Source organism: Plastoroseomonas hellenica (assembly GCF_018129085.1).
GTDB classification, from domain to species: Bacteria; Pseudomonadota; Alphaproteobacteria; order Acetobacterales; family Acetobacteraceae; genus Plastoroseomonas; species Plastoroseomonas hellenica.
In genome coordinates, this window is sequence record NZ_JAAGBB010000014.1 from 1 (window position 1) to 54891 (window position 54891).

The window sequence follows — 54891 nt, forward strand, 5'->3', positions numbered from 1 at the left end:
CCTGGGCCGCGGTCGCCGGTGCGGCGGGGCGCTGCGTCTGGACCACGCCCGCCGGAGCCGCCGGGGTGGCGCTGCCGCTGGCCGCGGGCGCGGTGCCGCTGGCCATGGCGCCGAAGGAGATGCCCGTCAGCAGGGCGGCGGCGAGGGAAGACTTCAGGCTCTGGCGCATTGGAACCCTCCTTGATTGGGTATGGCGCGAGTGGCGCAAGGAGGAGTTGAGCGGTCGGGCTTGTTCCCCGGAGGGCGCGGGCAGGGTGCTTTCGGGGCGAATGCGGCGCCGCTGCGCGGCCTGCGGCGAAACCGGGGCGGGTGTGTCGAAGGGCTACAATCCCGCGTCGGCAGGCACGAAGATGCCGCCCTCGGCGTCGATCCGCGCCTCCACCTTCTCCAGCAGATCGCCGAAGCAGGGGCCGTGGATGCATTCCCCGTCCTCCACTCGGAACCGCGCCCCATGCGCCGCGCAGATGATGTTCTGCCCCCTGGCGTCGAGGAAGCGGTCCGGTACGGGGTCCAGCGGCAGGCCGATATGCGGGCAGGAATTCACGTAGACGAAGACGGTTTCGCCGCGCCGGACGGCGAAGAGCCCGGTGAAGGCGCCAGGCGCCGCCGGAAACCCCCTCGAGCTGCCATCAGGGATATCCGTCAGGCGGCAAAGCAAGCGCTCGCTCACCCTTTCCAGCCACCCAACTTCGCGATCACCGCCCAATGCGCGTCCGAGATCGGCATCACCGACAGCCGGCTCTGCCGCACCAGCGCGATGCCCTCGAGCTTCGGCTCCGTCTTGATCGTCGCCAGGGTGACCGGCTTCGGCACCGGGGAGACCGCCTGCACATCCACGCAGACCCAGCGCCCGGTGTCGTCGGTCGGGTCCTGATAGGCTTCCCGCACCACGCGCACCACGCCCACGATCTCCTTCCCCTCATTGGAATGGTAGAAGAAAGCGAGGTCGCCCTTCTTCATCGCCTTCAGGAAGGCGGCGGCCTGGTGATTGCGGACCCCGGTCCAGGCCTCGGTGCCGTGCTTGACCTGCTGGTCCCAGGAGAAGGCGTCGGGCTCGCTCTTCACGAGCCAATGCGCGGGCTTGCTCATTCCGCCAGCTTCCCGTCCTTGAAGACGATCCGATAGGGGTCGATCCGGATCTCCCCGAAGCAGCCCGCCTTGGCGAAGGGATCCTCCGCCACCATCCGCTCGGCCGCTGCCCGGTCCGGCACATCGACGATCCGGACCGAGCCGATCGAACCGCCCTCGGCATCCATCACCGGCCCGGCCAGCACCAGGGACGCGGCATGCTGCTGCAGGAAGGCGATATGCGCGGCCCGGACCGCCCGGCGGGCCTCGGCCATGCCCGGCCGGTCAAGAATGCGGATGGCGAAAAGCATGGCGGAAGAGGTCCCCTCGTTGCGCCGCCGGGCCATGACGAAGGCGCGCCTTCAAACCGCAGCGGTTAGCCACTAGTTTGCGCCCGTGACCGCCAGTCCCCAAGCCCCTGCCGCGCCGATCGCACCCGGCCGAAGCCTGCACCGCTTCGCCAATCCCGGCCGCTTCCTGCGGGCGACGGACAGGGTCATGCCCTGGCTCTGGGCCGCGGCGCTGCTGGTGCTCGGCATCGGGCTGGCCTGGGCCCTGCTCTTCTCGCCGCCCGACTGGCAGCAGGGCGAGACGGTCCGCATCATGTATGTCCATGTGCCGATGGCCTGGCTGGCGATGGGCGGCTATGCCGGACTCGCCATCGCCTCCGTGCTGTCGCTGGTCTGGCGCCACCCGCTGGCCGATCTCGCGGCGCGGGAGCTCTCGCCGGTCGGGGCCGCCATCACCGCGCTCTGCCTCGCCACCGGCAGCCTCTGGGGCAAGCCGATGTGGGGCACCTGGTGGGTCTGGGACGCGCGGCTGACCAGCGTGCTGGTGCTGTTCTTCCTCTGGCTCGGCCACGCCGCCCTGGTCCGCGCCTTCGAGGAGCCGGAGCGTGGCGCGCGCGCCGGCGCCATCCTGGCGCTGATCGGCGTGGTGAACCTGCCGATTATCAAGTTCTCGGTCGACTGGTGGAACACCCTGCACCAGCCGGCCTCCGTCGCGCGGCTCGGGTCGCCGGGGCTGCATGTCGACATGCTTTATCCGCTGCTCACCTGCGCGTCGGGCTTCGCCCTGCTCTTCGCGGCACTGGTGCTGGCGCGGGTCAGAAGCGCGGTGATGGAACGGCGCATCCGCGGGCTGGAGCTCGCCAGCGCGCGCCGGCATGAGCAGGGCCGATTTTCGGAAGGCGCCATCACGTCATGACGCTGCATTGGTGGCATGTGACGATCAGCTACGGGCTGACGCTCGCGGTCTTCGGGGGGCTCGCCCTTGGCGCCGTGCTGCGCCACCGCGCCGCGCGCGCCCGGCTGGCCGCGCTGGATCCGCGCGCATGACGAGGAAGCGCCGCCGGCTGATGATGCTCGGGCTCTGCGCGCTTGGCATCGGGACCGCGACCGCGCTGACGCTCACCGCCTTCCAGGACAATCTGGTCTTCTTTCGCTCCCCCTCCGACATCGCGCGCGAGGCGCCGCGGGATGGCCGCGCCTTCCGGCTCGGCGGCCTCGTCGAGGCCGGCAGCCTGACCCGGGAGACCGCGGCCGATGGCCGCCCCGCCGCGCGCTTCCGCGTCACCGACGGGCCCCACACCATCACCGTCACCTATGCCGGCGTGCTGCCCGACCTGTTCCGCGAAGGCCAGGGCGTCGTCGCCCTCGGCCGCCTGACGCCGGACGGCGGCTTCCGCGCCAGCGAGGTGCTGGCCCGCCACGACGAGACCTATATGCCGCCCGAGGTCGCCGATGCGCTGCGCCGCAGCGGCCACTGGAACCCGTCCCAGGGCGCGGCGCCGCCGGCGGCCACCTGGAACACCGCGCCGCGCAGCACCCGGGCCGGCGGATGATCCCCGAGCTCGGCCATTTCGCGCTGGCGCTCGCCTGCGCCATCGCGCTGTTCCAGACGGTCGTGCCGATCTGGGGCGCGCAACGCGGCGCCGCGCGCGCCATGGCGCTGGCGCCGGCACTCGCCACCGCGCAGCTCATCGCGGTCGCCGCCGGTTTCGGCGCGCTGATCTGGTCCTTCGTGGTCAACGACACGACCGTCTCCGCGGTCGTCGCCAACAGCCATTCGGCCAAGCCGCTGCTTTACAAGATCTCCGGCGCCTGGGGGAACCATGAGGGCTCGATGGTCCTCTGGGTGCTGATCCTCGCACTCTGCGGCGGCGCCGTCGCCGGCTTCGGGCGCAACCTGCCGAGCGCGCTGCAGGCGCGGGTGATCGGCGTGCTGGGCGCCATCGCGGTCGGATTCCACGCCTTCATCCTGCTGACCAGCAACCCCTTCGACCGCGTCTGGCCGCCGGCCGCCGAGGGGCAGGGGCTGAACCCGGTGCTGCAGGATCCCGGCCTCGCCTTCCATCCGCCGCTGCTCTACCTCGGCTATGTCGGCTATGCCGTGACCTTCGCCTTCGCGATCGCAGCACTCCTGGAAGGCCGCGTCGATGCGGCCTGGGGGCGCTGGGTGCGGCCCTGGTCCCTCGCTGCCTGGAGCTTCCTGACGCTCGGCATCGCGCTCGGCTCCTGGTGGGCCTATTACGAACTCGGCTGGGGCGGTTTCTGGTTCTGGGACCCGGTCGAGAACGCATCGCTGCTGCCCTGGCTCGCCGGCGCCGCGCTGCTGCATTCGGCGATCGTGGTCGAGAAGCGCGAGGCGCTGAAGACCTGGACCGTGCTGCTGGCGATCCTCGCCTTCGCGATGTCGCTGCTCGGCACCTTCCTGGTGCGCTCCGGCGTGCTGAATTCGGTGCACGCCTTCGCCAATGACCCGGCACGCGGCCTTTTTATCCTGGTGTTGCTGATGATCTATGTCGGCGGCGCCTTCGCGCTGTTCGGCTGGCGCGCGGGGCGCCTCGCGCCGATCGGCATCTTCGCCCCGGTCTCGCGCGAGGGCGCGCTGGTGCTGAACAACCTGCTGCTCTGCTCGATCCTCGCGGTGGTGCTGGTCGGCACGCTCTACCCGATGTTCGCCGACATCCTGATGGGTGCCCGCATCTCCGTGGGGCCGCCCTTCTTCAACAGCGCGACGGCGCCGCTGGCGCTGCCGCTGGTCGCCGCCATGGCGGTCGGCCCGATGCTGCCCTGGAAGCGCGCGGGGCTGTTCGGCGCGCTGCAGCGCCTCTGGTGGGCGATGGCGGCCGCCCTCGCGGTCGCGCTGATCGCGCTGCTGCTGACCGGCAGCCCGGTCTGGCCGGCGATCGGCTTCGGCGCCGCGATCTGGGTCGTCGCCGGCGCCGCGGCCGACATCCTCGACCGCAGCGGCGCCTTCCGCACCACCGCGCGCAACGCCTTCAACCGCGCCCGCAACCTGCCGCGCGGCGCCTGGGGGGCGGCGCTCGCGCATGCCGGGCTCGGCGTCACCATCGCGGGCATGGCCGGCATGGGGCTTGCGACCGATACCCTCGTCGCGCTCCGCCCCGGGGAGCGCGCCCGCCTCGCCGGCTATGAATGGCGGCTGGAGAGCGTGCGTGATGTCGCCGGCCCCAACTGGTCGGCACGCCGCGCCACCGTCACGGTGCGCGATGCCGGCGCGACCGTGACGGTGCTGGAGCCCGAGCGCCGGTCCTTCCCCGTGGCCCGCATGACCACCACCGAAGCCGCGATCCACACCAACATCTTCCGCGACCTCTATGCGGTGCTCGGCGAGGAGCGTGACGGCGCCGCCGTGCTGCGCCTGCACCACAACCCGCTGGCGCCCTGGATCTGGCTCGGTGCGCTGGTGATGGCGGCCGGCGGCGCACTCTCGCTCTCCGACCGTCGCGCCCGCGTCGCCGCGCCGGCGCCCAAGGGAGCGACGCAGACCGTATGAGCGATGCCCCCAAGCCACGCCGCCGCTGGCTGCTTTACGCGCCGCTCGGCATCGCCATGGCCGGCAGCGCGGGCTTCTACGCCATGCTGCGCGGCCTGCAATCCGGCAGCTACGACCCGCGCGGGGTGCCATCCCAGCTCGTCGGCCGGACGGCGCCTGGCTTCGACCTGCCGCCACTCGAGAGCGCCAACCTGCCGGCGCTGGCGGATGCCGACCTGCGCGGTGTCGGCCGACCCTTCCTGGTGAATTTCTGGGCGAGCTGGTGCGTGCCCTGCATCGTCGAGCATCCGCAGCTCATGCACCTGGCGCGCCGGGGCGTGCCGGTCTTCGGCATCAACTACAAGGACCGCGCACCCGACGCGCAGACCTTCCTGACCCGCCACGGCAACCCCTTCCGCCGCCTCGGCCGCGACGAGCCGGGACGCGTCGCCATCGACTGGGGCGTCTATGGCGTGCCGGAGACCTATCTCCTCGACAAGGACGGCATCGTGCGCTGGCGCTGGGCGGGCCCGGTGACGCCCGAGGTGCTGGAGCAGGACATCGGCCCTCTGCTGCGGCGCTATGCATGATGGGTATTTTTTCTGCCCTCAAACGCGTCGTGCCGAAGGCACGCTCTTCGCGTGACGCGCAGGCCTCCGGCCTGCTTGGCTTCGCCGGACTACCGGCGGCGCCCATTCGGGCGCTCGGTCCGAGGCTCTGCTTCGTACCGCTGATGTTGCTGCTGGCCGTGCCTGCTTTCGCCGCAGTGGGCACGCCGGAGGAGCGCCTGCCCGATCCCGCGCAGGAAGCCCGCGCCGAGGCCATCGGGCGGCAGCTCCGCTGCCTCGTCTGCCAGAACCAGTCGATCGAGGACAGCGACGCCGACCTTGCCCGCGACCTGCGCCGCGTCGTGCGGGAGCGCGTGGCGGCCGGTGAGGACAGCACCCGCGTCATTGATTTCGTCCATGCCCGCTACGGCGATTTCGTGCTGCTGCGCCCGCCGGTGAACGCCGTCACCGCGCTGCTCTGGGCGACGCCGGCGATCGCGCTCGGCGGCGGCATTCTCGCGATCCTGCTGATGCGCCGGCGCATCGCCGCGACGCCGGAGCCCGCCCCCCTGACCGAGGCCGAACGCACCCGCCTCGCCGAGCTCGACGAGACGCCGCGCGTATGACTTGGTTGCTGATCGCGATCCTCGCCGTCCTGGCGTTGGCGCCGCTCGCCCTCGCGCTGCTGCGCCCGCCGCACCCGCGCGGCCGCGCCGAGGCCGACCGCGCCCTCTACGCCGCACAGCGCGCCGAGCTCGACCGCGAACACGCGGAGGGCCGCATGGACGAAGCCTCCCATCGCGCCGCCCTGCTGGAACTTCAGCGCCGCCTGCTCGCGGCGCCGCAGGCCGACCCTGCCGCGCCGCAGGCGCGGCGCGCGTCCCGCCCCCTGCTCGCGGTGCTGGCGCTGGTGCCGCTGCTGGCGCTCGGCCTCTATCTGCTGCGCGGCACGCCCGACATGCCCTCCGCCCCTTATACGCTGCGCCATGAGGTGGCGGAGCAGGAGGAAGCGCTAGTCGGAGCACTGCGCGCGCGTCTGGCGCAGGTCGATCCGACGAGCGATGGCGCGCGGCAGGGCTATGTGCTGCTCGGCAATGCTGAACGCTCGCGCGGCCGCTTCGATGCGGCGGCAGAGGCCTGGACCCGCGCCCTGGCAGCCCGCTTCGACCCTGGCCTCGCCGGCGATGTCGCCGAGATCGAGATCGAACGCGGCCGCCCCGAAGCGGCCGCACCGCTGCTCGCGCGCGCGCTGTCGGAGCGCCCGGGCGACCCCCGGCTGCGCTTCCTGTCAGGCCTCGCGGAAGCCCGCGCCGGCCGGCCCGAATCGGCGCGCACCACATGGCAGGCCCTGCTTGCCGACGCACCGCCGGAAGCCCCCTGGCGCAGCCTGGTGCAACGCCAGCTCGACACGCTGCCGTGAGACCGAGCCGGAGAGGGCCAGCCCCCCTCCCGGTCGCCGCCACACAGGTTGACGCCGCGTTGCGCCCGTCCCATGCGCTGTGCGTGCCCCGTCCTGCCGATCTCTCCATCCTGCCCTGGCTCTCGGCCGCGGCATTCGCCGCCGGCTGCGGCATGCGTCTGCTCGATCCGTTGCTGCCGATGGTGGCCGGCGATTTCGGAACGACGGTCGGCGCTGCCTCCACGGTGATCGCCGCCTTTGCCCTCGCCTATGGCGCGGGGCAGGTGGTGGTGGGGCCGGTCGGCGACCGGCAGGGCAAGCTGCGCGTGGTCTGGCTGGCGCTGCTGCTCTACGGCCTCTGCACCGCCGCCTGCGCGCTGGCCTGGAGCCTTGGCGCCATGGTGGCGCTGCGCGTGCTGACCGGTGCCGTCGCTGGAGCCATCATCCCGGTCTCCATCGCCTGGATCGGCGACAACGTGCCCTACCAGGACCGCCAGGCGATGCTCGGGCGCTTCCTGACCGGCATGGTGCTGGCGCAGCTCCTGGCCGGGCCGGTTTCCGGCGTGGTCGGCGAGCATTTCGGCTGGCGCGCTTCCTTCCTGGTGTTGGGCGTCATGGCGCTGGTCGTCGCGCTGGCCCTGGCATTGCGGCTCGGCGGCGCGTTGTGGCGGAAGCCGGAGAGGGCGGAAGGTGGCGGTGGCGTCGCGGGCTATTACGCCATCCTGCGGCGCCGCACCGGCCGACGGCTGCTGGCGGCCGCCTTCATCGACGGCTTCTGCCTGTTCGGCGGCGCCTTCCCCTTCATCGGCGCCTATCTGATCGAGCGCTTCCACCTTTCCGCCGCCGAGGCGGGCTTCGTGGTCGCTGGCTTCGGCATCGGCGCCTTCGCCTATACCCGCCTCGCCCGATGGCTGATCGGACGGTTCGGGGAACGCGGGCTGATCCTGATCGGCGGCGTCGCGCTGTTCGGCCTGCTCGGGGCCATGGCGGTCGCACCGGTGTGGTGGCTGGTGGCGGGCCTGCAGGTGCCGGCTGGGCTCGCTTTCTTCGCCTTCCACGGCGTGCTGCAAACCCGCGCGACGGAAGCGTTGCCGGAGGCGCGCGCGACCGCGGTTTCGGCCTTCGCCATGGCGCTGTTCTTCGGCCAGAGCCTGGGGTCGCTCGGCTTCGGCCTGGTCATCGGCCTGGCCGGCTACGGCGCCGGCCTCGGCCTTGCCGCGCTGGTCGTCCTGGCGCTCGCGATCTGGACGCAGCGGGTGCTGTTCGCGCGGCCGGCAGGGTAGGCCTTTACCCCGCCCATTCGTCGGCACCTTCCCCATGATGCGTGTCACCGGGGCTGGAATTGGTCAGGCCGCGCGTGTCGAGATGCGTGAAGCTGGCACCGTAGGATTTCACATAGCCGCGGAACTGGAACTCGACGCCCCAATAGGCACCGGCCGGGCGCATCTTCCACATCGGCCCCATCTTGATGACCTTGCCGGTCGAGAGCTTGGCGTCCACGCGCTTGAATTCGTAGCCGGACCAGAAGACCTTGCAGCATTCCCATTCGCGGAGCTTTGCCCGGACATTGTCCGGCTTCACGCCGTCGACCTGGAAATCGACCGCGGAGAAGGCCTGATGCGTGCTGGTGGGTGCCCGCCCGGGATGCTTGGTCGGGTCGTTGTAGGCCTCGGTGCGATAGACGCTGATCAGCTTGATCGAGGCCTTGTACTCCTCGCGCAGCGCGTCCAGCACCACGATGGTCGGCACGATATTGTCCCAGAGATGCTCCGGCGGCGGGCCGTTGTCGGCCTTGTAGCGGCCGACCAGCAATTCTTCGTAGCCGAAATGCTGCAGGTTGATGTTGGCGATGAAGGCCGCGAACTTCGTCTCGTTGAAGCTGCCCGACATGCTCCCCTCCCGGCTCCTTGGCCGGGACCGTGATCGGATCGAAGCGCTATCGCAATGTATTTTTTGTCATCATGACGAGTCGTGATCAGGCTGTCCCCCGCGCCCGGAGCCCGCATGTCATGCGGTGAGGTAGCGCTCGGTCAGGTGCGTGGTGAAGTCCGCGGGATCGAGCGGCTTGCCGGTCGCCGCGCGCAGCAGATCCTGGAAACCGAGCCGCGCCCCTTGGCCATGCACATGGGTGCGCAGCCAGGTGAGCAGCGGCCCCGTGTCGCCTTGCGCCAGCGCCGCATCCAGCCCCGGCGTCGCGGCCCGGGCGGCGCGCATGAGCTGCGCCGCCGCCATGGCGCCGAGCGTGTAGCTCGGGAAATAACCGAAGGCGCCGTCATGCCAGTGGATGTCCTGCAGGCAGCCTTGCGCATCGTCGGGCGGCGTGATGCCGAGCAGGCGGTGCAGCGCCTCGTTCCAGGCGCCGGGCAGGTCGGCGACCGAGAGCTCGCCGCCGATCAGCGCGCGCTCCAGCCGGAAGCGCAGGATGACATGGGCGGGATAGGTCAGCTCATCGGCATCGACGCGGATGAAGCCGCGGGAGACCCGCCGCCACAGCCGCGCGAGATTGGCCGGCGCATAGGGCGCGGCGCCGCCGCCGAAGGTGGCGTGCAGCTTGGGGCCGAGGAAGCTGAGGAAGGCATCGGACCGGCAGGCCTGCATCTCCATGATCAGGCTTTGCGATTCATGCGCCGCCATGCCGGCCGCCTCACCCACTGGCTGGCGGGCATAGGCCGTCGGCAGGCCGCGTTCGTAGAGCGCATGTCCGGTCTCATGCAGCACGCCGAGGAGTGACTTCTCGAACCCGGCTTCGCTGTAGAAGGTGGTGATGCGCACATCGGTCGGCGTGCCGCCGCAGAAGGGGTGCAGGCTCTCATCGAGCCGCGCATGCGTGTAGTCGAGGCCGATCGCCGCCGAGAGTTCCTGGCAGAGTGCCCGCTGCTGCGCCGTCGGGAAGGGCCCTTCGGGCAGGATGGGCGCCGGCCGCGCCGCCTGGATCGCCTCGGCGCGCGGCAGGGCATCGGCCAGGAAGGCCTCATAGGCAGCGAAGACCGGTTCCACATCGGCGGCGGTGACGCCACGCTGGTAGCTGTCCATCAGCGCGTCATAAGGGGTGAGGCCGGTCGCCCCGGCGAGCGCCTGCGCAGTCTCCCGCTGCAGCCGCACCACGGTCTCGAGCGCCGGGCGGATGCGGGCGAAATCGGCGGCCGCCTTGGCCTCGCGCCAGATCTTCTCGCAGGCCGAGTTGGCGCGGGCGCTGGCTTCGACCAACGCGGTCGGCAGCGCGGTCGCGCGCAGATGAGCACGCCGCATCAGGTCGAGGTTGGCCTCATCCCAGGCGCCCTCCGCGGCCGCGGCCGCGAGATCCTCCGCAACTTCGGGCGCCGTCAGCAGCTCATGGCCGAGGCCTGCCAAGGTTGCGAGCTGTTCGCCCCGCGCCTCGCCGCCGCCGGGCGGCATCACGGCGGCGGCGTCCCAGTGCAGCATGGCGGAGGCTTCGCCGAGCGTCGCGATGCGCGCGAAACGCACCTTCAGGCGGTCATAGGCGGCGTTGCTCATGCGGCAGCGTCCTTCAGAGCGTGATGACTTGAGGCTGTTCCCGCCGAAAGTCTGAATCACGCGATCAAACACAATGCCTGGACGCGATCGCTTCAGCTTGAAGCGGTCGTGTTCAGGCGGCGGCGCATCCAGACGGCGAAGACAGTCAGCAGCGCCAGCGCCAGCCCGTACCAGGTGATGACATAGCCCAGATGGTTGTTGGGAGGCCGCGGCAATACCCGCGCCGGGTCGGGCAAGGCACCGGCGGGCGCGTTGCCCAGCGCCACCAGCCCGAAGGGCGCGACCGATGGCAGGCCGAGCGTCGCGCCGATCTTCGCGGGATCGAAGCTGTAGAATTGCCGACCCCTGACGTCGTCCTCCGCGGCGAACCAGCCGCCGGGCTCCGCGGGCAGCACCCAGCCGGTGACGGCGACCTCCCCCTCCGGCCGCGCGATCGGCTGGTTGCCGCCCATCGGCACCCAGCCGCGATCGACCAGCAGCGGCGGCGCGCCATCCCGCAGCAGCGGCGTGACGAGTTGGGTACCGAGCACATTGCCCCGCACCTCCAGCCCGAGCCGCACTTCCCGCGCGTGATCGAAGCGGCCGCGCGCTTCCACCTTCGCGAAGGTCAGAGGCGCGGCGCCGAGCGGCGCCGGCGGCCCTGCCTCCGACGCGGCGATGGCGGCCAGCATGTCGGTCTTCCAGCGCAGGCGATGGACCTGCCAGGTGCCGAGCGCCACCAGCATGGCGAAGGCCGGCAGCACGGCCAGGATGGGGAGCAGGATGCGGCGCATGCGGATGCGGGGTGTCAGTGCCGGTGTCGCCAGTTCAGGGCCAGCAGCGCCGCCTTGGCGGCGCGCATCACGAAGACCGCGAGCCCCAGCACCAGCGCCGGCCAGACCACCGCATGCACCCAGAGCGGCGGTTGGTACTTCACGTCGACCACCAGCGCCGCGACCACCGCCGCCGCGCCGACCACGAAGATACCGGCGACCGCCGGTCCGTCGCCGACGTCATGGGCGGCAAGGTCGAGCCCGCAGGCGTCGCAGGCCGGGTGCAGGGTCAGCAGGCCGGTGAACAGCCTGCCCTTGCCGCAGCGCGGGCAGCGCCCGAGCAGCGCCGCCCGGATCACTCTCAGTGGGCCGCGATCTCGCCGGCGCCCCACCAGTAGATGGCGGTGAAGAGGAACAGCCACACCACGTCCACGAAATGCCAGTACCAGGCGGCAGCCTCGAAGCCGAAATGCCGGGCCGGGGTGAAATGCCCCTTGATGGCACGGAACAGGCAGACCGCCAGGAACAGCGTGCCGATGATCACGTGGAAGCCGTGGAAGCCAGTCGCCAGGAAGAAGGTCGAGGGATAGATCCCGCCGCCGTGGAAGCTGAACGGCGCTTCCGCATACTCATAGGCCTGGAGCGTGGTGAACAGCAGACCCAGCACCACGGTGATCGCCAGGCCCTGGATCAGGCCCTTGCGGTCATTCTCCAGCAGCGCGTGGTGCGCCCAGGTCACCGTGCAGCCCGAGAGCAGCAGGATCATGGTGTTCAGGAAGGGCAGGCCGAAGGGGTCGAAGGTGTGGATGCCGGCCGGCGGCCAGACATGGGCCGTGGCGCCGGAGACATGCTCGGGATAGAGGGCGAAGTGGAAGAAAGCCCAGAAGAAGGCGACGAAGAACATCACCTCCGAGGCGATGAACAGCATCATGCCGTAGCGCAGGCCGATGCGGACCACAGGGGTGTGCAGCCCCGGCGTCCGCGCTTCCTTCACCACGTCGCGCCACCAGAGCGCCATGGTCGCCAGCACGCCGATGAGGCCGAGGATGAACATCCAATGCGTGCCGTAATGCGCGAAGAGGACGATGCCGAACAGCATCGCGCCGGCCGAGAAGGCGCCGACCAGCGGCCAGGGCGACGGATCGACCAGATGGTAGGGGTGCTTGTGCGGGGGCGGCACTTCCGCCTCGGCGATCTCGATCGTGCTGGCCATTCAACTCTGCTCCGGGTGGGGCGCGCCCCGCGTTCTGCGCCGCATCAATGCCGAAATGCGGCTGCCGATCAAGGGATGCCCGCCGCCCGCCCGACATGCGGGCCGGCGGAGGCAAGCGCACCGGCGCGCTCGGCGTCGGCCAGGGTGCGGAAGAAGGTGTAGGACAGGGTGATCACGCTCACGTCGCGGGTGTTCGGATCGCGGGCGATCTCCGGATCGACCCAGAAGGCCACCGGCATGTCCACGCGCTGGTGCGGCGCCAAGGTCTGCTCGTCGAAGCAGAAGCAGGCGGTCTTGTGGAAGTAGCGCCCCACCTTCTCCGGCGTCACGTTGTAGGTGGCGACCCCGGTCACCGGCGCGCCGGAGAGGTTCATGGCGGTGTAGAAGGCCATCCCTTCCTCGCCCACGCGCAGCGTCACGGCGTTCTGCTCCGGCTGGAAGCGCCAGGGCAGGTTCGGCTGGGTGGTCGCGTTGAAGCGGATGGTGACGCTGGAATCGCCGGCGACGGCCGGCGCCGTCCCGCCGCGCTGGGTGGTGCCGTTGTAGCCGGTGACCTGGCAGAACACGCGGTAAAGCGGCACCGCGGCGAAGGACAGCCCGGCCATGCCGGCGGCCACGCCGCCGAGCCCGAGCACCATGCGGCGATTGCGCCGCTGCACCGTCTGGTCCGTCATCCGCGCGTCAACCTCGCGACCGAGATGAAATAGAACAAGGCCACCAGCGCCAGCAGCCCGGCGAGGATCGCCCAGTTGCGGGCGCGGCGGCGGCGGTCGAAGGCCGCGCGTTCCTCGGGTGTCATGCCAGGACCAGCCGGTCGACGGCGAGCGCCAGGAACAGCACCGCCAGATAGACCAGGGAGAACTTGAAGGCCCGCCGCGCCGGCCGGTCATTGGTCAGGCTGCGGCCGGCCTCGTCCTGCGCGTCCTTCCAGACCAGCCAGTTGAGCCGGAGGTATTCCGCGCCCAGCAGCGCCGCCGCCGCACCGTAGATCCAGGAGGAGAAGCCGATCGCGCAGGGCAGCAGCGTGACCGGTACCAGCACCAGCGTATAGAGCAGCACCTGGCGCCGCGTCTCCCGCGCGCCATGGGTCACCGGCAGCATCGGCACGCGCGCGCGCGCGTAGTCACCATGCGCCCAGAGGCTCAGCGCCCAGAAATGGGGCGGGGTCCAGAAGAAGGTGATGGCGAAGAGAATCACCGGCACCAAGGTCACGTCGCCGGTCACCGCCGCCCAGCCGATCACCGGCGGAAAGGCCCCGGCGGCACCGCCGATCACGATGTTCTGCGGCGTGCGGCGCTTCAGCCAGATGGTGTAGACGACGACGTAGAAGGCGATCGACAGCGCCAGCACCCCGGCCGCGACCCAGTTGGTCGCGAGGCCCATGATGGCGACCGAGGCCATCGCGAGCACGACGCCATAGCCGAGCGCGCCATTGGGTGCGATGCGCCCGGCCGGGATCGGGCGCTTCGCGGTGCGCCGCATCAGCGCATCGATGTCGCGGTCGTACCACATGTTGATGGCGCCCGCGGCGCCGGCGCCGAGACCGATGCAGACCATCGCCGCCGCCGCCAGCACCGGGTGCAGGGATCCGGGTGCGACGATCAGCCCGATGATCCCGGTCAGCACCACGAGCGAGACGACCCGCGGCTTCAGCAGGGTGATCCAGTCGCGGACCTCGGAAAGCTCCGACCCCGTCGACGTGGCAAGGGGGGCGCTGCCCCCCCTGCCCGGCTCCAGCACGGCGTCGCTCATGCTGCGTTCCCCGTCTTGGCGCGCCTCAGCGGACGCGCGGCAGATCCTCGAAGGTGTGGAAGGGCGGCGGGCTGCTGACCTGCCATTCGAGCGTTGTCGCACCTTCACCCCAGTAGTTCGCCGGCAGCTGCTCTTTGCTGGTGAAGGTCCGCCACACGACATAGAGGAACACCAGGACCGAGGCCGCCGAGATATAGCTGCCGATCGAGGAGACCATGTTCCAGCCGTGCAGCGCATCCGGATAATCACCGTAGCGCCGCGGCATGCCCTGCGCACCCAGGAAGTGCTGCGGGAAGAAGGTCACGTTGGCGCCAATGAAGAACATCCAGAAGTGCACCTTCCCCCAGAATTCAGGGTACTGCCGGCCGCTCATCTTGCCGATCCAATAGTAGAAACCGGCAAAGATCGAATACACCGCGCCGAGGCTCAGCACGTAGTGGAAGTGCGCGACCACGTAATAGGTGTTGTGCAGGATCTGGGTGATGCCGGCATTGGCCAGCACCACGCCCGTCACGCCACCCATCGTGAACAGGAAGATGAAGCCGATCGCGAAGAGCATCGGCGTGTCGAGGCGGATGGAGCCGCCCCACATCGTCGCGATCCAGGAGAAGATCTTGATGCCGGTCGGTACCGCGATGACCATCGTCGCCGCCATGAAGTAGGCGCGCGTATCGACATCGATGCCGGAGGTGAACATGTGGTGCGCCCACACCACGAAGCCCACCGCGCCGATCGCGACCATGGCGTAGGCCATGCCGAGATAGCCGAAGATCGGCTTGCGGCTGAAGGTCGAGAGGATGTGGCTGATGATGCCGAAGCCCGGCAGGATCATGATGTAGACTTCGGGGTGGCCGAAGAACCAGAACAGGTGCTGGAACAGCACCGGGTCGCCGCCGCCATCGGGCTTGAAGAAGGCGGTGCCGAAGTTGCGGTCGGTGATCAGCATGGTGATCGCGCCGCCGAGCACCGGCACCGCGAGCAGCAGCAGGAAGGCCGTCACCAGCATCGCCCAGACGAAGAGCGGCATCTTGTGCAGCGTCATGCCGGGGGCGCGCATGTTCAGGATGGTCGTGATGAAGTTGGCCGCGCCGAGGATCGAGCTGGCGCCCGCTAGGTGCAGCGCGAACAGCGCCATGTCCATCGCCGGGCCGGTCTGGTAGGTGTCGGTCGACAGCGGCGGGTAGATGGTCCAGCCGGCGCCGGCGCCCTGGCCCACGAACATGCTGCCGCCGAGCAGCAGGAAGGCCGGCACCAGCAGCCAGAAGCTGATGTTGTTGAGGCGCGGGAAGGCCATGTCCGGCGCGCCGATCATGATCGGCACGAACCAGTTGCCGAAGCCGCCGATCAGCGCCGGCATCACGACGAAGAACACCATGATGAGGCCATGGGCGCTGACCACGGCATTCCACATCTGCCCGTCGGCGAAATACTGCATGCCGGGGCTCTGCAGCTCCATCCGCATCAGGATCGAGAGGCCGCCGCCGATCAGGCCCGCCAGGATCGAGAAGATGATGTAGAGGGTGCCGATGTCCTTGTGGTTGGTGGAGAACAGCCACCGCGCCACGAAACCTGGCTTGTGATCGTGATGCCCGTCGTGGCCGTGGCCATCGTCATGCGCGTGCGAAGCGGTCGCCATGCTGCTCTGTCCTTGCATCGGCGCCGGGGTTACCGGCGCGCCTCCGCCATCCGGGTGGTGTCGTCGGGCGCCGCCGCGATGGCGGGCGCGGGTTCAGTCGGGGTGCCGTCCTCGCGGGCGAAGCGGGTGCGGGCCTCGGCGGCCCAGGCCTGGAACTCGGCCTGCGGCACGGCGCGGACGACGATCGGCATGAACCAGTGGTTCTGGCCACAGATCTGGTTGCATTGGCCGTAGAAGGTGCCGGGGCGGTCGGCACGGAACCAGGTCTCCAGCGTGCGGCCGGGGATCGTGTATTTCTGCACGCCGAGCGAAGGCACGAAGAAGCTGTGGATCACGTCCTGCCCGGTGGTGATCACCCGCACATTCGCGCCGACCGGCACCACCAGCGGATTGTCGACCGCGAGGCGATACAGGTGCCGCTGGTCGGCGGGCAACTGATCCTCGGGCACCGGATAGCTGTCGAAGGCGAAGTTGCCGTGATCGGGATAGGCGTAGTGCCAGTACCACTGCCGCCCCTGCACGTTGATCGTCAGGTCGGCGCCCGGCACCCGGTCCTGGTAGTAGATCAGGCGGAAGGACGGGATCGCGATCACCAGCAGGATCAGCACCGGCAGCACCGTCCAGGCGACTTCCAGCACCGTGTGGTGGCTGGTGCGCGACGGCGTCGGGTTCTTGGCCTCGCGATACCGGTACATGCACCAGCCGAGCAGCCCGGCCACGAAGACCGTGATCACGATGATGATGTAGAGCACGAGCTGATTGAAGTCGTGGATCGCTTCCTTCACCGGCCCGCCCGCTTCCTGCAGGCCCATCGCCCAGGCATGCGGCTCGCCCACCATCGGGCGCGCCTCCTGCGCCGGGGCCGGCAATGCGATCAGGAAGGCCGCGACGGCGGCCATGACGCCGGCGAGCCGCCGACCGAGTGCTGTTCCCATCACGGCCAAGCCGCGACGCAATCCGTTCGAAACCCGCATCCCATGTCCCACTCGCGCACCCGCCGAGGCGGCGCGCTCCTGTCCCAATCGCCGCGTCCTGAGCCGAAACAGGGGCGGCCGCGCCCGGCCTGCCCCTGCGTGTCGGAAGGTCGATCACCCGATCCGCCGACGCGCGCGGACCATAGTCGCGAGGTGCGGCGGCGCACAAGTGAGCGCGACGCCGCGGAACCCGCTGCGGGCTTTTCCACAGAATTCTGCTGCCACCCCCCTACGCCAGAACTTGTGTCCCCAACCGCGTTTAGACTACCGTATGTTGTGTGTCAGGGGACCTGGGAGACTGGCCACATGGATTGGAATTCGGAATCGATCGACCGTCTCCGCGCACTCTGGGCGGAGGGTTTGTCGACGGCGGAAATCGGCCGTCGCATGGGTATTTCGAAGAATGCCGTGGTCGGCAAGGCGCACCGGCTGAACCTGCCGGCGCGACCGAGCCCGATCCGGCGTGAAGCGGTACCGCGGGTGGCGGTGCCGCGTCCGGCCGCGCCGCGCATCCCGCTCGGCCGCGAGGCTCTGCCGCGGGAGACACCGCGCCCCGCTGCGCCGGTGATCCGCCGGCCGGCGCCGATGGTCGCCGCTGCGCCGGCGCCCGTGGTCACGCCGCAGCCAACCGCGGTGGTGCGCAGCTTCCCGCGCGCCGGCGCGCGCACCTGCTGCTGGCCGATCGGCGAGCCCGGCACGGCGGATTTCCGCTTCTGCACCGCGGAATCCCTCGGCGGCAAACCCTACTGCGCCGAGCATGCAGCCCTGGCCTATGTGAAGGCCCGCGACCGCCGCGAGGACGCTGCCTGAGGCTTTGTCTGATCGCGTGATTCAGACTTTTCGGCCGCAGCGGCCTCAAGTCATCACGCCCAGGAGCCGGACCGGTGGGGGAGCCGGTCCGGCTCAGGGGGCTTGTCGTGCCGTTTGTCCTGCCAGTCTGGCGGGCTCCAGGCTGGCATAGACATCGCCGCTGTTGGCGGCGTGTGGCAGGGCGTTGATCCAGGCGCCCATCGCGTTCGCATCCACCGCATCCGGCAGTGCGAAGGCCATGCTTTCGCCAAGGCAGGCATTGAAGGCGCGATAACCGAGTGCCGATAGCCGCGCCAGGCAGGCGCCTGCGACATCCCGCTGGATGGTCGTGAACTCGAAGGACAGCGCCCGGATCGGGCGCGAGAGGCCGGCCAGCACCGCTGCCTCGTAACCCTCGACATCGATCTTCGCGAAATCCGGCCAGCCATGCTGCGCCGCCAACGCATCGATGGTGGTGACCGGCAGGGTCAGCGCCGTGTCCCAGACCTGCCCTTCCCAGCCGCCCGCGCCATCGGCCGCGGCGATGAAAGCCTCGCTCGCCGTCGCAACCGTCGGATTGGCGGTGTTGAGGCGCAGCACCGCTTCCCCCGCCTCGGCGCCGGCCAGGGCGGCGACCAGCGTCACCCCGGCATCGCCCCGCGCCAGCCGGCGCAGCACGCGGTGCAGGCGCGGCTGCGGCTCCAGCGCCACCACCCGGGCGCCCAGCCTCCGGAAACTGGCCGCGCGGTCGCCGACATGGGCGCCGATATCGAAGGCGAGATCCCCCGGCCCGAGGAAACGCGCGTGGAAAGCGTCGAGCGTCGCCGCCCGGCCCGGCGCGTAGTAGGTGCGCAGGCTCCGCGATATCGCCGAGGTGGTGGTCACTCCGCGAAGACCAGCGCCGCGCCCCCGGCCAGCTCCGGCGGGACCATCAGCCCCTCCGGCGCCGCCCGCAGCGGCAGGTGACCGAGCAGGCGGCGCGCCGCGGCATTGCCATCATCGGTGCGGATGACGAAGCCGGCGATGAAGGGCAGCGCCGGCACCGCGACGCCCGGGAAGACGGTGCCAAGCGCGTCCGGCGGCAGGATGCGGATGCGGGTCGGGCGCTTCGGCCCGCCGACCGGCGCCGCAGGGTCGCCCGGCAGCGGCAGCACGAAGCCATCAGCCGGATCCGGCTCCAGCGCCACGCCCGCGAGGCGGGAGAGGCGTGCCGCGCTCTCCGCCGGCTCGGCAGCGACCAGGGTCACGCTTTCCAGCGCCACGGCGCGATTGGCGTGCTCCAGCCAGCGATCCTGCCAGACCAGCTCCGGCGTCAGGTGGCGGATGAGCTGCAGGCGCCCTTCCGGCGCTTCCGGCACCGGCAGCCGGGCGAAGCGGGCGCGCGGACCGTCCGGGGCATCCACCGGGCGCTCGAGGTGGGAGACGCCGGGGATGTCGATGCCGGCGCGCCGCAGCCGCGCCAGCGCCGCCTGTTCGTCCGCGACCGCGAGCGCGATGATGTGCGCCCCCTCGTAGCGCGCGACGAAGCGCTTCACGCCATTGTCGAACAGCCCCGGGTCGAGGATGCCGAGGATCTCGACATAGCCTTCGCGGAACAGGGCGCAGCGGTTGCCGGTGCCGTAGGGTTCGACCGGGCTGTCGGGCGTCCGGCGGCCGCTCTGCCGCGCCGCCGGGCTCAAGGTGAAGCCGAGCGCCTCATAAACCGCCCAGACCGGACGCGGATCGGCGAGGCAGAGCCCGACATGGTCGAGCCCGGTGGCGGCGCCGCTCATGCCGGGTTCTCGTATTTCTCGAGTAGCCATTCGGCAGGCTCCAGCGCCGCCTCGTCATACCAGCGGGCGACCAGCGGATGGGTGCGCACCGCCTGCACATAGGCGCGGCTGGCCGGCGCGAGCTCCGGCTCCCAGGTCAGGAACCGGGCGACGACCGGCGCGAACATCGCATCCGCGGCCCCGAAATCGGTGCCGAACAGGAAGGGGCCGCCATGCACGCCCAGCAGTTCCGCCCAGATCGCCTCGATGCGGGCGATGTCGGCCAGCGCTTCCGGCGCCCGCCCGCGGCCGGGGAAATGGCCGCCGAGGTTCATCGGCATGTTCATGCGCAGGCCACGGAAGCCGGCATGCATCTCCGCCGCCACGCTGCGCGCCTGGGCGCGCGCCACGCGGTCCGCGGGCCAGAGGCCGGGCGCGATCTCGGCGCAGTATTCGGCGATCGCCAGGCTTTCCCAGGCCGCGGCGCCGCGGTGCTCCAGGTAGGGCACCAGGCCGGCCGGGGTCGCCGCCTTGATCGCGGGCGTCGACCCGCCGGCGAGCGGGATCACCACCTCCTCCACGTCCAGCCCGGCCAGATGCACCAGCAGCCAGCCGCGCAGGCTCCAGGAGGAGTAGCGCTTGTTTCCAATGACGAGACGGCCTTCCGGCATGGCGACGATGCTCCCGGCGTTTGGGGGCCGGGACCATGCCACGCCGCCCCCACCGCGCGAAGCGGGCTTGCCCAGGGCCCGGCCGCGGTGTTCTGTGAGACGCCGCTTGGAGGGCCCACGATGAACGAGATTTCCGCCCCGCGTCCGAACAACCTCGACGCGTTCTGGATGCCCTTCACCGACAACAAGTACTTCAAGGCCAATCCGCGCCTGCTCTACCGCGCCGAGGGCATGTCCTACTTCACGCCCGAGGGGCGGGAGGTGCTGGACGGCACCGCCGGCCTCTGGTGCTGCAATGCCGGCCATGGCCGGCGCGAGATCACCGAGGCGATCCAGAAGCAGGCGGCGCTGATGGATTTCGCGCCGACCTTCAACCTCGGCCATCCGATCGCCTTCGAGGCGGCGGCCCGGGTCGCCGAGATGACGCCGGACGGTATCGACCGCGTCTTCTTTACCAATTCCGGCAGCGAGAGCGCCGATACCGCGCTGAAGATCGCGCTCGCCTACCACAAGGCCCGCCGCGAGAGCAGCCGCGTCAGGCTGGTCGGGCGGGAGCGCGGCTATCATGGCGTCGGCTTCGGCGGCATCACGGTCGGCGGCATCGGCCCGAACCGCAAGCAGTTCGGCGCGCTGCTGCCCTATGCCGACCACCTGCCCCACACCCACCTGCCGGCGAAGAACGCCTTCTCCCGCGGGCAGCCCGAGCACGGCGCGGAGCTCGCGGATGCGTTGGAGGCGATCGTCGCGCTGCATGGCGCCGAGACCATCGCCGCCGTCATGGTGGAGCCGGTCGCCGGCTCGACCGGCGTGCTGGTGCCGCCCCTGGGCTACCTGCAGCGGCTGCGCGAGCTCTGCACCAGGCACGGCATCCTGCTGATCTTCGACGAGGTCATCACCGGCTTCGGCCGCCTCGGCACCAATTTCGGCAGCGAGCGCCTGGGCGTGACGCCTGATATCATCACCATGGCCAAGGGCCTGACCAACGCCGCCGTCCCCATGGGCGCGGTCGCCACATCCCAGACCGTCTATGACACGATCGTCGATGGCGTCGCCGGCGGCATCGAGCTGTTCCACGGCTATACCTATTCCGGGCATCCGCTGGCCTCGGCCGCCGCCGTCGCGACGCTCGAGCTGCACCGGGCCGAGGACCTGCCCGGCCGGGCGCGAGCGATCGAGCCCTATTGGCAGGACGCGATCCACAGCCTGAAGGATCGCCCGAACGTGATCGACACCCGCGATTTCGGCCTGATCGGCGGCATCGAGCTGGCGCCGCGCCCGGGCAAGCCGGGGACCCGCGCCATGGACATCTTCCGCCGCTGCTTCGATGCCGGCGTCCTGGTGCGCGTCACCGGGGACATCGTCGCGCTGTCGCCGCCGCTGATCGTGGAGCGCCCGCATGTCGACCGGCTGATCGGCACGCTGGCCGATGCGATCACCGCCGAGGCAGCGTGAGAGCCTGACCCCTCCATGACCCAGGTGCCGCGAGACGAAGCCGGGCCGCTCAACCTGATCGTCTTCGATCCGGACCGCTCCCGCCGCATGCTGACCCTGCTGCGGCTGCGGCGCCTCGGCCACCGGGCCGAGGCGCCGGCCGACAGCAGCTTCGTGCTGGCGGTCATCGGGCGCGGCGGCGTGGACGCCCTGGTCGTGGAGCTGCGCCCCGGCGACACCGCAGTGCCGGAGCTGGTGGAGAAGCTGCGCGGCCTGCCGCCCTGGGCCGGCGCCGTCGCCACCTTCGGCCTGACCACCGACTTCACCGGCAAGGCGACCGCCATGGCCAAGGCCATGACGCTCGACGGCATGGCGCTGCACGACACCGAGGACCGCGCGCTGGAGGCGGCGCTCCGGGACGCTGTGAAGGCCCGGCGCGGCACGCCGGCACTCGACCCCACCCGCTACGAGAACCGCGCCGCGGCCGATATCGGCCGCGACCGGGACCGGCTCGACGACCTCGCCGGCCGGATCCTGCCGCTGCGCGAGGCGGAGGAGGGCGCCATCTCCATGACCGCGAGCCTGCTCGCCGACGAGTTCGAGAGCCTCGGCCTGCCGGTCGCCGCCCATGCCGCCCGGCTGCTGGCCGAGCGGCCGGTCGCCGGTGGGGTGCGCTTCATGGGCCTCGCCTCGGCCGTCATCGCCGCCCGCAGCCTGCTCCGCTATGAGCATGGCGCGGCCCTGCGGCGCGAGGCGGCGGTGGAGCCTGCCGCGCCCGATACCATATAACGGCCCGAGGCGCGGCCCCCGGCCGCCACGACCAAGGACCCAGCGATGAGCGATACCGCCCGCACACCCGTGCCCGTCACGGTGCTCACCGGCTATCTCGGCGCCGGCAAGACCACCTTGCTCAACCGCATCCTCTCCGAAAACCATGGCAAGAAATACGCCGTAGTCATCAACGAATTCGGGGAGCTCGGGGTGGACAACGACCTCGTCGTCGATGCCGACGAGGAAGTGTTCGAAATGAACAATGGCTGCATCTGCTGCACGGTGCGCGGCGACCTGATCCGCATCATCGGCGGCCTGATGAAGCGCAAGGGCGACCTTGATGGCATCATCGTCGAAACGACCGGCCTCGCCGACCCGGCCCCGGTCGCCCAGACCTTCTTCGCCGACGAGGATGTGAAGCGGGCCACCAAGCTCGATGCCATCGTCACCGTCGTCGACGCGAAGCACCTGCTGGCGCGGCTGGCGGACTCGAAGGAAGCCGAGGAGCAGATCGCCTTCGCCGACATCCTGGTCCTCAACAAGATGGACCTGGTGACGCCGGAGGAGGCCGATGCGGTCGAGCGCCGCATCCGCACCATCAACCCCTATGCCGAGATCCGCCGCGCCGAGAAATCGAACGTGCCGATCGATGCCGTGCTCGGACGCGACGCCTTCAACCTCGCCCGCATCCTGGAACGCGAGCCCGACTTCCTCTCGGGCGATGACGACCACGAGCATGACAGCGAGATCACCAGCGTCTCCTTCGAGGTCGAGCGGCCGATCGACGCCGAGCGTTTCAACGCCTGGATCCAGCAGGTGCTGGCGCATAAGGGGCAGGACCTGCTGCGCACCAAGGGCGTGCTGCACTACCAGGGCGACGACCGCCGCTTCGCCTTCCAGGCGGTGCATATGATCGCCGATGGCGACTATATCGGGCCCTGGAAGGAGGGCGATCCGCGCCGCTCGAAAATCGTCTTCATCGGCCGCGACCTGAACCGCCCGCAGCTCCGCCGCGGCTTCGAGGCCTGCCAGGCGGGCGAGGACGTGAAGAAGATCGAGGCCGAGATCGCCCGTTGGAGCCCCGACGCGGCATGAGTGGTGCGCCCGATCGCGGAGCCCCGCAGGCGCGCAGCGACGAGGAGCGGAGCGTGAATCGGCCGGATGAAACAAATGCCTCCGCCGATTTCCTGCTCGATGCGCGGGGCGTCTCGCGCGAGCTCGATGCCTATGTCGTCGGCATCGCCTTCGGGCGGGAGGGGCGGAGCTGCATCCTCGGCACCGGCGACGGCGCCTTCCATCTCGCCCGCCTCGAAGGTGATTGGACGCGGGTGGAGGGCCATGCGGGCGCCGTGCTCGCGCTCTGCCCGGATGGCAAGGACGGGGCGCTCTCGGGCGGCGACGACGGCAGACTGCTCCGCGTCTCCTCCGAAGGCGAGTTGTCCGAGATCGCGCGCTATGGGTCGAAGTGGATCGACCATGTCGCCGCGCATGAGAGCGGCCTCCGTGCCGCCGCCGTGGGCAAAGCGGTGCATGTGCTGGATGCCAAGGGCGGCGCCCTGAAATCCCTCGCGCATCCCTCGACTGTCGCGGGCCTCGCCTTCGATCCCAAGGGCAAGCGCGTCGCGGCCAGTCACTACAACGGCGCCTCGCTCTGGTTCGTGGGGGCGAAGGAGGACAAGCCTCGGCTCCTTGAATGGAAGGGCAGCCACGGCATCCTCGCGATCAGCCCGGACGGCACGCATGTGGTGACCGCTATGCAGGAGAATGCGCTGCATGGCTGGCGCCTGGCCGATGGCCAGCACATGCGCATGTCGGGCTACCCGGCCAAGACGCGCAGCATCTCCTTCACCGCCAAGGGCCGCTGGCTCGCGACCTCCGGCGCCGAATCCATCGTGCTCTGGCCCTTCTTCGGCGGCGGCCCGATGGGCAAGGCGCCGACCGAGCTCGCCGGCGGCGACGGCGTCATCTGCACCCAGGTCGCGGCGCATCCGCAGCATGAGGTCGTGGCCGCGGGCTTCGAGGACGGGCTGGTGCTGATCGCCGAGATCGCCTCCGGCAAGGTCGTGCCGGTCGCCGCCCCCGGGCATGGCGGCGTGTCCGCCCTCGCCTGGAATCCGGCCGGCACGCATCTTGCGTTTGGCACGGACAAGGGTTTCGCCGGGCTTCTCGATCTCTCCAAGCGGTAGGGCGCGCCCCGGCGGGCGCGGATCCGCCCATCAGACAGTCAGGGGCTGCATCATGATGCCGATGATCGAAACGCCGCATATGCGGATGCCGAAGCTTGGCCTCGGCACCTGGCCGATGAAGGGCGCGGAGTGCCAGGCGGCGGTGGAAAGCGCGATCGGCCTCGGCTACCGCCATCTCGACACCGCCGAGATGTATGGCAACGAGGAGGCGGTGGGGGCCGGCATCGCCGCCTCCGGCGTGGCGCGGGACGCGCTTTTCGTCACCACCAAGGTCTGGCACGACAAGCTGACGCCGGATGGCATCCGGGGCGCGATCGCGGCCTCGCTCGCGCGGCTGAAGCTCGATCACGTGGACCTGTTCCTCATCCACTGGCCGAACCCGGCCATGGACCTCGATGCCTGCCTGCGGTCGCTGGAGGCGGCGCGCGGCGCCGGGCTGGCGCGCGCCGTCGGCGTCTGCAATTTCCCGCCGAAGCTGTTCCGACGCGCCCTGACCGCCGGCATCACGCCGATCGCCTGCCTGCAGGTGGAGCATCATATCTACCTGGACCAGACGCCGCTGCTGGACCTGGCGCGGGAGCACGGCGCCGCCTTCACCTGCTATTCGCCCACCACCAAGAATGCGGTGGCCGAGGATCCGGCGATCCGGGGCATCGCGCAGAAGCACGGTGCGACGCCGGTGCAGGTGGCGCTCGCCTGGGTGCTGCGCCACCCGCATGTGGCCGCGATCCCGAAATCCGCGGGGGTGCTGAACCAGGGCGCCAATCTCGGCGCCCTGGCGCTCCGCCTGGACGCCGAGGACCTGGCCACCATCGCCGCCCTGCCCAAGAACCGCCGCCTGGTGAATCCCGCCTTCGCACCGGACTGGGAGAATGGTTGAACGGGACTGCGCAACTTTGGCCGCATCCCGAAGCTAGAGCCTTTTTGGCGAGCAGGAGACGCTTATGGCAACGGAAGACGACGACGACGACGTGGATCTCGGCATCAGCCTGGAAGCGGTGGCGACCGTGGTGGACAATGCCCGCGCCCTGCAAGGCAAGGAGGAGGCCGACCCCGAGACGCCGGACGAGGACCAGGATTCCGAAGCCGCGCTGCTCGAGGAGGCCGATGACGAAGGGACCGAGGCGACGCTTCGCGCCTTCATCGGCGAGCTGAACGAGGACGAGCAGGTCTCGCTCATCGCGCTTGCCTGGGTCGGCCGCGGCGACTACGGCCCGGAGGAATGGGACGAGGCGCGGGCCTTGGCCGCGGAGCGGAACGACGGCCGCGATGCTGCCGAGTACCTGCTTTCGATGGACATGCTCGGCGATCTGCTGGCGGAGGGTGTGGCCGCCTTCGGCCTCTCGATCGAGGATGTCGAGCGATAGGCGGTCATCCGCGCGGGGTTGCATGGTGGTCCGCGATGCGGCACTCGGTCGCGATGCCGCGCCCCCTGCCTGCCCTGCTGCTGCTGGTCGCCGCCTGCGCGGCCCGGGACGCCTCGATCGCCAATGACGCGCAGTTGCGGCTGATCGGGCTGCGCGCCGACGATCTGCGCCTCTGTTCGGGGGTGCCGGACCGGCGCGAGACCTCCGATGGCGGCGAGTTCTGGACCTATGTGCGAACCCCGCCATCCTCCGGCCTGTCGCTGCCGGTCCCGGTGGCGGGCGGCGCCGTCAGCCTGTCATCCTCCAGCAACTGCTACGTCACCTTCCAGGTGGTGCAGGGCCACGTGACCCGCATCGGCTACAGCGCCGCGAGCGAGTTCGGCCTGGCCCGGGACAGCGCCTGCGCCCCGGTCGTCCAAGGCTGCCTGCGCATGCTGGACCAGGGCATGATCCAAAGGGACTGAGCCCAGCCTCAACACCCCGCCCCGACCACGCGGCCGCAGGCCGCCATCCATTCCGGCGGGCTGCAAGGCGAAGCCGATGCAGACCGAGGCCGCGAATGCGGCCCGCGCGCAGTCGCGCGGAAGCCAAGCCGGCGGATGCCGGCGCCGGCGCCTGAGGACAGATCTACGCAATCTCCCGGATGAGCTTGCGTTTCACCGCGACCCCGAAGCTCTCGAAGTCGAGCGCCACCTCCAGGAAGGCGCCGTCGCCGCCGATCACGCTCTCCCGGTAGTATTGGTCGAGCGGCACCGGCGGCATGCGGCCGAAGGTCGGCCGATCGTTCATGATCGGCAGCCCGTTGATCACGATGCCCTCGGCGACCGCCCGATCACGCGCCGTTTCCGCCGGCGGGCCGCTGTTGTTCACCCCGTCGCCGGAGACGTCGATCACCCGCCGCGTCGGCTCGAAGGGGCAATCCGCCAGCACCTGGCGCGCCATCTCGATACCGCCCGAGATCGAGGTCCAGGACAGCGAGACGCGCGGCGCCTCGGCCAGCGCCTCCGCCCAGCGCTGGGCATCGGCGGCATCGGCGATGTGCGTCCAGGGCAGCACCAGCCGCTGGTACTCGATGCCCGCCCACTCGACATAAGCGATGGCGATGCCGCCCATCATGCCGCCGCGGATGGTCTCGATGACGCGCGGATCGGTGACCGCCGCGCGATAGCCCTCCCGCTGCAGCCGCGCCTCATCCTCGTCGATGGAGCGGCTGACATCGACGGCGAGCACCAGCGCGACATCGACGGGCTCCGCGGCGCGGGCCCGCCTGAAGGGAATGCCGGCGGCACCCGCCGCGGCGAGCAGGCTGCGACGACGCATGCACCACGCCTCCGCCTTCCATGAAGCTGTCATGGAAGCGCGCTGTGCCGCGTCGGTTCAACACGATTTTCGGAGAGCGGGACGAATCCCCCCTTGCATCCGCCTTTACAGGGCCGCGCGGATGCCCTCGGCGATCCGCCCCACATCATCTTCGCTCAAGTAAGGGTGCATGGGCAGCGCCAGGACCTGATGGCAGAGCGCCTCGCTGACCGGCAGCGGCGGCGCGCCGGTCGCGATCGCGCCGGCGTGATGCGTGGCGTAGGCCGGCTGGTGGTGCAGCGGCCGCGGATAGTAGATCGCGCTCGGGATGCCGCGCCCGGAAAGCGCCTTCTGCACGCGGGCGCGGGCATCGGCATCCGGCAGCGTCACCGTGTAGATGCCCCAGGCCGAGGTCGCACCGGCGACCGCGGTCGGTGCCGTCACCACGCCCGCCAGCGCCTTGGCATAGGCGGCGGCGGTGCGGTTGCGCGCCACCAGCTCGTCTTCCAGCAGCGGCAGCTTGCACAGCAGGATGGCGGCCTGGATCGTGTCCAGCCGGCCGTTCATGCCGGTGCGCAGCACCTCGTAGCGGGTCTTGCCCTCACCATGGGTGCGCAGCGACCGGTAGAGATCGGCGCGATCCGCGTCATCGGTCAGCAGCGCGCCGCCGTCGCCATAGCAGCCGAGCGTCTTGGTCGGGTAGAAGCTGAGCGCCGTCGCATGCGCATAGGTGCCGAGGCGGCGGTTGTTCAGCGTGGCGCCGAAGGCCTGGGCCGCATCGTCCAGCGCGAACATCCCCTCCCGCGCGCAGAGCGCCTCGATCGCCGGCCAATCCGCGGGGTTGCCGTAGAGGTCGACGCCGACCACGGCGCGCGGGCGCAGCCGCCCTTCCGCCTTCACCAGCGCCAGGCGGCGTTCGAGATCGGCCAGGTCGATGTTGAAGCTGACGGGATCGACATCGACGAAGACCGGCGTCGCGCCCAGCACCAGCGGCACCTCGGCCGTCGCGGTATAGGTGAAGGCCGGCAGGAAGACCGCGTCGCCTGGCCCGACCCCTTCCGCCATCATCGCGATCTGCAGGGCATCGGTGCCGGAGGAGATGCCGACCGCGTGCTTGGCGCCGGAGAAGGCGCAGAGCTCGGCTTCCAGCTCATCCACCTCGGGGCCCTGGATGAAGCGCCCGCCTTCCAGCACCACGGCGATCCGGCGATCGAGCTGATCGCGGATCAGCGCCTGCTGCGCCTTCATGTCGAAGAAGGCGATGGGGCGGGGGCTCTCTGCGGTCATCGATGGGCTGCTCCTTGAGCGTGATGACTTGAGGCCCGGCGGGCCGAAAAGTCTGAATCACGCGATCAAACAAACTGGCCCGCCTTCTAGGCCCGGGCGACCCCGGCGCGAAATCAAGGAAAGTGACGCAGTGCAACCAGATGGCACGCCCGGCTGATTTCCCTTTGCAGGACGGCCCGTCGCCGGGCATGCAACGTCCTGAGGCATCCGCCTCCGCTCGGCGCTTGGGACGGCGCCGGTCGTCACGCCCCTGCAAGGAGCACCCCCTTGACCAGCCCCATCCCGGCCAATTTGGCGCCTTACGCGCTGGCCGCACTCCGGATCATGGCCGCGCTGATGTTCCTGGCCCATGGCACGCAGAAGTTCTTCAGCTTCCCCAATGCCTTCCCGATGGGCGGCCCGCCGGCGACCTTCACCCTGCTCTGGTTCGCCGGCGCCATCGAACTGGTCGGCGGCGTGCTGATTGCGATCGGACTCTTCACCCGCCCGGCCGCCTTCCTGGCCTCCGGCATGGCGGCCTTCGCCTATTTCTACGCGCACGCGCCGCGCGCCTTCTATCCGATCATGAATGGCGGCGAGCTGGCGGCGCTCTACGCCTTCGTCTTCCTCTACATCGCCGCGGCCGGGCCGGGCCGCTTCAGCCTGGACGGGCAGCGGGGGTAAGCGCGTCCCCGGGGAGGGCTTTGCCCTCCCCGGGCCCCACCCACCAGGGAGGCTGGAGCCTCCTGGACCAACTTCACTTGGGTGCCCCGATTGGGAAGGGGGTGCCCGGCGCGAATGCGCCGGGCACCCCTTCCCAATCGGGGCGTCAAATCGAGCGGGTGCAGGGCCTCCAGGCTCCTGCCGGGGTGGGTTCGGGAGGGGCAGTGCCCCTCCCGAGGCGCGCCCTACCCCCCGCTGGTCGTCGCCGTGCCGAGCGGGGCGTGTTCGAATTCCGGGACCAGGCGGCCGAGCTGGGCCAGGGCCGCACGGGGTGCGCCGCCGCGGGCATGGGCGGCGATCTCGTCGATCGCGCGGCCGACCAGCGCCGCATCCGCGGTGCGCGGCGTCGCCATCAGCAGGCCGGGGAACTGGGTGGCGCGCGGCGGTTCCTGCCCGTGGAACAGCTCCTCGTAGAGCTTTTCGCCGGGGCGGAGGCCGGTGAAGCGGATCTCCACATCCTCTTCCGGCCGCAGCCCGGCGAGGCGGATCATGCGCCGCGCCAGGTCGACGATCTTCACCGCCTCGCCCATGTCGAGCACGAAGATGCCGCCGTCGCGAAGCTCGGCCGGCTGATCCGGGCGGTCCTCGACGCCGACGACGCTCGCCTGCAGGACGAGGCCGACGGCTTCGCGCACCGTCATGAAGTAGCGGCGCATGTCGGGATGGGTGACGGTCAGCGGCCCGCCGCGTTCCAACTGCCGGCGGAACAGCGGCACCACGGAGCCGGTCGAGCCCAGCACATTGCCGAAGCGCACGGTGATGCAGCGCATGCCCGACTTCTCGCTGCGCGCGGCGCGATCCAGCGCCTGGCAATACATCTCGGCCAGGCGCTTGGAGGCGCCCATGACGCTGGTCGGGTTCACCGCCTTGTCGGTCGAGATGAAGACCATCGCGCGGGTGCCGACCGCGCGCGCCGCATCGGCGACCACGCGCGTGCCGAGGGCATTGGTCAGCAGCCCCTCCAGCGGGTCGTTCTCGACCATCGGCACATGCTTCAGCGCCGCCGCGTGGAAGACGAGCTCCGGCCGGATCTCCTCGAACAGGCGGCGGATGCGCGGCTCGTCGCGCACATCGGCGAGCACGGCACGGCGCGGCACCTCCGGGTGGCGTTCGCGGAGCTCCAGGTCGATCTCGTAGAGCACGTATTCGCCGTGATCGAGCAGGGTCAGCGCCGCCGGCCCCAGCGCCGCGACCTGGCGCGCCAGCTCGCCGCCGATGGTGCCGCCGGCGCCGGTCACCAGCACGCGGCGGCCCTGCACCAGTCGCGCCATGCCTTCGCGGTCGAGCGGCACCTGCGGGCGGTCGAGCAGCTCCTCGATCGAGACCGGCCGCAGATCGTGCTTCGACGCCGCGCCGGCGCGATTGGCGACGGCGCTGTCGAGCGCGGTCGGCGGCGGCGCGCGGCGCACCGGTACGCCATGGTGGTCGGCGGCATCCATCAGCCGCTGCAGCGCCTGGCCCTGCACCCGGCTATCGGCCAGCACGATGGCGGCGGGCAGGCGGCCTTCGGCGCGGAGCGTCTCCAGCACCGTCTCCGCCTCCTCGACGATGCCGAGGATGGGCAGGCCCTGGATGCGGCGGCCAAGCTGCCGCTCCCGCAGCGACAGGATGCCGATTGGCCGCCAGCGCGGCGCCCTCTCCCGCTCCAGCGCCCGGATGAAGAGGTCGGCGCCGTCGCCGGCGCTCGCGATCAGCACCGGCTGGGCGAGGTCCTGCGCTTCCGGATGGCGCCGGCCGCGCATCCGGCCGGCGAGGCGCGGCAGGCCGAGCAGCCCGACCAGGGTCATGGCATGGATCGCCGGGAAGGCGATGTTGGGCGACCGCCAGGCGCCGAGCGCATGCGCCGCCCCCCAGAACAGCGCCGCGGCGATCGCCGAGGCGCCGACCACCGCCAGCAGGTCCGGCAACCCCACGAAGCGCCAGTATTGCTGTGGCAGCCGGAAGGGCAGCCCCGCCAGCAGCAGTGCGGCGGTGGCGCCCGGGATCGCCAGGATCCACCAGAGGAGGCCCGCCGGCCCGCTGCCTGGCGCCGCGAGCCAGAGCGCGGCCGGCAGCGCCAGCGCGGCGATCAGGCCGTCGAGGCCGAGATTGAGCAGGATTCGATGCGGGGCGCCGCGGGCCATGGTGCCGCTATAGAGCGGTAGGGGTGCGAATGCGAGACCGGGGCCACGCCCAGGTCTTACGGCCCCGGCGCCCGGATCCGCTCTGCCAACATGGCGAGCTCCCCCGGGTTGAGGTCGGAAACGGCGACATAGCGGATTCCGTCGGCGACCCAGGGCAGGAGCTGGAAGCCGTTGCGGGTCATCGGCCGGCTGGGCCAGTCCTGGGCCAGGTCTTCGGCAGTGGCGAAGACGGTGATGGCATGGGCGCGGCGGCGATAGAGGATCGCGGCCGCCGGTCGCCGCCCGATCAGATCGAGCCGGGCGCCCAGCAGGGGGAAATCCTCGGTCTCCGGCACCCGCGGCGCCACCGGCAGATGGGCGCTGAGCCAGGGGCGCACCTGATGCGTATTGCCGCTGGCGATCTGCGGCGGCGCCCCGGCGAGCAGCGCCCGGGCATGGGCGGTGAGCAGGTCATGCGCGATGGTTTCGGGCCGGCTGTCATGCAGCAGCCCGAAGCCGCCGGCGCCGATCGCGATGCCGCCGACCCCGGCCGCGGTCAGTGCCAGCAGGCGCCGGCGATCCGGTGTCGCCGTGGTCGGTGCATCATCGCGCAGCATGGCGGCGAGGCGCTGGCGCAGCGCCTCTGGCGCGGCCTCGTCGCGCAAGGTGGCGAGCTCGGCCCTGAGCGCGCCGATCGCGGCCGCTTCCGCCGCGCAGGCCGGGCAGGCGGCGAGGTGGTCGCGCAGCGCCGCTGCCATGCCGGGGGCCAGCTCCTCATCCGCCAGCGCATCCAGCAGGTCGGCGAAGCGCCCGCAGTCAGCCGGCGTCGCGCGCATCGGCAGCCTCCTTCGCCAGCATGTCGCGCAATCGGCGCCGGCCGCGCGCCAGGCGGGACATGACGGTGCCGATCGGCAAATCCAGCACCGCCGCGATCTCCCGATAGGACAGATCCTCGATATCGCGCAGCACCACCGCCTCCCGGAGCGGTGCCGGCAGCGCGGCCAGCGCCTGGCGAAGCACCGCGCTGCGCTCGCGCGCCGCGACCAGCGCCTCCGCGCCCGGGAGGGCGGCCGCGGCGCGGTCGAGCTCCCGCGCCGCCTCCTCGAGCGAGACGACATTGCCGGCGCCGGTGCGGCTGAGCCGCGTCCAGGCCGCATTGCGGGTGATGGCGAGCAGCCAGGCCCGCGGCGACGCAGGCTCCGGCCCCGTCGCGCGCCAGGCGCGCAGGCAGGCTTCCTGCACCACGTCCTCCGCTTCCGCGCGGCTGCCGGTCAGCCAGCGCGCCAGCCGGAAGGCGGCGTCGAGATGCGGCGCGAAGAGCCGCGTCCATCGCCCCTCCGCTGCCCGCCCGCCATCCTGTGCCATGCGGCCGCCCCGATGCCCTGGAGGAAGGACTCTCGCCGTCGCGGAATTATTCCCCGGGGATCAGGGAATATCCCGCGCGCCCATCGAGTCCAGCGGTCAGCGGCATGCCGCCGCGGAGACCCGATGATGCGCGCCCCGATCCTCGCCCTGCTGCTGGCCGCCTCGGCCGGCCCCGTCCTCGCCCAGGCGCCGGCCTACCCGGCGGCTCCAGCCGCCGGCGCCCCCGCTGCTGCCGTCAATCCCCGGCATTTCCACGTCATCACCGTGCATCTCGATGGGGCAACCGGCATCCAGGCGAGCGCCGCCCATCCGGCGGAAGCCTATCCGACCCAGCCGATGCCCGCCGGCGGCGGGTTGCTGCTGCGTCCGCTGAGCCAGGAGGGCAATTGGAGCGTCCGCGCCTTCGTCTTCCAGCCAAGCCAGATCGTGGTGATGCAAGGCGAGCCGGTGACCCTGACCTTCGTCGACGTGCAGGGCCCGAGCTTCCGCATCGCCGTGGACGGCGTCGCGGAGCCGATCGCCATCCGGCGCGGCGAGGTCCGGAGCGTCACCCTGCCCGCCGACCGCCCCGGGCGCATCGGCTTCCGCTCGCTCGACCACGCCCCGTCGATGACCGGCGAGATCCTGGTCCTGCCGCGGCCCTGAGCCCTTACGGCAGCAGCGCCTCGGCATCCGCCCAGAGCCGCCGGGTGAGGTCGGCGGCCGGCTCGACACGGGAGAGCGCCGCGCCCTGGCCGGCCCAGGCCTGCATGCGGCTGATGTCGCCCGCCGCTTCGGCCGCCGACCTCACCGGGGCCATCAGCGCCCGCTGCACGGGATAGGGCGCCGGGGCGCTGTCGGCGAAAGCCTGGGTGATGCTGTTCGCGATGCCGCGGCCGAGTCGGCCGGAGAAAGCGCGGGTCAGCACCGTATCCTCCGGCCGCGCCCGGCCGATGGCCTCGGCCCAGGTCGGGTTGGTGCCGGTCTCCGGGCAGCGCAGATAGGCGGTGCCGAGCTGTACGGCGCTGGCGCCGAGGGTGAGCGCGGCCGCGATGCCGCGCCCGTCCATGATGCCGCCCGCCGCGATCACCGGCACCGCGACCGCGTCCGTCATCTGCGGCAGCAGCGCGAAGAGACCGATCGACTGCGCCTCCGCCGCACCATTGACGAAGCTGCCGCGATGGCCACCGGCCTCGGCGCCCTGGGCGATCACGGCATCGGCGCCTGCCGCCTCCGCCTGCCGCGCTTCGGCGACCGTCGTCGCATTGGCGAACCAGGCGATGCCGCGCGCCTTGAAGGTCGCGACGAAATCCGGCGGGAAGACCCCCATGATGGAGGAGATGACGGCCGGCCCAGCGGCCAGGATGGCGGCGCATTGCGCTTCGAAATCCGGCAGGAACGGGCCGGGGCCGGCCTCGGGCACCGGAAAGCCGGCGGCGGCCGAGAGCGTCTCCCGCACCGTCGCCTCCCGCGCGGGGTCGCGGACCGGATCGGGCTCCGGGATCCAGAGGTTGATCTGGAAGGCGCCATTGGTGGCCGCCCGCACGCCCGCCGCCCAGTTCCGGATGCCGGCGGGGCTGGAGTTCAGGGCGCCGAGCGCCCCCATGCCGCCGGCGGTGCCGACGGCGGCAGCGAGCGCCACCGGGGTCGAGCCCGCCATCGGGGCCTGCAGGATCGGAATGCGCAGGCCGAAACGCTCGCAGAACGCAGCGGCGCGGGATCGGGCGGTCATGGCGTGTCTCCTCCGGCCCTCCGGGATGCCCCTCCACGCAGAGGCTGTCCATACTTGCCCCGCTGCCTTCCGGGCGGCATTGTCCGCCGCCCTCCCCCCCAGGAGGCTCAAATTTTCCCCGAAGGATTGCCGCGATGCGCGTGAAGGACGTCAAGAAGGTGGTGCTGGCCTATTCGGGCGGCCTCGACACCTCCGTCATCCTGAAGTGGCTCCAGACCGTCTACCAATGCGAGGTCGTGACCTTCACCGCCGATCTCGGCCAAGGCGAGGAGCTGGGGCCGGCGCGCGACAAGGCGCTGCTGCTCGGCATCAAGCCGGAGAACATTTTTATCCGTGACCTGCGCGAGGAGTTCGTCCGCGACTTCGTCTTCCCGATGTTCCGGGCGAATGCGCTCTATGAAGGCTGCTATCTGCTCGGCACTTCCATTGCCCGGCCGCTGATCGCCCAGGAGCAGATCCGCATCGCGGAGGAAGTCGGCGCCGATGCCGTGGCGCATGGGGCGACCGGCAAGGGCAACGACCAGGTGCGCTTCGAGATCGGCTATTACGCGCTGAAGCCAGATGTGAAGGTGATCGCGCCCTGGCGCGAATGGGACCTGACCAGCCGGACCAGGCTGCTGGAATTCGCCGAGCAGAACCAGATCCCGATCGCCAAGGACAAGCGCGGCGAGGCGCCGTTCAGCGTCGACGCCAACCTGCTGCACAGCAGCTCCGAGGGGAAGATCCTGGAGGAGCCCTGGGACGCGCCCGACGAGATGGTGTGGCAGCGCACGATCAGCCCGGAGAACGCGCCCGACAAGGCGACCGAGATCACCATCGAGTTCGAGCGCGGCGACGCCATCGGCATCAATGGCGAGCGGCTGTCGCCTGCCACCCTGCTGACGAAGCTGAACGCACTCGGCAAGGAGAACGGCATCGGCCGGCTCGACCTGGTCGAGAACCGCTTCGTCGGCATGAAGTCCCGCGGCTGCTACGAGACGCCGGGCGGCACCATCCTGCACACCGCGCACCGCGCGATCGAGAGCATCACGCTGGACCGCGAGGCCGCGCACCTCAAGGACAGCCTGATGCCGCGCTATGCGGAGATCATCTACAACGGCTTCTGGTTCAGCCCGGAGCGCCGGATGATCCAGTCCCTGGTCGATGAGAGCCAGAACAGCGTGACCGGCACGGTGCGGCTGAAGCTCTACAAGGGCAACACCATCGTCACCGGCCGGCAGAGCCCGAACAGCCTCTACTCGATGAAGCACGTGACCTTCGAGGAGGATCAGGGCGCTTACGACCAGTTCGACGCCCAGGGCTTCATCAAGCTGAACGCGCTGCGTTTGAGACTCGGCGCCATGGCCGGCCGTAAAGGTGGGAGTTTGTAGTTAGTTTGGACCTCCGGCGCCGGCGCGCGCATCCGCGCGCTTGGCTTGCGCGCTGTCAGGGCAGTTCTGGCGGCGGCTGATGGTCGCGCGCGGGGCCGCATTCGCGGCCCCGGAGCATCGCTTCGCTCGCTCCGCAGAACCTGATAGCGGCCTGCGGCCGCGTGGGGATGGTCCCGGAGGGCTCGCCCTCCGAAGCCTCGGCGGAAGAGGGTGCGGCCGCAGGTCCTCGAACCGGGGGCTTCCGCCGCGGCCGGGTGGCGGCGCATGCTTGCGTCATGAGCGAGCTTTCGACGCGGCAGGACGCGATCCTTGAATTGGCGCGGCAGAGCGGCCGCGTCGCGGTGGATGATCTTGCGGCGCGTTTCGAGGTCAGCCCGCAGACCATCCGAAAGGATTTGAACGATCTCTGCGAACGCCGGCTGCTCGCGCGCATGCATGGCGGCGCCATGCTCGCCTCCGGCGTGGAGAACGTCGCCTATGCGGCGCGGCGCGCGCTGGCGCGGGAGGAGAAGCGGCGCATCGCAGAGCGTTGCGCGTCGCTGATCCCGGACGGGACCTCACTCTTCATCAATATCGGCACGACGACGGAGGAGGTGGCGCGCGCCCTGGTGGACCGGCACAACCTGCTCGTGGTGACCAACAACATCCATGTCGTCTCCATCCTGCTGCCCTCGCCCGGGGTGGAGGTGGTGGTGGCGGGCGGTCCGGTGCGGCGCGCGGATGGCGGCATCGTCGGCGAATCCACCGTGGACCTGGTCTCCGAGTTCAAGCTGGATTTCGCCGTCATCGGCGCCTCGGCGCTGGACGAGGACGGGTCGCTGCTCGATTTCGACTACCGCGAGGTGCGGGTGGCGCGCGCCATCCTCGGCAATGCACGGCGGGCGATCCTGGTCGCGGATGCGAGCAAGTTCGAGCGCTCGGCGCCGGTCAGGATCGGCCATGTGCGCCAGCTCCATGCCTTCGTGACGGACCGGCCGCCGCCGGAGCGCTTCGTGGCCGCCTGTGCCGTGGCCGGGACGCGGCTGGAGGTGGCGGGGGACCCAAACGAAAGCAGATTCGACGGAAACGAAAGCCCGTAGGGCTGGGTTTGCGCGCGAATTTTTCATTTGTACTTGCGCTTCGGGCCTGACTAGGCTTCCTGCAGGGTCGGTCCAGGGAGGCAGCATGGCGACAGCCAGCGCCGGACGCGTCGATGTCGCCGTGATCGGTGGCGGGGTGAATGGCTGTGGCATTGCCCGCGACGCGGCAGGGCGCGGGCTTTCCGTGCTGCTGGTCGAGCAGGGCGATCTGGCCGGCGCGACCTCCTCGGCCTCCACCAAGCTGATCCATGGCGGGCTGCGCTACCTGGAGCATTATGCCTTCCGGCTGGTGCGCGAGGCGCTTGTCGAGCGTGAAGTGCTGCTCTCGGCCGCGCCGCATATCGTGCGCCCGCTGCGCTTCGTACTGCCGCATCACCGCGGCCTGCGCCCCTGGCCGGTGCTGCGGCTCGGCCTCTTCCTCTACGACCATCTCGGCGGCCGTCGCATCCTGCCGGGCACGCGCAGCCTGGATTTGCGGCGCGATGCCGCTGGCGCGCCGCTGAAGCCGGGCTTCACCCGCGGCTTCGAGTATTCGGATTGCTGGGTGGAGGATTCGCGCCTGGTCCTGCTCAACGCGCGCGATGCGGCCGCGCGTGGCGCGCAAGTGCTGACGCGGACCCGCTGCACCGCCGCGCGGCGGGCGGAGGATGGCTGGCGGCTGACCTTGCGGGACGTGGAAACCGGCGGCGTCACCGAGGTCGCCGCGCGCGCGCTGGTGAACGCGGCGGGACCCTGGGTGGCGCAGGTGGCGGAGCTCGCCGGCGTGGCACGGCCGCAGCGCGTGCGGCTGGTGAAGGGCAGCCACATCGTCACGCGGCGCCTGTTCGATCACGACCGCTGCTACATCTTCCAGAACACCGACAGCCGCATCGTCTTCGCCATTCCCTATGAGGACGACTTCACCCTGATCGGCACCACCGACCAGGATTTCACCGACGGTGATCCCAGCTCCGTCGCAGCGACGGTGGCCGAGGAAGCCTATCTGCGCGACGCGGTGGGCGCATATTTCAACAAGCCAGTGGCGCCGGAGGACGTGGTGTGGCGCTATTCCGGCGTCCGCTCGCTCTATGATGACGGGGCGACCTTGGCGCAGGAGGCGACGCGGGACTACGTGCTGGCGCTCGACGCGGCCGAGGCCGCGGCGCCAATCCTCTCGGTGTTCGGCGGCAAGATCACGACCTATCGCCGCCTGGCGGAAGCGGCGCTCGAGAAGCTCGCGCCCCATCTCCCCGAGCTCCGCGCACCATGGACCGCCCGGGCGTCGCTCCCCGGCGGCGATTTCCCCTGGAACGGCACCGCAGCGCTGGAGGCCGCGCTGCGGCGCGACCACCCCTTCCTGGACAACTCCGAAGCGCGGCGCCTGGTGCGGCTCTACGGGACCGAGGCGCCGGCTGTACTGGGCGGCGCGCGCAGCGCCGCAGAGCTCGGCGAGGAATTCGGCGCCGGGCTGACCGCGCGCGAGGTACAATGGCAGATGCGCGAGGAATGGGCGCGGAGCGCGGAGGACGTGCTGTGGCGCCGCACGCGTCTCGGCCTGCGGCTGACACCCGCGCAGCAGGACCGGCTCGCCGCCTTCATGGCGAGCCAGCGCGTGGCAGAGAGGGCGGCGGAATGAGCCTCATGCTGGAAGACATCGCGCTTTCGGCGGGCGGGCGCGTGCTGCTGCACCCCGTGACCCTCTCCCTCGAAGCGGGCTCCTTGAACGTGCTGCTGGGTCCGACGCTCGCCGGGAAGACGACGCTGCTCCGGCTGATGGCGGGGCTCGACCGCCCGAGCGGCGGGCGGCTGCTGGTGGACGGGCGCGACATGACCGGGGTTGGCGCACGGCAGCGCAGCGTCGCCATGGTCTACCAGCAATTCATCAACTACCCGAGCCTGACGGTGTTCGAAAACATCGCCTCGCCGCTGCGGGTCGCGAAGCTGCCGCGCGCCGAGGTCGAAGCGCGTGTGCACCAGGCGGCGGAGTTGCTGCACCTCGCGCCGTATCTGGGCCGTCGCCCGCTCGAGCTCTCCGGCGGCCAGCAGCAGCGAACGGCGATCGCGCGTGCCTTGGTGAAACGCGCGGCCCTGGTGCTGATGGACGAGCCGCTGGCCAATCTCGACTACAAGTTGCGCGAGGAGCTGCGCGAGGAATTGCCGCGCCTCTTCGCCGAGAGCGGCAGCATCCTGGTCTATGCCACGACCGACCCGGCCGAGGCGCTGATGCTGGGCGGCCAGGTCGCGACGCTCTGGGAGGGGCGCCTCACGCAATTCGGCCCCGCCGGCGCGGTCTTCCGCCGCCCCTGCGACATCCTGACCGCGCGCGTCTTCTCCGACCCGCCGCTCAACGAAGCGCCGGCGCGGCTCGCCGGGCGCGAGCTCGTGCTGGCGAACGGCCGGCGCATTCCCGCCCTGCAGCGCGGCGTCGAAGGCGAATGCACGATCGGCGTGCGCGCCCACGAGCTGGTCCTTGACGACCAGCCGGGTCCGGATGCGGTGCCGCTCGACGCCACGGTGCGCGTCGCCGAGGTGACGGGATCGGAGAGCTACATCCACCTCGATGTCGGTGGCCTCGCCTGGGTCGTGCTGGTGCCCGGCGTGCGGCGGCCGGAGCCGGGCGAGCGCATCACGGTCTGGCTCGATCCGCGCCGGCTCTTCCTGTTCGGCACCGACGGCACGCTTCTCGCCACACCGGAACTGGCGGAGGCGGCCTGATGGCGCGCATCGCCTTCCAGCAACTCGCCCATTCCTACCATCCCGCGCCACGTGGACCGATCGACTACGCGCTGCGCCCGATGGACATGGCATTTGACGATGCCGGTGCCTATGCACTGCTCGGCCCCTCCGGCTGCGGCAAGACCACCCTGCTCAGCATCATCTCCGGCCTGCTGCGTCCGAGCGATGGCACGGTGTTGTTCGACGGCGCCGACGTCACGCCCTGGGCGCCGGAGCGGCGCAATGTCGCGCAGGTCTTCCAGTTCCCCGTGGTCTACGACACCATGACGGTGCGCGAGAACCTCGCCTTCCCGCTCCGCAACCGCGGCGTGCCCGCACGCGAAGCCTCCGCGCGGGTGGACTACGTCGCTTCCCTCCTCGGCCTGACCGCCGCACTCGGCCGCCGCGCACGCAATCTCGGCGCCGACGACAAGCAGAAGATCTCGCTAGGACGCGGCCTGGTGCGCAGCGACGTCGCCGCCATCCTGTTCGACGAACCGCTCACCGTCATCGACCCGCACCTGAAGTGGGAGCTCCGCTCACGGCTCAAGGAGTTGCACCGCCAGGTGCCGGTGACGATGATCTACGTCACCCACGACCAGACCGAAGCACTGACGTTCGCAGACCGCGTGGTGGTGATGGCGGGGGGCGAGGTGGTGCAGGTCGGCACGCCGGAGGCGTTGTTCGAGCGACCCGCCCACACCTTCGTCGGCCATTTCATCGGCTCGCCCGGCATGAACCTGCTGCCTTGCGAGGTCGTCAGCGGCGAGGCCGTGCTGCCTGGCGGTCATCGCATCCTCCTGCCGCACCCGCCCGCGCGCGAGACGCTGGCCGGCAGGCGCATCGAGCTCGGCATCCGCCCCGAATTCACCCGCATCGCACGGGACGGCGACCTGCCCGTCCTGCTGCGGCGCGTCGAGGATCTCGGCCGCCGCCGCATCGCACGCGTCGAGCTCGCGGGCCTGGCGCTGACCGCGACCCTGCCGGACGGCGCCGCGCCATCATCCGATGCTGCACGGATCACCTTCGATCCGGCCCATCTGCATCTCTACGCCGATGGCCGCTTGGTGGAGGCCGCGCCATGAAGCCGCACAGCAACCGTGCCTGGCTGCTGGTGCTGCCAGTCGTCGCGCTGGTCGCCTTCTCGGGTGTGATCCCGATGATGATGGTGGTGAACTATTCGGTGCAGGATACCTTCGGGAACAATGAGTTCTTCTGGAACGGCCTCGGCTGGTTCCGCGAGCTGCTCGACCCCTCCACCGAGTTCGGCGGCCGGTTCCTCGATGCGTTGTGGCGCAGCCTGCTGTTCAGCGCGATCTGTCTCGCCATCCAGATCCCGCTCGGCATCGCCGTCGCGCTCACCATGCCACGGCGCGGCCTGGCGCTCGCCTTCTGCCTGGTCGCCATGGCGCTGCCGCTGCTGATCCCCTGGAACGTGGTGGGCACCATCTGGCAGGTCTTCGTACGGGGCGATATCGGCCTGCTCGGCCATGCCCTGAACCGCCTCGGCCTCGCTTTCAACTACACCCAGGTGCCGCTGCATGCCTGGATCACCATCATCGCCATGGATGTCTGGCACTGGACCTCCCTGGTCGCGCTGCTCTGCTATGCAGGGCTGCGCGCCATCCCGGATGCCTATTACCAGGCGGCGCGGATCGACGGCGCGAGCAGCTGGGCGGTGTTCCGCTCCATCCAGCTCCCGAAGCTGCGGCGCGTGCTGACCATCGCCGTGCTGCTCCGCTTCATGGACAGCTTCATGATCTACACGGAGCCATTCGTCGTCACCGGCGGCGGGCCGGGCAATGCCACCACCTTCCTCTCCATCGACCTCGTGAAGATCGCGCTCGGCCAGTTCGACCTCGGCAAGGCGGCGGCGATGTCCATCGTCTACAACCTCATCATTCTCACCCTCTGCTGGGTGTTCTTCGCCACCACGACGCGTGGCGATGCGGACGCTGCCCGATGAGCGCCTCCGTCGCCCGTGCGGAAGCCGTGCGGCGCCCTGCCGCCGCACCGGCCGCGGCGTCTGGCGCCTGGGCCTCCCGCCTCGGGCTCGCGCTCTACCTGCTGTTCCTCGCCGTGCCGATCTACTGGCTCGTCAACATGAGCCTGAAGACGAATTTCGAGATCTCCTCCGGCATGACGCTCTGGCCTCGCGAGCCCACGCTCGACAATTACCGGCGCATCTTCACCGACAGTTCCTGGTACTCCGGCTACATCAACAGCCTGACCTACGTGGCACTGAACACGGTGATTTCCCTTCTCGCCGCGCTGCCCGCGGCCTATGCCTTCAGCCGCTACCGCTTCCTCGGCGACAAGCACCTGTTCTTCTGGTTGCTCTCCAACCGCATGGCGCCGCCCGCGGTCTTCGCACTGCCCTTCTTCCAGCTCTACTCCGCCGTCGGGCTGTTCGACACGCCGCTCGCCGTGGCACTCGCGCATTGTGTGTTCAACATTCCCCTCGCGGTGTGGATCCTGGAAGGCTTCATGTCCGGTGTGCCACGCGAGATCGACGAAACCGCCGCCATCGACGGCTACAGCTTCCCGCACTTCTTCATGAAGATCTTCATGCCGCTGATCGCGGGCGGCGTCGGCGTGGCCGGCTTCTTCTGCTTCATGTTCTCCTGGGTGGAGCTGCTGCTCGCACGCACCCTCACCACCGTGGACGCCAAGCCGATCGCCGCGACGATGACGCGCACGGTCTCCGCCGCGGGCATGGATTGGGGCCTGCTCGCCGCCGCCGGTACGCTCACCATCATCCCGGGCGCGGTGGTGATCTGGTTCGTGCGCAACCACATCGCGCGTGGCTTCGCGCTCGGTCGCGTGTGAGGGGGGGAACGGCAATGGACCTCGCCTGGATGGCCTGGACCTGGGAGACGGCGGCGTTCTTCGTCTCCATCGCCACAGCACTCGGCATCATGACGGCGCTCGCCTTGCTGCGACCGGAGACCGAGCGCATCGGCGCGCTCGGCCTGCCGACGACGCGGGGCGACCGGCTGTTCCTCTCGCTGCTCGGCGCCGCCTTCATCCATCTCGGCTGGCTGGCGCTCGCCGGCGAAGCGCCGGTCTGGGGCGCCTCCATCCTGTCGCTGCTCTATGCCACCACAGTCTTCCGCTGGGCATAAGACCCGGGGTTGCTGGAGCGGCCTTCGCTTCGCTGCGCTCGCTTCAACCGCTCCAGGCCTTTGTTCTGGCGAGCATCTTCACCCGTTCAAGTGAAACCGCTCGAACGGGATCTGCTCTAGGGAGGGAAACGGACATGAAAGATCGTGGACTGATCACCCGCCGCGGGACGCTGCTCGGCACCGCCGCGGCACTCGCTGCACCGGCGCTGCTCGCGCCGCGCCACAGCTACGCGCAGGCCATGGATGCCGCGCGGCGCTGGGTGGAGCAGGAATTCCAACCCTCCACCCTGTCGCGCGATCAGCAGATGCAGGAGATGGAATTCTTCATCCGCGCCGCTCAGCCCTATCGCGGCCAGGACATCAACGTGGTCTCCGAGACCATCACCACCCATGAATACGAAGCGCGCACCCTGGCCCGCGCCTTCTCCGAGATCACCGGCATGAACCTGCGCCACGACCTGCTGCAGGAAGGCGATGTCGTTGAGAAGATCCAGACCCAGATGCAGTCCGGGCGCAACCTCTACGACGCCTGGGTGAATGATTCCGACCTCATCGGCACGCATTTCCGCTATCGTCAGGCCGTCTCGCTCACCGACTGGATGACAGGCGACGGCCGCGCGGTCACCTCGCCCACCCTCGATGTGGATGACTTCATCGGCAAGGATTTCGGCACCGCGCCGGACGGCAAGCTGTACCAGCTCCCGGACCAGCAATTCGCGAACCTCTACTGGTTCCGCTACGACTGGTTCACCCGACCGCAGATCCGCGACGCCTTCCGCCGCCGCTTCAACTACGATCTCGGCGTGCCCGCGAACTGGTCCGCCTATGAGGACATCGCCGAGTTCTTCACCAATGAGGTGCGCGAGATCGACGGCGTGCGCGTCTGGGGCCACATGGATTACGGCAAGAAGGACCCCTCGCTCGGCTGGCGCTTCACCGATGCCTGGCTCTCCATGGCGGGCAACGGCGATCGCGGCATCCCCAATGGCCGCCCGGTGGACGAATGGGGCATCCGCATGGAGGGCTGCCGTCCGGTCGGCTCCTCCGTCGAGCGCGGCGGCGACACCAACGGCCCCGCCGCCGTCTACGCGGTCTCCAAATACGTGGAGTGGCTGCGCAAATATGCCCCGCCCGAAGCCGCCGGCATGACCTTCAGCGAATCAGGGCCCGTCCCCGCGCAGGGCGCCATCGCCCAGCAGATCTTCTGGTACACCGCCTTCACCGCCGACATGGTGAAGCCCGGCCTGCCGGTGGTGAACGCGGACGGCACGCCACGCTGGCGCATGGCGCCCTCGCCGAAAGGCGCCTATTGGCGCGAAGGCATGAAGCTCGGCTACCAGGACGCCGGGTCCTGGACCCTGCTGCAATCCACGCCGGTGGAACGACGCCGCGCCGCCTGGCTCTATGCGCAGTTCACCGTGTCCAAGACCACCAGCCTGAAGAAGAGCCATGTCGGCCTCACCTTCATCCGCGAATCCGACATCTGGCACAACTCCTTCACCGAGCGTGCGCCGCAGCTCGGCGGGCTCATCGAGTTCTATCGCTCACCGGCGCGCGTGCAGTGGACGCCGACCGGCGTGAATGTCCCCGACTATCCGCGCCTCGCCCAGCTCTGGTGGCAGAACATCGGCGATGCCTCTTCCGGTGCCAGGACGCCGCAACAGGCGATGGACGCGCTCGCCGCGGCGCAGGACTCGGTCATGGAACGCCTGCAGCGCGCCAATGTGCAGGGCGAATGCGGTCCGCGCCTCAACCCGCGCACGTCAGCCGAGGAGTGGCATGCCCGTGCCGAACGCGACGGCAACATCGCGCCGCAGCGCCGGCTCGCCAACGAGAAGCCGCAGGGCGAGACGGTGGATTACGACACGCTGATCCGGAGCTGGCCGGCGACGCCGCCGCAGCGGCGCTAGAGCGTGATGACTTGAGGCGGAATCGCCGAAAAGTCTGAATCACGCGACTAAACAATGGGCTGGAGTATGATGCGTGAGCACTTGCGAGCGCATCATGCTCTAGAGCCGGGCGATTCGGGGGAGGACATGGGCGCCTCCCCCGCGACCAGACGGAACCACCACCGAGAGTGCGGATGATGGCTGAGGGATATGTGCTGGCCCTCGATCAGGGGACGACATCCTCGCGTGCGATCCTCTTCACGACGCCGGAACTCGAGCCGGTCGCCCTGGCGCAGCGCGAGTTTCCGCAGCATTACCCGGCATCCGGCTGGGTGGAGCACGAGCCGGAGGATCTCTGGCAGAGCTCCCTCGCCGTGATGCGGGAAGCGATCGCCAAGGCCGGCATTGCGCCCGGCGACGTCGCCGCCATCGGCATCGCCAACCAGCGCGAGACCACGCTGCTCTGGGATCGTGCGACCGGCCGGCCCATCCACCGCGCCATCGTCTGGCAGGACCGCCGCACCGCCGCCACCTGCGCCGCCCTGAGCGAGGAGGGGCACGACGCGCCGGTCGCCGAGCGCACCGGACTCATCATCGACCCCTACTTCTCCGCCACCAAGATCTGCTGGCTGCTCGACCATGTCCCCGGCGCGCGCGAGGCGGCGGAAGCCGGCCGTCTCGCCTTCGGCACGGTGGACAGCTTCATCCTCTGGCGGCTCACCAACGGCCGTGTCCATGCGACCGACGCGACCAACGCCTCCCGCAGCATGCTCTTCGACATCCGCGCCGGGCGCTGGGACGAGGAGCTCTGCGCCCTGTTCCGCGTCCCGCCCGCCGTACTGCCCGAGGTGATGGACTGCGCCGCGCCCTTCGGCATCGCGGAACCCGAGCATCTCGGCGCCGCCATCCCCGTCGCCGGCATCGCCGGCGATCAGCAGGCCGCCGTCATCGGCCAGGCCTGCTTCGAACCGGGCATGGTGAAATCCACCTACGGCACCGGCTGCTTCGCGCTGCTCAATACCGGTGCCACCCCGGTGCGCTCGCAGAACCGCCTGCTCTCCACCATCGCCTATCAGCTGAACGGCGAGCGCCGCTACGCGCTCGAGGGGGCGATCTTCGTCGCCGGCGCCGCGGTGCAATGGCTGCGCGACGGGCTCGGCCTGATCCGCGCCGCCGCGGACAGCGGCCACCTCGCCGCGCGATCGGAGCCGGCGCAACGCCTCTATCTCGTGCCGGCCTTCGTCGGCCTCGGCGCGCCCTATTGGGACCCCGAAGCGCGCGGCGCGATCTTCGGCCTGACGCGCGGCTCCGGCCCCGCCGACCTCGCCCGCGCCGCGCTGGAAAGCGTCGGCTATCAGACCCGCGACCTGCTCGAGGCGATGCGGCGCGATTGGGGCGCTGCCGCCGAAGGCGTGCTGCGCGCCGATGGCGGCATGGTCGCCTCGGATTGGACCATGCAGTTCCTCGCCGACATCCTGGGCGCGCCGGTGGACCGCCCGATGGTGCAGGAAACCACCGCGCTCGGCGCCGGCTACCTCGCCGCCCTGCAGACGGGCCTCTGCCCGGCACCCCAGGAATTCGCCCGCACCTGGCGCCTGCAGCAGCGCTTCACCCCCGCCATGGGCGAAGCCGAGCGCGAGGCCGCCTATCGCGGATGGCAGGACGCGGTACGCCGCACCCTGACCCAGCCGCGGTAGCGGTGCGCTGCTCCGAGCCCGACAGTCGCCGCCTCACTCCGGCGGCGGCACCGTTCCTTCGCGCGGGTCGATCGGCAGCATGCGGTCGAGGCGTGTGATCTTCTCGAAGAGCGCCGCCACCTGCAGCGCCTTCGTGTCCTGGCGCGGCGGCGCCACGATCTGCAGCCCGATCGGCCGGCCATATTGATCGAAGCCGCAAGGCACCGAGACCGCGGGGCAGCCGGCGAGCGTCGCGAAGGCGTTGATCAGCGATCCCGCCATGTAGTTCTCGAGCGTCTTGCCGCCGATCGTCTCCGGATGGCGCAGCATCACATCGAAGGCAGGCGTGGAGGCACCGGGCGTCACCAACACATCATGATGGCGGAAGACGTCCCGCATGGCTCGGTAGAAGCGCGTGCGCTCATGCTCCGCCCAGGCGAGCTGGCTCGGCGTCGCGGCGAGACCCCGTTCGGTCTGCCAGATGATGTCGGGCTTCAGCTTGTCGCGATGCTCGCGCAGCAGCGCCTCCCGTCCCACCACGAAGTGCTGGCTGCGCAGGATCAGGAAGGCCTCGGTGAGCCGGCCGAGATCGGGGAAGGCTTCCTCCACCGCGATGCCGGCTTCCGCGAATCGGCGCGCGGCCGCCGCGCAGAGGGCGCCGTTCTCCGCGTCCATCGGCATGGCGCCGCCGAAGTCGGCGCTGAAGGCGATGCGCGTCGGGCGCTCCGCTTCCGCGGCGCTGACAGCATCGGCGTAGGACCGATGCGGGGCTTCCCAGGTCAGCGGGTCGTCGATGTCCCAGCCCGCCATGGTGTCGAGGAACAGTGCCAGGTCCGGGATGTCGCGGGCCATCGGCCCCTGGACCGAGAGTTCCGAGAACAGGTCCTGCACCGTGCCACGGGTCACCCGCCCCGGTGAGGGCCGCATGCCGGTCACGCCGCAATAGGTCGCCGGTCGCCGCAGCGACCCGCCATGGTCGGAGCCATGCGCAAGCCAGACCTGGCCTGTCGCCAGCGCCACGGCGCCGCCGCCGGTGGAGCCGCCGCAGGTGAGCGCGGTGTTCCAGGGGTTGCGGGTGCGGCCGAAGACCTCGTTGAAGGTCGATCCGCCGGCGGCGAATTCCGGCGTATTGGACTTGGCGATGACGATGCCGCCGCGCCGCTCGATCCGCTCCACCACCGGGTGCGACTTCGTCGGCACATGGTCGGCGAAGATCGGGCTGCCGAAGGTGGTGCGCACACCCGCGACCTCCGTCACGTCCTTGATCGCGATCGGCAGGCCGCCGAGCCAGCCGGGCTCATGCTCCGCTTCGCGCCGCTGTCCCGCCATCAGCGCCTTGGCGTGGTCGCGGCCGCGATCGAGACAGAGCGTCGGCAGCGCGTTCACCGCGCCATCAGTCGCGGCGATGCGCGCCGCCGCCGCGTCGATCAGCTCGAGCGGCGTCACCTCCCGCTTCGCGAGTGCGGCGGCGACCTCGGTCGCGGTCATCTTGATGAACATAGTATGTCTCCTCAGGCGCCGGCGCGGCCTCCGGCCGCTTGGCTTGCGCGCTGCCGGGTGTGCACCGGCGGCGGCTGTTGGTCGCGCGCGGGGCCGCATTCGCGGCCCCGGCCTGCATCGGCTGACGCCTCGCAGCCCGCCGAAATGGGTGGCGGACTGCGGCCGCGCGGACTGTATCGGCCCTCATTCCAAGCGCAAGCCGGTGTCGCGGATCAATTGCCGCACGATCTCCCGGTCGCGGCGGATGCGCTCGCCGAAGGCCGCGGCGGGCTCGGTCACCGGGTCGTTGCCGCTGGCAATGAGGCGCTGGCGCGTCGCCTCATCGGTGGTCGCATGGCGCAGCGCCGCCTCCAGCCGCGCGATCACCGGCGCAGGCGTTGCCGCGGGTGCGAGCAGCCCGTTCCAGGAGGTCAGGTCGAAGCCCGGGAAGCCGCTTTCCGCGAAGGTCGGCAGGTCGGAGAGGGTGCCGCGCCGCTCCCCGCTGGTCAGCGCAATGCCCCGTGCATGGCCTTCCAGGATCAGCGGCCGCAAGGTGCTGGCGGTGGCGATGGCGGAATCGAGGTTGCCCGCCGCCACGTCGCGCGCGGCATCGGTGCCACCGCGATAGGGCACATGCTCCATGCTGATCCCGGCGCGGGCGGCCAGCAACGCACCGGCGAGGTGCCCGAGAGAGGCGATGCCCGGCGTGCCATAGGCGGCCCCGTTCCGTGCCTTCGCCGCTGCGATGAAGCTTGGCACGTCATTGGCCGGGAAGTCGCGCTTCACCACCAGCACATAGGGCAGCGCCACCACCTGCCCCACCGGCGCGAAGGCGGTCTCGTAATTGAAGGTGATGCTGCGCTGGATCAGCGGCTGCACGGCGAAGGGGAAGCTGTCGAAGAGCAGCGTGTAGCCATCCGCCGGCGCCCCGGCGACGATGCCGGCGGCGATGGATCCGCCCGCGCCTGGACGATTCTCCAGCACCAGCGGCTGGCCGAGGAACTCCGTGATCTTGGGCTGCAGCAGGCGGATCACCGTGTCCGCCTGTCCACCGGGCGAATAGGGCACCATGATGCGCACCGGCCGCGTCGGCCAGGCCTGGGCGGATGCGCTGCGCGGCGCGGAGAGCAACGCCGCCCCCGCCAGCAGGGAACGCCGTGATGCCATCTGCCTGTCCTCCCGAATTCTTGCCGCAAGGCTGCGGACAGGGCGCGACCGCCGTCAAGCAGGATTGCGGGCGGCCCGCGCGGGGCGGCATGCTGCGCGTGCCATGTACAACCCGCCTGCCTTTCGCGAGACCGACACCGCCACCCTGCACGGCCTGATCCGCGCCGGGCGTCTGGCGATCATGCTGAGCCCCAGCGCCGATGGCGGCCTGCCGGACGCGACGCACCTGCCGCTGCTGCTGGATGCCGAAGCCGGACCGCTCGGCACGCTGCACGGCCATGTCGCCCGCGCCAATCCGCACGCCGATGCGTTGCGCCGGAGCGGCCGCGCGCTGGTGATCTTCCCGGGGCCGGAGGCCTATGTCTCACCCTCCCTCTACGCATCGAAGCGCGAGCACGGCAAGGTCGTGCCGACCTGGAACTACGTCGCCGTGCACGCCGAATGCGACGCCGAGGTCTATGACGACGCGGCCCGGTTGCGCGACATCGTCACCCGCCTGACCGACCACCACGAGGCGCCGCGTGCCGAGCGCTGGGCAGTGGGCGACGCGCCGGACAGCTTCGTGGCAGGCCAGCTCAAGGGCATCCTCGGCGTCGTGCTGCGCATCACTACGCTGACCGGCAAGCGCAAGCTGTCGCAGAACCGGCCGGAGGCGGACCGGGACGGCGTGCGCGCGGGGCTCGCCGCGAGCGAGGACCCGCGCGACCGGGAGGTGGCGGCGGCGATGGCGGGAAAGGCTTGAACCCGCCGCGCCACTAATGGCCAGGAGAGTCTCACGCGACGTATGAGACTCGTGCTAGAAGCCGCTCATGTCCCGTGTCGCGGCCCCCCGCGCCCGCCACCGTTCACCCCCCCACACCGCATCGCCCGGCAGCCCGCGCGGCCGGGCGCAGCCGCGCCGCGCGGCTGCGGCGACGCGCCCTTCGCGGCTCGGACGTTTGCTGGCCTGGGGGGTGATCCTGTCGGTCTGGGGCGCCCTGACGATCGGCGCCCTGCTGCTGTTCTTCACCTGGGACATGCCGCGCCCCGAATCGGCGCTGGCCGCGACGCGGCGGCCTTCGGTAACGCTGACCGCCGCCGATGGCCGGATGATCGCGACGAGTGGCGATCTCTATGGGGAGACGCTGCGGCTTTCGGAGATGCCGCGGCACCTGCCGGCGGCGGTGATCGCGATCGAGGACCGGCGCTTCCGGCAGCATTTCGGGCTGGACCTGATCGGGCTGGCGCGCGCGGCCTGGGTCAACCTGACGCGAGGGCAGGTCGCGCAGGGTGGCTCCACCCTCACCCAGCAGCTCGCGAAGAACCTGTTCCTGACGCCCGAGCGCAGCCTGCGCCGCAAGGTGCAGGAGGCGTTGCTGGCACTGTGGCTGGAGCAGCGCTTCACCAAGGACCAGTTGCTCGAGATCTATCTGAACCGCGTCTATCTCGGTGCCGGGGCTTACGGGGTGGATGCGGCGGCGCGGCTGTTCTTCGCCGTCCCGGCGCGGCGGCTGGAGCCCTGGCAATCGGCGATCCTGGCGGGGCTGCCGCGGGCGCCGTCGCGCTTCAACCCACGCGTCAGCCCCGGCGCCGCCGTGGCCCGCGGCGTCGCGGTGCTGGAGGCGATGGCCGAGACCGGCGCCATCGCGCCCGGCGACGTCACGCGGCTGGCGGAGCGGATGCATTTCGCGCCGGTGCCGTCGCGCGATGCGGGCTGGTTCGCCGACTGGGTGCAGGACGATCTCGGCACGCGTTTCCCCGGCAGCGCCGACCTGCTGCTCCGCACCACGCTCAACCCGCGCCTGCAGGCGGCGGCGGAGACGCGGCTGGAAGCCTTGCTCGCCGGCCCCGGCGCGCGGGCGCGTGCGACGCAAGGCGCGGTGGTGGCGTTGGACGCCGACAGCGGCGCGGTACGTGCCATGGTGGGCGGGCGCGACTACCGCAGCAGCCCCTTCAACCGCGCGGTCCAGGCGCGGCGGCAGCCGGGATCCGCCTTCAAGCCCTTCGTCTACCTGGCAGCGCTGGCAGCGGGCGCGACACCGGATGAGGCGGTGGCGGACACCCCGCTGACGCTCGGCGGCTGGTCGCCCGGCAATGGCGGCTGGCGCCCGCGCGGCACCATCACGCTGGAGGAGGCGCTGGCCCAGAGCGTCAACACCGCCGCCGTGCGCGTGCTGATCCGCGCCGGCGGACCGCGGGCGGCTGCGGAACAGGCGCGGCGGCTCGGCCTCACCGGCCCCTTCCCGCGCGACGCCTCGATCGCGCTCGGCACCGGAGAGGCGAGCCTCTTGGAGCTGACCGCGGGCTACGCCGCCTTCGCCAATGGCGGTGCGCGCGTCACACCCTTTGGCATCGCCGATGCGCGGGCCGGCGGCCGGGCGGTAGCCATCACCCATGCCGCGCCGGCGCGGGTGCTGCCGGCGGGGGAAGCGGAGGCGATGCGGCGCATGCTGGAAGCCGTGGTCGAGCGCGGCACCGGGCGCGCCGCGGGGCGTGGTGCCGGCAAGACCGGCACCACCCAGGATTTCCGCGATGCCTGGTTCATCGGCTTCGACCGTGGGCTGGTGGTGGGCGTTTGGCTCGGCAATGACGATGCCTCGCCGATGGAGCAGGTGAGCGGCGGCGGCCTGCCCGTGCGGCTCTGGCGCGAGATCATGGAGACGGGACGATGACCGAGGATGCCCGGGCGGAGCGCCAGCGCATGCTGGCGGCCCTTGCCCCCAAGGTGCAGCACGACGCGAACAACATGTTCACCGTCACGGTGGCGACGCTCGACCTGATGCGACGCGGCCTGGCCGAGACCGATCCGGCGATGAAGCGTATTACCCGGATCGAGGAGGCGACGCGCCGGCTGGAGGCGCTGCTGCGCGGCTATCTGACCGTGGCGCGGCAGGAGGTGGGCGCGCCGGCGCGTGGCGACATCGCGCTGCTGCTGCAGCGCCTGGCGCCGATGCTGCGCCTGGCGCTTGGCCGTGTCACGCTCGACCTCGATGCGCCGGAGAAGGGCGTCGATGCCGAGTTCGACGGCGCCGCGTTGACCGCCGCGTTGCTGGCCATGGCGACCGATGCCGCTGCGACGCTGCCCGCCGGCAGCCGCATCGCGCTGGCGCTGCGGACAGAGCCAGGCGCGGTCGTGCTGACAGCAGAGGGAGCGCCCGCTCCGCTCTCGCTGCGCTTCAGCGCCGTCTGAGGAACCCCGCCGCGCGCTCCGCCAGCATCATCACCGCGGGCTGGATATTGGGCGATGGGATCAGTGGGAAGGCGGAGGCATCCGCGACCGTCAGCCCATCGATGCCCTTGAAGCGCAGCTCCGGGTCGAGCGGCGCCAGGTCGTCGCTGCCCATGCGCACGGTGCCGCAGGGGTGGAAGACGGTGGAGGCGGTGGCGCGGATATGGCGCAGATAGGCGTCATCGTCGCGGGCGTCCTTGCCCGGGCGGATCTCGCCTTCGATGAGCCCGGCGAGAGGCTGCTGCTCGATGACGCGGCGGGAGAGCTTCGCGGCCTCGATCATCACCCGGACGTCGTTCGGGTGATCCAGGTAGTTGGCGCGGATCACCGGCTTGTCCGCGATATCAGGGCTGCGCAGCGTGATGCGGCCGCGGCTGTCCGGCCGGCACTGGCCGAAGTTGAACATGATGCCGGGATGCGGCAGCAGCCCTTCCTGATAGGTCAGCACGGCAAAGTTGATGAAGAGGAGCTGGACCTCCGCCTCCTCCGCGCCCGGCGTCACGCGGGCGAAGGCGTTCGCCTCCCCCGCGCCGATCGCGAGCGGTCCGCCGCGGGCAAGCAGATAACCGAGCCCCATGCCGGCCTGGCGGAAAGGGTTGCGCATGATCTCATTGATGGTGCCGCAGGGGCTGGTGCGCAGGATGAACTTCGCGATCAGGTGGTCCTGCAGGTTCTGCCCGACGCCGGGCGCGTGCAGCCGCGTCTCGATCCCCATCTCCGCCAGATGCGCACCGTCGCCGATGCCGGAGAGCATCAGGAGCTTCGGCGTCTCAATCGCGCCGGCGGAGACCACGACCTGGCGGCGCGCGGTGTAGGTGCGTTCACCGCCCGGCGTCATGGCGGTGATGCCGGTGGCGCGGCCGTTCTCGACCAGGATCCGCGTCGCGATCGCGCCGGTGACGACCTGGAGATTGGGCCGGCCCATCGCCGGCTTCAGGTATTCCCGTGCCGTCGAGGATCGGCGGCCGCGCCGCGTGTTGAGCTGCACAGGACCGGCGCCGTCGATCGGCTGGCCGTTGTTCCAGTCGCGGTTGCGCGGCAGCCCGGCATTCGCGCAGGCGTCGATGAAGGCCGCCGCCGCCCGCGACATCTTCGGCGCGCAGACATGCACGGGCCCCGTGGTGCCGCGGCCTTCCGAAGGCGGGCCTTCCCAGGTCTCCAGCGCGCGGAACACCGGCTCCACCTCGTCCCAGCCCCAGCCGCGTGCGCCGGCCTGGGCCCAACGGTCGAAGTCGCGGGGCGAGCCGCGCAGGAAGACAAGGCCGTTCACGCTACCCGAGCCGCCGAGCACCTTGCCGCGCGGCCAATGGATGCGGCGGTTCTCGAGGCCGGGCTCCGGCTCCGTCTCATAGCGCCAGTCGTAGCGCCCGCTGCCGAAGAGCTTCGCATAACCCATCGGCACATGGATCCACATGTCGCGGTCGGGTGGCCCGGCCTCCAGCAGGATGACGCTGGCCGTGGGGTCTTCCGACAGGCGCGCGGCGAGGATGCAGCCGGCGGAGCCGCCGCCGGCGATGACGAAATCAGCCTCGACGGCAGACATGATCAGAGCTCCAGCCGCACCCCGGTCCGCTGTACCACCTGCCGGAACTTCTCGCTCTCGCGCACGAAGAAGGCGCGCGCATCGGTCGGCGTATTGGGCTGCGTCCAGGGATCGAGGCCGGCGGTCACGAAGCGCTCCCGCAGTTGCGGTTGGGCGAGCGCATCGACGATGCCGCGGTTGAGCGCGGCGACGGCCGCGGGCGGCGTCTCCTTCGGCGCGATCACCGCATACCAATTGCCGATGTCGAAGCCCGGCATGCCGGATTCCGCCAGGGTCGGGATGTCCGGGAAAGCCGGGAAGCGCTGCAGGCCGGTGACCGCGACGCCACGCACCCGGCTGTCGCGCACCTGTCCGGCGGCGGAGGCGAGCACCGCGACGCCCCACTGCGTCTCCCCGCGCGCGATGCTTTCCACCATCAGCCCACCGGAGCGGTAGGGGACATGGGCGAAACGGCCGCCTCGGTCGAGGGCGACCGCCACCATCTCCCCTGCGAAATGCGGCAGCGAGCCGACGCCGGAGGAGGCATAGGGCATGTCCTCCGGATTGCCTGCGCGAAGCCGGCTGACCGTCTCCGCGGCATTGGTGGAGGGGAATTGCGGGCTGGCGACCAGCACCAGCGGCCCGTTCGCGACGATGGCGACATGGGCATAGTCGTTGATCGGGTCGTAGCGGGTGCCGCCCTGCAAGGCATGCGGGATCAGCGCGTGGGAGCTGCATTCGACCAGCATGACGGTATAGCCGTCAGCGGGACGGTAGCGCAGCCAGTCCGAGGCGATGGTGCCGGAGGCGCCGGCGCGGTTTTCCACCACCACACGGCCATTGGGGCCGAGTGCCGGTCCCAGCCGGTCCGCGAGCAGCCGCGCGGCGACGTCGGTGGAGCCGCCGGGTGCGAAGCCGGTGACCATGGTGATGGCGCGATCGGGATAGCCGGACTGCGCGAGCGCCGGCGTGGCGAGCGCGCCGGCGGCAAGGCCCAGGACGCTGCGGCGATGCATGGTAGTCTCTCCCGTTGTTGTTGTCGTTGAGCCCGCCCGCCGGCAATCCCTACTGCGTCACGCCCAGCCGCCGCGCGGTCGCCTGGATGTTCGCCCAGGCGGCTTCCGGCAGCGGCACGCCATTGGCCAGGCGGTCGGCACGTGTCGCCGCCTCCGGCTCGCCAGGCAGCTTCACCGGCACGCTCGCTTCCGCCGGTGTGCAGCCCGCGACCCATTCGGCATAGGCGAGGCCCATGCGCTCGAATTCCGCCTGGGTGCCGAAATGCCTGGGCGAGATGAAGATCGAGAGCATGCCATTGGCGATGCGCGCGCGCTGGTCGACGGGACCGGACGTGCCGCCGCCGGTCAGCGCGCCGCCGAGCATCTCGCACATGAAGGCGAGACCGGAGCCCTTGTGGTCGCCGAAGGCGCGGATCGCGCCCGCACCCTTCGACGCGTCGCGCGGCCCGACCGACTCATAGGGACCATAGAGCGTGCGTGGGTCGCCGGAGAGGTGGCCGTCCGGTTCAATCAGCGCATTCGGCGGCAGCGCCTTGCCGCCGTTCGAGGCCACCAGCACCTTGCCCTCCGCGACCAGGGAGGTCGCGAAATCGAGCACCAGCGGTCGGCCCGGCAGC

General features: G+C 70.6%; 58 protein-coding genes (1 of these 58 only partly in view). 31 read left to right on the plus strand and 27 right to left on the minus strand.

Features of this window, described 5'->3' with window-relative positions; all coding sequences use genetic code 11:
- Positions 1–322: 322 nt before the first annotated feature.
- Genes GXW71_RS12970 through GXW71_RS12980 form a run of 3 tightly spaced genes read right to left on the minus strand, consistent with a single transcriptional unit; the run spans position 323 to position 1379 of the window.
- Complete coding sequence (locus tag GXW71_RS12970; protein ID WP_211852943.1) at positions 323–670, minus strand: Rieske (2Fe-2S) protein; 348 nt, start codon at positions 668–670, stop codon at positions 323–325.
- Complete coding sequence (locus tag GXW71_RS12975; RefSeq protein WP_211852944.1) at positions 667–1089, minus strand: EVE domain-containing protein; 423 nt, start codon at positions 1087–1089, stop codon at positions 667–669. The genes GXW71_RS12970 and GXW71_RS12975 overlap by 4 nt, the downstream gene beginning before the upstream one ends.
- Positions 1086–1379, minus strand: a complete 294-nt coding sequence (locus GXW71_RS12980) for a YciI family protein (RefSeq protein ID WP_211852945.1) — start codon at positions 1377–1379, stop codon at positions 1086–1088. The genes GXW71_RS12975 and GXW71_RS12980 overlap by 4 nt, the downstream gene beginning before the upstream one ends.
- Positions 1380–1464: 85 nt before the next feature.
- On the opposite strand from GXW71_RS12980, the gene GXW71_RS12985 reads away from it, so the two are divergent.
- From GXW71_RS12985 to GXW71_RS13020, 8 genes are all read left to right on the plus strand, one after another.
- A complete protein-coding gene (locus GXW71_RS12985) occupies positions 1465–2274 on the plus strand; it encodes a heme ABC transporter permease (RefSeq protein ID WP_367617299.1) in 810 nt (269 codons plus the stop codon).
- On the plus strand, positions 2271–2405 hold the full coding sequence (gene ccmD, locus GXW71_RS12990) for a heme exporter protein CcmD (protein ID WP_211852946.1): 135 nt from the start codon (positions 2271–2273) through the stop codon (positions 2403–2405). Before GXW71_RS12985 ends, ccmD begins: the two co-directional genes overlap by 4 nt.
- The gene (gene ccmE, locus GXW71_RS12995; protein WP_211852947.1) at positions 2402–2911 is read left to right on the plus strand and encodes a cytochrome c maturation protein CcmE; all 510 of its coding nucleotides are present in this window, start codon (positions 2402–2404) and stop codon (positions 2909–2911) included. Before ccmD ends, ccmE begins: the two co-directional genes overlap by 4 nt.
- Complete coding sequence (locus GXW71_RS13000; RefSeq protein WP_211852948.1) at positions 2908–4869, plus strand: heme lyase CcmF/NrfE family subunit; 1962 nt, start codon at positions 2908–2910, stop codon at positions 4867–4869. Before ccmE ends, GXW71_RS13000 begins: the two co-directional genes overlap by 4 nt.
- Positions 4866–5438, plus strand: coding sequence for a DsbE family thiol:disulfide interchange protein (locus GXW71_RS13005; protein ID WP_211852949.1), 573 nt, complete (start codon positions 4866–4868; stop codon positions 5436–5438). Before GXW71_RS13000 ends, GXW71_RS13005 begins: the two co-directional genes overlap by 4 nt.
- A 143-nt stretch (positions 5439–5581) precedes the next feature.
- Complete coding sequence (locus GXW71_RS13010) at positions 5582–6022, plus strand: cytochrome c-type biogenesis protein (protein WP_211853082.1); 441 nt, start codon at positions 5582–5584, stop codon at positions 6020–6022.
- Positions 6019–6816, plus strand: coding sequence for a c-type cytochrome biogenesis protein CcmI (gene ccmI / locus GXW71_RS13015; protein WP_211852950.1), 798 nt, complete (start codon positions 6019–6021; stop codon positions 6814–6816). The genes GXW71_RS13010 and ccmI overlap by 4 nt, the downstream gene beginning before the upstream one ends.
- Before the next feature lie 83 nt (positions 6817–6899).
- A complete protein-coding gene (locus tag GXW71_RS13020) occupies positions 6900–8078 on the plus strand; it encodes an MFS transporter (RefSeq protein WP_211852951.1) in 1179 nt (392 codons plus the stop codon).
- Between the two features lie 4 nt (positions 8079–8082).
- On the opposite strand, the gene GXW71_RS13025 is transcribed toward GXW71_RS13020, so the two are convergent.
- From GXW71_RS13025 to coxB, 10 genes are all read right to left on the minus strand, one after another.
- On the minus strand, positions 8083–8685 hold the full coding sequence (locus GXW71_RS13025) for a D-Ala-D-Ala carboxypeptidase family metallohydrolase (protein ID WP_211852952.1): 603 nt from the start codon (positions 8683–8685) through the stop codon (positions 8083–8085).
- Positions 8686–8802: 117 nt separating this feature from the next.
- A complete protein-coding gene (locus GXW71_RS13030) occupies positions 8803–10290 on the minus strand; it encodes a carboxypeptidase M32 (protein ID WP_211852953.1) in 1488 nt (495 codons plus the stop codon).
- Between the two features lie 92 nt (positions 10291–10382).
- Positions 10383–11063 carry an SURF1 family protein gene (locus GXW71_RS13035; RefSeq protein WP_211852954.1) on the minus strand — a complete coding sequence of 227 codons (681 nt, stop codon included), beginning with the start codon at positions 11061–11063 and terminating at the stop codon, positions 10383–10385.
- Between the two features lie 14 nt (positions 11064–11077).
- Positions 11078–11401 (minus strand): DUF983 domain-containing protein, encoded by a 324-nt coding sequence (locus tag GXW71_RS13040; protein WP_367617300.1) that lies wholly within the window; start codon positions 11399–11401, stop codon positions 11078–11080.
- Positions 11402–11403: 2 nt separating this feature from the next.
- Entirely contained in the window at positions 11404–12255 is an 852-nt protein-coding gene (locus tag GXW71_RS13045) for a cytochrome c oxidase subunit 3 (protein WP_211852955.1), read from the minus strand.
- A gap of 68 nt (positions 12256–12323) precedes the next feature.
- Entirely contained in the window at positions 12324–12929 is a 606-nt protein-coding gene (locus tag GXW71_RS13050; RefSeq protein WP_211852956.1) for a cytochrome c oxidase assembly protein, read from the minus strand.
- A complete protein-coding gene (locus tag GXW71_RS35170) occupies positions 12926–13054 on the minus strand; it encodes a hypothetical protein (protein WP_281417362.1) in 129 nt (42 codons plus the stop codon). Before GXW71_RS35170 ends, GXW71_RS13050 begins: the two co-directional genes overlap by 4 nt.
- Entirely contained in the window at positions 13051–14007 is a 957-nt protein-coding gene (locus GXW71_RS13055; protein ID WP_211852957.1) for a heme o synthase, read from the minus strand. The genes GXW71_RS35170 and GXW71_RS13055 overlap by 4 nt, the downstream gene beginning before the upstream one ends.
- A gap of 25 nt (positions 14008–14032) precedes the next feature.
- Complete coding sequence (ctaD, locus tag GXW71_RS13060) at positions 14033–15643, minus strand: cytochrome c oxidase subunit I (RefSeq protein ID WP_211852958.1); 1611 nt, start codon at positions 15641–15643, stop codon at positions 14033–14035.
- 29 nt (positions 15644–15672) lie between these two features.
- Positions 15673–16578 (minus strand): cytochrome c oxidase subunit II, encoded by a 906-nt coding sequence (gene coxB, locus GXW71_RS13065; protein WP_211852959.1) that lies wholly within the window; start codon positions 16576–16578, stop codon positions 15673–15675.
- Between the two features lie 345 nt (positions 16579–16923).
- On the opposite strand from coxB, the gene GXW71_RS13070 reads away from it, so the two are divergent.
- On the plus strand, positions 16924–17427 hold the full coding sequence (locus GXW71_RS13070; protein ID WP_211852960.1) for a GcrA family cell cycle regulator: 504 nt from the start codon (positions 16924–16926) through the stop codon (positions 17425–17427).
- Between the two features lie 93 nt (positions 17428–17520).
- On the opposite strand, the gene GXW71_RS13075 is transcribed toward GXW71_RS13070, so the two are convergent.
- Genes GXW71_RS13075 through GXW71_RS13085 form a run of 3 tightly spaced genes read right to left on the minus strand, consistent with a single transcriptional unit; the run spans position 17521 to position 19828 of the window.
- Positions 17521–18291: an FkbM family methyltransferase gene (locus GXW71_RS13075; RefSeq protein ID WP_211852961.1), complete on the minus strand. Its 771-nt coding sequence runs from the start codon at positions 18289–18291 to the stop codon at positions 17521–17523.
- The gene (locus GXW71_RS13080) at positions 18288–19178 is read right to left on the minus strand and encodes a VOC family protein (RefSeq protein ID WP_246526534.1); all 891 of its coding nucleotides are present in this window, start codon (positions 19176–19178) and stop codon (positions 18288–18290) included. Before GXW71_RS13080 ends, GXW71_RS13075 begins: the two co-directional genes overlap by 4 nt.
- Positions 19175–19828: a glutathione S-transferase family protein gene (locus GXW71_RS13085; RefSeq protein WP_211852963.1), complete on the minus strand. Its 654-nt coding sequence runs from the start codon at positions 19826–19828 to the stop codon at positions 19175–19177. Before GXW71_RS13085 ends, GXW71_RS13080 begins: the two co-directional genes overlap by 4 nt.
- A 120-nt stretch (positions 19829–19948) precedes the next feature.
- On the opposite strand from GXW71_RS13085, the gene GXW71_RS13090 reads away from it, so the two are divergent.
- From GXW71_RS13090 to GXW71_RS13120, 7 genes are all read left to right on the plus strand, one after another.
- Entirely contained in the window at positions 19949–21280 is a 1332-nt protein-coding gene (locus GXW71_RS13090) for an aspartate aminotransferase family protein (protein ID WP_211852964.1), read from the plus strand.
- Positions 21281–21295: 15 nt separating this feature from the next.
- Positions 21296–22048: a hypothetical protein gene (locus GXW71_RS13095; protein ID WP_211852965.1), complete on the plus strand. Its 753-nt coding sequence runs from the start codon at positions 21296–21298 to the stop codon at positions 22046–22048.
- Positions 22049–22093: 45 nt separating this feature from the next.
- Positions 22094–23125, plus strand: coding sequence for a CobW family GTP-binding protein (locus tag GXW71_RS13100; RefSeq protein ID WP_211852966.1), 1032 nt, complete (start codon positions 22094–22096; stop codon positions 23123–23125).
- A gap of 53 nt (positions 23126–23178) precedes the next feature.
- Positions 23179–24216: a WD40 repeat domain-containing protein gene (locus tag GXW71_RS13105; RefSeq protein WP_211852967.1), complete on the plus strand. Its 1038-nt coding sequence runs from the start codon at positions 23179–23181 to the stop codon at positions 24214–24216.
- A gap of 52 nt (positions 24217–24268) precedes the next feature.
- A complete protein-coding gene (locus GXW71_RS13110) occupies positions 24269–25096 on the plus strand; it encodes an aldo/keto reductase (RefSeq protein ID WP_246526535.1) in 828 nt (275 codons plus the stop codon).
- Between the two features lie 64 nt (positions 25097–25160).
- Positions 25161–25583 (plus strand): DUF3775 domain-containing protein, encoded by a 423-nt coding sequence (locus GXW71_RS13115; protein ID WP_211852968.1) that lies wholly within the window; start codon positions 25161–25163, stop codon positions 25581–25583.
- A gap of 53 nt (positions 25584–25636) precedes the next feature.
- Positions 25637–26047 (plus strand): hypothetical protein, encoded by a 411-nt coding sequence (locus GXW71_RS13120; RefSeq protein WP_211852969.1) that lies wholly within the window; start codon positions 25637–25639, stop codon positions 26045–26047.
- 163 nt (positions 26048–26210) lie between these two features.
- Here the strand turns inward: GXW71_RS13120 and GXW71_RS13125 are convergent, their stop codons facing one another.
- Entirely contained in the window at positions 26211–26903 is a 693-nt protein-coding gene (locus tag GXW71_RS13125; protein ID WP_211852970.1) for a DUF1194 domain-containing protein, read from the minus strand.
- 105 nt (positions 26904–27008) lie between these two features.
- The gene (locus GXW71_RS13130) at positions 27009–28169 is read right to left on the minus strand and encodes a DegT/DnrJ/EryC1/StrS family aminotransferase (protein WP_211852971.1); all 1161 of its coding nucleotides are present in this window, start codon (positions 28167–28169) and stop codon (positions 27009–27011) included.
- 267 nt (positions 28170–28436) lie between these two features.
- Between GXW71_RS13130 and GXW71_RS13135 the strand changes: the two genes are divergently transcribed.
- Positions 28437–28832, plus strand: coding sequence for a DoxX family protein (locus tag GXW71_RS13135; protein WP_211852972.1), 396 nt, complete (start codon positions 28437–28439; stop codon positions 28830–28832).
- Between the two features lie 224 nt (positions 28833–29056).
- Here GXW71_RS13135 and GXW71_RS13140 read toward each other — a convergent pair whose 3' ends face one another.
- From GXW71_RS13140 to GXW71_RS13150, 3 genes are read right to left on the minus strand one after another with little or no spacing between them, the layout of a single operon-like run.
- Entirely contained in the window at positions 29057–30994 is a 1938-nt protein-coding gene (locus GXW71_RS13140; RefSeq protein ID WP_211852973.1) for a polysaccharide biosynthesis protein, read from the minus strand.
- 56 nt (positions 30995–31050) lie between these two features.
- The gene (locus GXW71_RS13145) at positions 31051–31809 is read right to left on the minus strand and encodes a zf-HC2 domain-containing protein (protein WP_211852974.1); all 759 of its coding nucleotides are present in this window, start codon (positions 31807–31809) and stop codon (positions 31051–31053) included.
- A complete protein-coding gene (locus GXW71_RS13150; RefSeq protein WP_211852975.1) occupies positions 31790–32338 on the minus strand; it encodes a sigma-70 family RNA polymerase sigma factor in 549 nt (182 codons plus the stop codon). The genes GXW71_RS13145 and GXW71_RS13150 overlap by 20 nt, the downstream gene beginning before the upstream one ends.
- 123 nt (positions 32339–32461) lie before the next feature.
- On the opposite strand from GXW71_RS13150, the gene GXW71_RS13155 reads away from it, so the two are divergent.
- Positions 32462–32983: a hypothetical protein gene (locus tag GXW71_RS13155; RefSeq protein WP_211852976.1), complete on the plus strand. Its 522-nt coding sequence runs from the start codon at positions 32462–32464 to the stop codon at positions 32981–32983.
- Positions 32984–32987: 4 nt separating this feature from the next.
- On the opposite strand, the gene GXW71_RS13160 is transcribed toward GXW71_RS13155, so the two are convergent.
- Entirely contained in the window at positions 32988–34049 is a 1062-nt protein-coding gene (locus tag GXW71_RS13160) for an NAD(P)H-dependent flavin oxidoreductase (RefSeq protein ID WP_211852977.1), read from the minus strand.
- A 134-nt stretch (positions 34050–34183) separates the two neighbouring features.
- Between GXW71_RS13160 and GXW71_RS13165 the strand changes: the two genes are divergently transcribed.
- The 10 genes from GXW71_RS13165 (at position 34184) to glpK (ending at position 45903) form a co-directional block, all read left to right on the plus strand.
- Positions 34184–35419, plus strand: coding sequence for an argininosuccinate synthase (locus GXW71_RS13165; protein WP_211852978.1), 1236 nt, complete (start codon positions 34184–34186; stop codon positions 35417–35419).
- A 275-nt stretch (positions 35420–35694) separates the two neighbouring features.
- On the plus strand, positions 35695–36498 hold the full coding sequence (locus GXW71_RS13170; protein ID WP_211852979.1) for a DeoR/GlpR family DNA-binding transcription regulator: 804 nt from the start codon (positions 35695–35697) through the stop codon (positions 36496–36498).
- A gap of 85 nt (positions 36499–36583) precedes the next feature.
- The gene (glpD, locus tag GXW71_RS13175; RefSeq protein WP_211852980.1) at positions 36584–38113 is read left to right on the plus strand and encodes a glycerol-3-phosphate dehydrogenase; all 1530 of its coding nucleotides are present in this window, start codon (positions 36584–36586) and stop codon (positions 38111–38113) included.
- Positions 38110–39192 (plus strand): ABC transporter ATP-binding protein, encoded by a 1083-nt coding sequence (locus tag GXW71_RS13180; RefSeq protein ID WP_211852981.1) that lies wholly within the window; start codon positions 38110–38112, stop codon positions 39190–39192. Before glpD ends, GXW71_RS13180 begins: the two co-directional genes overlap by 4 nt.
- Positions 39192–40277 (plus strand): ABC transporter ATP-binding protein, encoded by a 1086-nt coding sequence (locus GXW71_RS13185; protein ID WP_211852982.1) that lies wholly within the window; start codon positions 39192–39194, stop codon positions 40275–40277. Before GXW71_RS13180 ends, GXW71_RS13185 begins: the two co-directional genes overlap by 1 nt.
- Positions 40274–41158 (plus strand): carbohydrate ABC transporter permease, encoded by an 885-nt coding sequence (locus GXW71_RS13190; RefSeq protein WP_211852983.1) that lies wholly within the window; start codon positions 40274–40276, stop codon positions 41156–41158. Before GXW71_RS13185 ends, GXW71_RS13190 begins: the two co-directional genes overlap by 4 nt.
- Positions 41155–42021 (plus strand): carbohydrate ABC transporter permease, encoded by an 867-nt coding sequence (locus GXW71_RS13195; protein WP_211852984.1) that lies wholly within the window; start codon positions 41155–41157, stop codon positions 42019–42021. Before GXW71_RS13190 ends, GXW71_RS13195 begins: the two co-directional genes overlap by 4 nt.
- A gap of 14 nt (positions 42022–42035) precedes the next feature.
- Positions 42036–42317, plus strand: coding sequence for a DUF2160 domain-containing protein (locus GXW71_RS13200; RefSeq protein ID WP_211852985.1), 282 nt, complete (start codon positions 42036–42038; stop codon positions 42315–42317).
- Between the two features lie 134 nt (positions 42318–42451).
- Positions 42452–44227 carry an ABC transporter substrate-binding protein gene (locus GXW71_RS13205; protein ID WP_211852986.1) on the plus strand — a complete coding sequence of 592 codons (1776 nt, stop codon included), beginning with the start codon at positions 42452–42454 and terminating at the stop codon, positions 44225–44227.
- Positions 44228–44400: 173 nt separating this feature from the next.
- Positions 44401–45903 (plus strand): glycerol kinase GlpK, encoded by a 1503-nt coding sequence (gene glpK / locus GXW71_RS13210; protein WP_211852987.1) that lies wholly within the window; start codon positions 44401–44403, stop codon positions 45901–45903.
- A gap of 33 nt (positions 45904–45936) precedes the next feature.
- Here the strand turns inward: glpK and GXW71_RS13215 are convergent, their stop codons facing one another.
- On the minus strand, positions 45937–47382 hold the full coding sequence (locus GXW71_RS13215) for an amidase (protein ID WP_211852988.1): 1446 nt from the start codon (positions 47380–47382) through the stop codon (positions 45937–45939).
- A 183-nt stretch (positions 47383–47565) separates the two neighbouring features.
- The gene (locus GXW71_RS13220; protein ID WP_211852989.1) at positions 47566–48528 is read right to left on the minus strand and encodes a Bug family tripartite tricarboxylate transporter substrate binding protein; all 963 of its coding nucleotides are present in this window, start codon (positions 48526–48528) and stop codon (positions 47566–47568) included.
- A gap of 103 nt (positions 48529–48631) precedes the next feature.
- Between GXW71_RS13220 and GXW71_RS13225 the strand changes: the two genes are divergently transcribed.
- From GXW71_RS13225 to GXW71_RS13235, 3 genes are all read left to right on the plus strand, one after another.
- Positions 48632–49270 (plus strand): FMN-binding negative transcriptional regulator, encoded by a 639-nt coding sequence (locus GXW71_RS13225; protein WP_211852990.1) that lies wholly within the window; start codon positions 48632–48634, stop codon positions 49268–49270.
- A gap of 67 nt (positions 49271–49337) precedes the next feature.
- Positions 49338–51179: a transglycosylase domain-containing protein gene (locus GXW71_RS13230; protein WP_211852991.1), complete on the plus strand. Its 1842-nt coding sequence runs from the start codon at positions 49338–49340 to the stop codon at positions 51177–51179.
- Positions 51176–51697, plus strand: coding sequence for a nitrogen regulation protein NR(II) (locus GXW71_RS13235; protein ID WP_211852992.1), 522 nt, complete (start codon positions 51176–51178; stop codon positions 51695–51697). The genes GXW71_RS13230 and GXW71_RS13235 overlap by 4 nt, the downstream gene beginning before the upstream one ends.
- Here the strand turns inward: GXW71_RS13235 and GXW71_RS13240 are convergent.
- The 3 genes in view from GXW71_RS13240 to GXW71_RS13250 are tightly spaced (at most 49 nt apart) and all read right to left on the minus strand, a layout consistent with a single transcriptional unit that may run on beyond the window.
- A complete protein-coding gene (locus tag GXW71_RS13240) occupies positions 51684–53279 on the minus strand; it encodes a GMC family oxidoreductase (RefSeq protein ID WP_211852993.1) in 1596 nt (531 codons plus the stop codon). The genes GXW71_RS13235 and GXW71_RS13240 overlap by 14 nt on opposite strands.
- 2 nt (positions 53280–53281) lie before the next feature.
- Positions 53282–54274: a Bug family tripartite tricarboxylate transporter substrate binding protein gene (locus GXW71_RS13245; protein WP_211852994.1), complete on the minus strand. Its 993-nt coding sequence runs from the start codon at positions 54272–54274 to the stop codon at positions 53282–53284.
- Between the two features lie 49 nt (positions 54275–54323).
- Positions 54324–54891, minus strand: the 3' portion of a protein-coding gene (locus GXW71_RS13250; protein ID WP_246526536.1) for a malate/lactate/ureidoglycolate dehydrogenase. 512 nt of this gene lie beyond the right edge of the window; the window shows 568 of its 1080 coding nt (coding positions 513–1080); its start codon lies beyond the right edge, outside the window — the gene reads right to left on this strand; it ends in the stop codon at positions 54324–54326.

Coding starts and splice junctions, on each gene's coding strand:
- GXW71_RS12975 (WP_211852944.1), bottom strand. CDS start 1,089: ATGAGCAAGCCCGCGCATTGGCTCGTGAAGAGCGAGCCCGACGCCTTC.
- GXW71_RS12980 (WP_211852945.1), bottom strand. CDS start 1,379: ATGCTTTTCGCCATCCGCATTCTTGACCGGCCGGGCATGGCCGAGGCC.
- ccmD (WP_211852946.1), top strand. CDS start 2,271: ATGACGCTGCATTGGTGGCATGTGACGATCAGCTACGGGCTGACGCTC.
- ccmE (WP_211852947.1), top strand. CDS start 2,402: ATGACGAGGAAGCGCCGCCGGCTGATGATGCTCGGGCTCTGCGCGCTT.
- GXW71_RS13000 (WP_211852948.1), top strand. CDS start 2,908: ATGATCCCCGAGCTCGGCCATTTCGCGCTGGCGCTCGCCTGCGCCATC.
- GXW71_RS13005 (WP_211852949.1), top strand. CDS start 4,866: ATGAGCGATGCCCCCAAGCCACGCCGCCGCTGGCTGCTTTACGCGCCG.
- GXW71_RS13010 (WP_211853082.1), top strand. CDS start 5,582: ATGTTGCTGCTGGCCGTGCCTGCTTTCGCCGCAGTGGGCACGCCGGAG.
- ccmI (WP_211852950.1), top strand. CDS start 6,019: ATGACTTGGTTGCTGATCGCGATCCTCGCCGTCCTGGCGTTGGCGCCG.
- GXW71_RS13025 (WP_211852952.1), bottom strand. CDS start 8,685: ATGTCGGGCAGCTTCAACGAGACGAAGTTCGCGGCCTTCATCGCCAAC.
- GXW71_RS13030 (WP_211852953.1), bottom strand. CDS start 10,290: ATGAGCAACGCCGCCTATGACCGCCTGAAGGTGCGTTTCGCGCGCATC.
- GXW71_RS13035 (WP_211852954.1), bottom strand. CDS start 11,063: ATGCGCCGCATCCTGCTCCCCATCCTGGCCGTGCTGCCGGCCTTCGCC.
- GXW71_RS13045 (WP_211852955.1), bottom strand. CDS start 12,255: ATGGCCAGCACGATCGAGATCGCCGAGGCGGAAGTGCCGCCCCCGCAC.
- GXW71_RS13050 (WP_211852956.1), bottom strand. CDS start 12,929: ATGACGGACCAGACGGTGCAGCGGCGCAATCGCCGCATGGTGCTCGGG.
- GXW71_RS35170 (WP_281417362.1), bottom strand. CDS start 13,054: ATGACACCCGAGGAACGCGCGGCCTTCGACCGCCGCCGCCGCGCCCGC.
- GXW71_RS13055 (WP_211852957.1), bottom strand. CDS start 14,007: ATGAGCGACGCCGTGCTGGAGCCGGGCAGGGGGGGCAGCGCCCCCCTT.
- ctaD (WP_211852958.1), bottom strand. CDS start 15,643: ATGGCGACCGCTTCGCACGCGCATGACGATGGCCACGGCCACGACGGG.
- coxB (WP_211852959.1), bottom strand. CDS start 16,578: ATGGGAACAGCACTCGGTCGGCGGCTCGCCGGCGTCATGGCCGCCGTC.
- GXW71_RS13070 (WP_211852960.1), top strand. CDS start 16,924: ATGGATTGGAATTCGGAATCGATCGACCGTCTCCGCGCACTCTGGGCG.
- GXW71_RS13080 (WP_246526534.1), bottom strand. CDS start 19,178: ATGAGCGGCGCCGCCACCGGGCTCGACCATGTCGGGCTCTGCCTCGCC.
- GXW71_RS13085 (WP_211852963.1), bottom strand. CDS start 19,828: ATGCCGGAAGGCCGTCTCGTCATTGGAAACAAGCGCTACTCCTCCTGG.
- GXW71_RS13090 (WP_211852964.1), top strand. CDS start 19,949: ATGAACGAGATTTCCGCCCCGCGTCCGAACAACCTCGACGCGTTCTGG.
- GXW71_RS13095 (WP_211852965.1), top strand. CDS start 21,296: ATGACCCAGGTGCCGCGAGACGAAGCCGGGCCGCTCAACCTGATCGTC.
- GXW71_RS13100 (WP_211852966.1), top strand. CDS start 22,094: ATGAGCGATACCGCCCGCACACCCGTGCCCGTCACGGTGCTCACCGGC.
- GXW71_RS13110 (WP_246526535.1), top strand. CDS start 24,269: ATGATGCCGATGATCGAAACGCCGCATATGCGGATGCCGAAGCTTGGC.
- GXW71_RS13115 (WP_211852968.1), top strand. CDS start 25,161: ATGGCAACGGAAGACGACGACGACGACGTGGATCTCGGCATCAGCCTG.
- GXW71_RS13120 (WP_211852969.1), top strand. CDS start 25,637: ATGCCGCGCCCCCTGCCTGCCCTGCTGCTGCTGGTCGCCGCCTGCGCG.
- GXW71_RS13125 (WP_211852970.1), bottom strand. CDS start 26,903: ATGCGTCGTCGCAGCCTGCTCGCCGCGGCGGGTGCCGCCGGCATTCCC.
- GXW71_RS13130 (WP_211852971.1), bottom strand. CDS start 28,169: ATGACCGCAGAGAGCCCCCGCCCCATCGCCTTCTTCGACATGAAGGCG.
- GXW71_RS13140 (WP_211852973.1), bottom strand. CDS start 30,994: ATGGCCCGCGGCGCCCCGCATCGAATCCTGCTCAATCTCGGCCTCGAC.
- GXW71_RS13145 (WP_211852974.1), bottom strand. CDS start 31,809: ATGCGCGCGACGCCGGCTGACTGCGGGCGCTTCGCCGACCTGCTGGAT.
- GXW71_RS13150 (WP_211852975.1), bottom strand. CDS start 32,338: ATGGCACAGGATGGCGGGCGGGCAGCGGAGGGGCGATGGACGCGGCTC.
- GXW71_RS13155 (WP_211852976.1), top strand. CDS start 32,462: ATGATGCGCGCCCCGATCCTCGCCCTGCTGCTGGCCGCCTCGGCCGGC.
- GXW71_RS13160 (WP_211852977.1), bottom strand. CDS start 34,049: ATGACCGCCCGATCCCGCGCCGCTGCGTTCTGCGAGCGTTTCGGCCTG.
- GXW71_RS13165 (WP_211852978.1), top strand. CDS start 34,184: ATGCGCGTGAAGGACGTCAAGAAGGTGGTGCTGGCCTATTCGGGCGGC.
- GXW71_RS13170 (WP_211852979.1), top strand. CDS start 35,695: ATGAGCGAGCTTTCGACGCGGCAGGACGCGATCCTTGAATTGGCGCGG.
- glpD (WP_211852980.1), top strand. CDS start 36,584: ATGGCGACAGCCAGCGCCGGACGCGTCGATGTCGCCGTGATCGGTGGC.
- GXW71_RS13180 (WP_211852981.1), top strand. CDS start 38,110: ATGAGCCTCATGCTGGAAGACATCGCGCTTTCGGCGGGCGGGCGCGTG.
- GXW71_RS13185 (WP_211852982.1), top strand. CDS start 39,192: ATGGCGCGCATCGCCTTCCAGCAACTCGCCCATTCCTACCATCCCGCG.
- GXW71_RS13190 (WP_211852983.1), top strand. CDS start 40,274: ATGAAGCCGCACAGCAACCGTGCCTGGCTGCTGGTGCTGCCAGTCGTC.
- GXW71_RS13195 (WP_211852984.1), top strand. CDS start 41,155: ATGAGCGCCTCCGTCGCCCGTGCGGAAGCCGTGCGGCGCCCTGCCGCC.
- GXW71_RS13200 (WP_211852985.1), top strand. CDS start 42,036: ATGGACCTCGCCTGGATGGCCTGGACCTGGGAGACGGCGGCGTTCTTC.
- GXW71_RS13205 (WP_211852986.1), top strand. CDS start 42,452: ATGAAAGATCGTGGACTGATCACCCGCCGCGGGACGCTGCTCGGCACC.
- glpK (WP_211852987.1), top strand. CDS start 44,401: ATGATGGCTGAGGGATATGTGCTGGCCCTCGATCAGGGGACGACATCC.
- GXW71_RS13215 (WP_211852988.1), bottom strand. CDS start 47,382: ATGTTCATCAAGATGACCGCGACCGAGGTCGCCGCCGCACTCGCGAAG.
- GXW71_RS13220 (WP_211852989.1), bottom strand. CDS start 48,528: ATGGCATCACGGCGTTCCCTGCTGGCGGGGGCGGCGTTGCTCTCCGCG.
- GXW71_RS13225 (WP_211852990.1), top strand. CDS start 48,632: ATGTACAACCCGCCTGCCTTTCGCGAGACCGACACCGCCACCCTGCAC.
- GXW71_RS13230 (WP_211852991.1), top strand. CDS start 49,338: ATGTCCCGTGTCGCGGCCCCCCGCGCCCGCCACCGTTCACCCCCCCAC.
- GXW71_RS13235 (WP_211852992.1), top strand. CDS start 51,176: ATGACCGAGGATGCCCGGGCGGAGCGCCAGCGCATGCTGGCGGCCCTT.
- GXW71_RS13240 (WP_211852993.1), bottom strand. CDS start 53,279: ATGTCTGCCGTCGAGGCTGATTTCGTCATCGCCGGCGGCGGCTCCGCC.
- GXW71_RS13245 (WP_211852994.1), bottom strand. CDS start 54,274: ATGCATCGCCGCAGCGTCCTGGGCCTTGCCGCCGGCGCGCTCGCCACG.